This is a genomic window from Gammaproteobacteria bacterium (ex Lamellibrachia satsuma), from assembly GCA_019623805.1.
Classification (GTDB): Bacteria; Pseudomonadota; Gammaproteobacteria; order Chromatiales; family Chromatiaceae; genus QGON01.
Genome location: CP053680.1, coordinates 3434691 through 3492361, shown reverse-complemented (window position 1 = coordinate 3492361; position 57671 = coordinate 3434691). Strand labels below are relative to the sequence as shown.

At 48.7% G+C, this 57671-nt stretch carries 50 protein-coding genes and 2 pseudogenes (2 of these 52 cut by a window edge); 5 read left to right on the top strand and 47 right to left on the bottom strand.

The window, feature by feature from the left end; all coding sequences use genetic code 11:
* The 17 genes from HPY30_15305 to HPY30_15225 form a co-directional block, all read right to left on the bottom strand.
* Nucleotides 1–390, bottom strand: the beginning of a protein-coding gene (locus tag HPY30_15305) for a hypothetical protein (GenBank protein ID QYZ67227.1). 735 nt of this gene lie to the left of the window's left edge; the window shows 390 of its 1125 coding nt (coding positions 1–390); its start codon is at nt 388–390; its stop codon lies off the left edge, out of view.
* A complete protein-coding gene (locus HPY30_15300) occupies nt 285–611 on the bottom strand; it encodes a hypothetical protein (protein ID QYZ64514.1) in 327 nt (108 codons plus the stop codon). The genes HPY30_15305 and HPY30_15300 overlap by 106 nt, the downstream gene beginning before the upstream one ends.
* Nucleotides 608–1267 (bottom strand): response regulator transcription factor, encoded by a 660-nt coding sequence (locus HPY30_15295; protein ID QYZ68076.1) that lies wholly within the window; start codon nt 1265–1267, stop codon nt 608–610. The genes HPY30_15300 and HPY30_15295 overlap by 4 nt, the downstream gene beginning before the upstream one ends.
* A 325-nt stretch (nt 1268–1592) precedes the next feature.
* Nucleotides 1593–2486, bottom strand: coding sequence for a general secretion pathway protein GspB (locus HPY30_15290; GenBank protein QYZ67226.1), 894 nt, complete (start codon nt 2484–2486; stop codon nt 1593–1595).
* 10 nt (nt 2487–2496) lie between these two features.
* Complete coding sequence (locus HPY30_15285) at nt 2497–4260, bottom strand: AAA family ATPase (protein QYZ67225.1); 1764 nt, start codon at nt 4258–4260, stop codon at nt 2497–2499.
* A gap of 53 nt (nt 4261–4313) precedes the next feature.
* On the bottom strand, nt 4314–4880 hold the full coding sequence (locus HPY30_15280; GenBank protein QYZ67224.1) for a hypothetical protein: 567 nt from the start codon (nt 4878–4880) through the stop codon (nt 4314–4316).
* A gap of 5 nt (nt 4881–4885) precedes the next feature.
* Entirely contained in the window at nt 4886–5482 is a 597-nt protein-coding gene (locus HPY30_15275; GenBank protein QYZ67223.1) for a hypothetical protein, read from the bottom strand.
* Nucleotides 5479–6570, bottom strand: a complete 1092-nt coding sequence (locus HPY30_15270; GenBank protein QYZ67222.1) for a PilN domain-containing protein — start codon at nt 6568–6570, stop codon at nt 5479–5481. The genes HPY30_15275 and HPY30_15270 overlap by 4 nt, the downstream gene beginning before the upstream one ends.
* Entirely contained in the window at nt 6563–7447 is an 885-nt protein-coding gene (locus tag HPY30_15265; protein QYZ67221.1) for a general secretion pathway protein GspK, read from the bottom strand. The genes HPY30_15270 and HPY30_15265 overlap by 8 nt, the downstream gene beginning before the upstream one ends.
* Nucleotides 7448–7497: 50 nt before the next feature.
* The gene (locus HPY30_15260) at nt 7498–8112 is read right to left on the bottom strand and encodes a hypothetical protein (GenBank protein ID QYZ67220.1); all 615 of its coding nucleotides are present in this window, start codon (nt 8110–8112) and stop codon (nt 7498–7500) included.
* Nucleotides 8113–8197: 85 nt separating this feature from the next.
* The gene (locus HPY30_15255) at nt 8198–8611 is read right to left on the bottom strand and encodes a prepilin-type N-terminal cleavage/methylation domain-containing protein (GenBank protein ID QYZ67219.1); all 414 of its coding nucleotides are present in this window, start codon (nt 8609–8611) and stop codon (nt 8198–8200) included.
* Nucleotides 8595–9056 (bottom strand): prepilin-type N-terminal cleavage/methylation domain-containing protein, encoded by a 462-nt coding sequence (locus HPY30_15250; protein QYZ67218.1) that lies wholly within the window; start codon nt 9054–9056, stop codon nt 8595–8597. Before HPY30_15250 ends, HPY30_15255 begins: the two co-directional genes overlap by 17 nt.
* A 7-nt stretch (nt 9057–9063) precedes the next feature.
* Nucleotides 9064–9501 (bottom strand): type II secretion system major pseudopilin GspG, encoded by a 438-nt coding sequence (gspG, locus tag HPY30_15245; GenBank protein ID QYZ67217.1) that lies wholly within the window; start codon nt 9499–9501, stop codon nt 9064–9066.
* 12 nt (nt 9502–9513) lie between these two features.
* Entirely contained in the window at nt 9514–10734 is a 1221-nt protein-coding gene (locus HPY30_15240) for a type II secretion system F family protein (protein QYZ67216.1), read from the bottom strand.
* Between the two features lies 1 nt (nt 10735).
* Nucleotides 10736–12496 (bottom strand): Flp pilus assembly complex ATPase component TadA, encoded by a 1761-nt coding sequence (tadA, locus tag HPY30_15235; protein ID QYZ67215.1) that lies wholly within the window; start codon nt 12494–12496, stop codon nt 10736–10738.
* A 62-nt stretch (nt 12497–12558) separates the two neighbouring features.
* A complete protein-coding gene (gene gspD, locus HPY30_15230) occupies nt 12559–14814 on the bottom strand; it encodes a type II secretion system secretin GspD (protein QYZ67214.1) in 2256 nt (751 codons plus the stop codon).
* Nucleotides 14815–15561: 747 nt separating this feature from the next.
* Entirely contained in the window at nt 15562–16926 is a 1365-nt protein-coding gene (locus HPY30_15225; GenBank protein ID QYZ67213.1) for a hypothetical protein, read from the bottom strand.
* Nucleotides 16927–17446: 520 nt separating this feature from the next.
* On the opposite strand from HPY30_15225, the pseudogene HPY30_15220 reads away from it, so the two are divergent.
* From HPY30_15220 to HPY30_15205, 4 genes and pseudogenes are all read left to right on the top strand, one after another.
* A pseudogene (locus HPY30_15220) lies at nt 17447–18102 on the top strand (response regulator transcription factor).
* Nucleotides 18103–18240: 138 nt separating this feature from the next.
* Nucleotides 18241–18879, top strand: coding sequence for an adenylyl-sulfate kinase (gene cysC / locus HPY30_15215; protein QYZ67212.1), 639 nt, complete (start codon nt 18241–18243; stop codon nt 18877–18879).
* Nucleotides 18879–21023 (top strand): capsular polysaccharide biosynthesis protein, encoded by a 2145-nt coding sequence (locus HPY30_15210; GenBank protein QYZ67211.1) that lies wholly within the window; start codon nt 18879–18881, stop codon nt 21021–21023. The genes cysC and HPY30_15210 overlap by 1 nt, the downstream gene beginning before the upstream one ends.
* A complete protein-coding gene (locus HPY30_15205) occupies nt 21013–22347 on the top strand; it encodes a capsular biosynthesis protein (GenBank protein ID QYZ67210.1) in 1335 nt (444 codons plus the stop codon). The genes HPY30_15210 and HPY30_15205 overlap by 11 nt, the downstream gene beginning before the upstream one ends.
* 186 nt (nt 22348–22533) lie before the next feature.
* Here HPY30_15205 and HPY30_15200 read toward each other — a convergent pair whose 3' ends face one another.
* The 4 genes from HPY30_15200 to HPY30_15185 form a co-directional block, all read right to left on the bottom strand.
* The gene (locus tag HPY30_15200; GenBank protein ID QYZ67209.1) at nt 22534–22920 is read right to left on the bottom strand and encodes a type II toxin-antitoxin system VapC family toxin; all 387 of its coding nucleotides are present in this window, start codon (nt 22918–22920) and stop codon (nt 22534–22536) included.
* Nucleotides 22920–23144 carry a type II toxin-antitoxin system Phd/YefM family antitoxin gene (locus HPY30_15195; protein ID QYZ67208.1) on the bottom strand — a complete coding sequence of 75 codons (225 nt, stop codon included), beginning with the start codon at nt 23142–23144 and terminating at the stop codon, nt 22920–22922. Before HPY30_15195 ends, HPY30_15200 begins: the two co-directional genes overlap by 1 nt.
* Nucleotides 23145–23298: 154 nt before the next feature.
* Complete coding sequence (locus HPY30_15190) at nt 23299–23685, bottom strand: type II toxin-antitoxin system VapC family toxin (protein ID QYZ67207.1); 387 nt, start codon at nt 23683–23685, stop codon at nt 23299–23301.
* Nucleotides 23682–23927 (bottom strand): type II toxin-antitoxin system Phd/YefM family antitoxin, encoded by a 246-nt coding sequence (locus tag HPY30_15185; protein QYZ67206.1) that lies wholly within the window; start codon nt 23925–23927, stop codon nt 23682–23684. Before HPY30_15185 ends, HPY30_15190 begins: the two co-directional genes overlap by 4 nt.
* 161 nt (nt 23928–24088) lie before the next feature.
* On the opposite strand from HPY30_15185, the gene HPY30_15180 reads away from it, so the two are divergent.
* Nucleotides 24089–25153: a radical SAM/SPASM domain-containing protein gene (locus tag HPY30_15180; GenBank protein ID QYZ67205.1), complete on the top strand. Its 1065-nt coding sequence runs from the start codon at nt 24089–24091 to the stop codon at nt 25151–25153.
* Nucleotides 25154–25187: 34 nt separating this feature from the next.
* Here HPY30_15180 and HPY30_15175 read toward each other — a convergent pair whose 3' ends face one another.
* From HPY30_15175 to HPY30_15050, 26 genes and pseudogenes are all read right to left on the bottom strand, one after another.
* Nucleotides 25188–26021, bottom strand: coding sequence for a hypothetical protein (locus HPY30_15175; GenBank protein ID QYZ67204.1), 834 nt, complete (start codon nt 26019–26021; stop codon nt 25188–25190).
* Nucleotides 26022–26263: 242 nt separating this feature from the next.
* Nucleotides 26264–27307 (bottom strand): hypothetical protein, encoded by a 1044-nt coding sequence (locus HPY30_15170; protein QYZ67203.1) that lies wholly within the window; start codon nt 27305–27307, stop codon nt 26264–26266.
* A gap of 198 nt (nt 27308–27505) precedes the next feature.
* Complete coding sequence (locus tag HPY30_15165) at nt 27506–27940, bottom strand: type II toxin-antitoxin system VapC family toxin (GenBank protein ID QYZ67202.1); 435 nt, start codon at nt 27938–27940, stop codon at nt 27506–27508.
* The gene (locus HPY30_15160; protein QYZ67201.1) at nt 27933–28178 is read right to left on the bottom strand and encodes a type II toxin-antitoxin system prevent-host-death family antitoxin; all 246 of its coding nucleotides are present in this window, start codon (nt 28176–28178) and stop codon (nt 27933–27935) included. The genes HPY30_15165 and HPY30_15160 overlap by 8 nt, the downstream gene beginning before the upstream one ends.
* A gap of 124 nt (nt 28179–28302) precedes the next feature.
* Complete coding sequence (locus HPY30_15155; GenBank protein QYZ67200.1) at nt 28303–29724, bottom strand: phosphomannomutase; 1422 nt, start codon at nt 29722–29724, stop codon at nt 28303–28305.
* 4 nt (nt 29725–29728) lie between these two features.
* Nucleotides 29729–30844: a hypothetical protein gene (locus tag HPY30_15150; protein ID QYZ67199.1), complete on the bottom strand. Its 1116-nt coding sequence runs from the start codon at nt 30842–30844 to the stop codon at nt 29729–29731.
* Nucleotides 30838–31347, bottom strand: a complete 510-nt coding sequence (locus tag HPY30_15145) for a GDP-mannose mannosyl hydrolase (GenBank protein QYZ67198.1) — start codon at nt 31345–31347, stop codon at nt 30838–30840. The genes HPY30_15150 and HPY30_15145 overlap by 7 nt, the downstream gene beginning before the upstream one ends.
* Before the next feature lie 2 nt (nt 31348–31349).
* Nucleotides 31350–32324 carry a GDP-L-fucose synthase gene (locus tag HPY30_15140; protein QYZ67197.1) on the bottom strand — a complete coding sequence of 325 codons (975 nt, stop codon included), beginning with the start codon at nt 32322–32324 and terminating at the stop codon, nt 31350–31352.
* A gap of 2 nt (nt 32325–32326) precedes the next feature.
* Entirely contained in the window at nt 32327–33445 is a 1119-nt protein-coding gene (gene gmd, locus HPY30_15135; protein QYZ67196.1) for a GDP-mannose 4,6-dehydratase, read from the bottom strand.
* 136 nt (nt 33446–33581) lie between these two features.
* A complete protein-coding gene (locus HPY30_15130; GenBank protein ID QYZ67195.1) occupies nt 33582–34622 on the bottom strand; it encodes a hypothetical protein in 1041 nt (346 codons plus the stop codon).
* Between the two features lie 474 nt (nt 34623–35096).
* Nucleotides 35097–36223: pseudogene (locus HPY30_15125) on the bottom strand (IS3 family transposase).
* A 171-nt stretch (nt 36224–36394) separates the two neighbouring features.
* Entirely contained in the window at nt 36395–37087 is a 693-nt protein-coding gene (locus tag HPY30_15120; protein QYZ67194.1) for a hypothetical protein, read from the bottom strand.
* A gap of 53 nt (nt 37088–37140) precedes the next feature.
* Nucleotides 37141–38409 (bottom strand): glycosyltransferase, encoded by a 1269-nt coding sequence (locus tag HPY30_15115; protein ID QYZ67193.1) that lies wholly within the window; start codon nt 38407–38409, stop codon nt 37141–37143.
* Between the two features lie 117 nt (nt 38410–38526).
* Entirely contained in the window at nt 38527–39711 is a 1185-nt protein-coding gene (locus HPY30_15110; GenBank protein QYZ67192.1) for a hypothetical protein, read from the bottom strand.
* A gap of 180 nt (nt 39712–39891) precedes the next feature.
* A complete protein-coding gene (locus HPY30_15105) occupies nt 39892–41163 on the bottom strand; it encodes an NAD-dependent epimerase/dehydratase family protein (GenBank protein QYZ67191.1) in 1272 nt (423 codons plus the stop codon).
* 311 nt (nt 41164–41474) lie between these two features.
* A complete protein-coding gene (locus HPY30_15100) occupies nt 41475–43226 on the bottom strand; it encodes a methyltransferase domain-containing protein (protein QYZ67190.1) in 1752 nt (583 codons plus the stop codon).
* Nucleotides 43227–43562: 336 nt separating this feature from the next.
* Nucleotides 43563–44507, bottom strand: a complete 945-nt coding sequence (locus HPY30_15095; protein ID QYZ67189.1) for a sulfotransferase family protein — start codon at nt 44505–44507, stop codon at nt 43563–43565.
* Between the two features lie 2 nt (nt 44508–44509).
* On the bottom strand, nt 44510–46909 hold the full coding sequence (locus HPY30_15090; protein QYZ67188.1) for a hypothetical protein: 2400 nt from the start codon (nt 46907–46909) through the stop codon (nt 44510–44512).
* A 232-nt stretch (nt 46910–47141) separates the two neighbouring features.
* Entirely contained in the window at nt 47142–48443 is a 1302-nt protein-coding gene (locus HPY30_15085) for a glycosyltransferase (protein QYZ67187.1), read from the bottom strand.
* A gap of 45 nt (nt 48444–48488) precedes the next feature.
* Nucleotides 48489–50534, bottom strand: a complete 2046-nt coding sequence (locus HPY30_15080; protein QYZ67186.1) for a hypothetical protein — start codon at nt 50532–50534, stop codon at nt 48489–48491.
* Nucleotides 50535–50572: 38 nt separating this feature from the next.
* Nucleotides 50573–52027 carry a mannose-1-phosphate guanylyltransferase/mannose-6-phosphate isomerase gene (locus tag HPY30_15075; protein QYZ67185.1) on the bottom strand — a complete coding sequence of 485 codons (1455 nt, stop codon included), beginning with the start codon at nt 52025–52027 and terminating at the stop codon, nt 50573–50575.
* The gene (locus HPY30_15070) at nt 52021–53982 is read right to left on the bottom strand and encodes a glycosyltransferase family 1 protein (GenBank protein QYZ67184.1); all 1962 of its coding nucleotides are present in this window, start codon (nt 53980–53982) and stop codon (nt 52021–52023) included. Before HPY30_15070 ends, HPY30_15075 begins: the two co-directional genes overlap by 7 nt.
* 2 nt (nt 53983–53984) lie before the next feature.
* Complete coding sequence (locus HPY30_15065; protein QYZ67183.1) at nt 53985–55085, bottom strand: sugar transporter; 1101 nt, start codon at nt 55083–55085, stop codon at nt 53985–53987.
* Nucleotides 55086–55087: 2 nt separating this feature from the next.
* Complete coding sequence (locus tag HPY30_15060; protein ID QYZ67182.1) at nt 55088–55753, bottom strand: ABC transporter ATP-binding protein; 666 nt, start codon at nt 55751–55753, stop codon at nt 55088–55090.
* The gene (locus HPY30_15055; protein ID QYZ67181.1) at nt 55750–56532 is read right to left on the bottom strand and encodes an ABC transporter permease; all 783 of its coding nucleotides are present in this window, start codon (nt 56530–56532) and stop codon (nt 55750–55752) included. Before HPY30_15055 ends, HPY30_15060 begins: the two co-directional genes overlap by 4 nt.
* 15 nt (nt 56533–56547) lie before the next feature.
* Nucleotides 56548–57671, bottom strand: the 3' portion of a protein-coding gene (locus HPY30_15050; protein ID QYZ67180.1) for a polysaccharide export protein. Its footprint extends 490 nt past the window's final position; only the last 1124 of its 1614 coding nucleotides appear in the window; the start codon falls outside the window, past its right edge — the gene reads right to left on this strand; it ends in the stop codon at nt 56548–56550.

The window sequence follows — 57671 nt, the reverse complement described above, 5'->3', positions numbered from 1 at the left end:
CAACACCTTCGCTTCAACCGGCACTATTGCAGTGTCGATTGCTTCAAGATTGCTGGCACTGCGCGCACCAATTTGATGAACCAGCCTTCTCAGTGGATTCAATGCCCGCACGACAACCCACCAAAGTACCCCGATCATCGGTAGAGCCAGCAATAAAGGGGATAGGATATTTACCACAAAACCAAGCATTCTGACTTCCCGGCTGATGCTCTCCTGCGCCACCTGGATTCGATGCTGTTTATCACTCGTATAACGGGTATAGACACGCCATTGACGCCCTATCATCATCTCATCGCTGTACCCGGTTTCGAAATTGAGTGATAAGGGTTTCCTGGGAGCATTTGGACCATGTACCAGCAGTTGGCCATTGGAGGACCACACCTGGAACACTGGCGGGTGGCTTCCTCCGCAAACTCGTCGAGATCCTGCTCTTCAGCCTCATGTGACGTCACGACAGCCAGCAAGGTGGCGAGTTGAAAAAGCTGTTCATCAAACAGGGCATCAGCCTCGGCCGCGGCACGCCACCAGGTAAACCCGGAAATCGTCAACCAACCGACAATAAAACTGGTCAGGACAAAGAAGAGCAGACGAAACCGTAGAGAGTGTTTCATTTTTCTATAATGTAGCCGACACCACGTACCGTACGAATAATGCAGCCGGTCAATTTCTTGCGCAGGTTGTGAATATGGACTTCGATGGTGTTACTCGCCACTTCTACATCCCATCCGTAGAGCTCCTCTTCCAGCTGATGACGCGACATGACTCTCCCCCGGTTCTCCATAAGCGTCCGCAACAAGGCAAACTCCCGTATCGATAAATTGACGGGGTCTCCTGCCAACGTCAAAGTCAACGCCAATGTATCCATCACCAGCTCACCACAACGCAGCCGACCCTCGTTTTGACTGGCAGAGCGACGTCGCAATGCACGGACACGGGCACATAACTCATCGGTATCAAAGGGTTTTACCAGGTAGTCATCTGCACCGTTATCGAGTGCAAACACCCGGTTGGAGACGCTACTACGAGCGGTAAGGACCAGTATCGGCACATCATTGTCCGCTGACCGAACAGTTTTCAGAATATCGAAGCCTGAGATATCAGGAAGATTGATATCGAGCAGTACCAGATCCGGGTCCCCCTCAATTATCGCAGTGAGCGCAGAGCGTCCATCACGAACCCATTCCAACTGATCCCCCCTTCGAGAGAGGACCTTACAAATACCGTCACCAAGGAGCTCATCATCTTCCACTAAAAGAAGTCGCGTCATGGCATTAGTTACCCAATATTCAGAGAACAGTGAATTTAACATGGACCCAAATCCTGATTTAGGCAAGAAATGGCAGTCCGTCAGACTTCCGGGATCAAGTTGTCAGCGCGCTGAAACCTCTGGCTTTAAGGGGATAAATATTTCCCGTTTCATGAAGAAGCATTAAGAAACTCATGAATAATTGGGTTACTGTCATCTCGACCACAGGGAGAGATCTCAAACTACATTGCTGTCAATAGGCTATGTGGATTGAGATTTCCCACTATGCTCGAAATGACAATTAATCAGAATCCCTTAAGCGTAAAAAGATGAAATATCAACCAAACTAAGTAGACTTCCGATAGACCACATCCTTATCAATCCGCACCAAGCCATTCCCATAATCAATAACGATGCCATGCGGCGTTACCTGGGACAGCTTTACGCTGCTGCCCTGCAACTGGTCCCCCTCCCGATACTTACGCATATTGATAATGGCAAAGCGTTTGTCCGCATTGGAATTGTAGACATGCACGTTGATTGTGATATCAGGTATCGGCAGCCTTTTTGTATAGGGCAATTCAAAGATCAAAGGAATTTCACTGTCTGACTTATTTGCCACGATCTCAGATGAGGGAGGCTCAGCATTCACTACCATCGTCGGCGGTGGCTGTACGAAAGGTAGGGTTACGGGGATCTGCTGATCGGTCGACTCAACACCTTCAACAGCATCGCTGACTTCCACTGTTTTCCGATCAGTAGAGGTATCGGGCGGATTGTTCTGTCGATCAACTGTTACCGGCGACGGAACACTTGTTGTCAGAACATTACTATTATTCGCCGCCTTAGCCTTGTTGAAATCCAGCATGCCTATTTCAGGGCTGCTCATTGCATTAGGTTTCCTTGGAGCCTCTTGTTGCTGCCCCCCCTTTTTTATCGAGGCCAGCAAAGGGGTACCCCGCTGTTGTGTGGAAAGGTGTTTCTTCGGCAATTCCTTTTTAGGCGGCAGATGCCTGACCGTCTGCGTTTCACTCGTTTGTTCAGCAGGGACAGGGGCATTGATACCGTTAAGCGCAAGCAACGCGGCAATCCCGCTCAGTAACAGTAGCCCCATCGCCGCAATAAGCCATGTCGGCTTGTAGTTTGCCTTTGGGCTGCCGGACACTGGCGGTCGTTCAGCGTCACCACCTTTGTTCCTCTCTCTGTCTGCCTGATCCAATGCGTTTAAGATATATGACATATCGCCCACCCTATCCCTTCGACTGCATCAGAAGTGGCACGTCAGGATCGCCGGATGCGGACTGTAATTGAATAAGGGTCTGCTCACCTACGATTCCATCTGGCGTCAAACCGTGTTTTTGTTGAAACCTGACCACCCGTTCAACCAGAGTCTGATCAAATCTATCGTTTCGTTTGCCCTGTGTCTGGATCCCGTAAATCCCTTCGTCCCGGTCAAGTATGTCATTAAGCCATATAACATCCTGACCGCGCGCACCTACAGCCAGAACAGTCTCGCTGAGTTGCGGTGGCTTCCACAGTAATACATAGCTCCCGGACCACAGATGATCAATTGTGGCCCGTTCAAGTTGCATGCGTTCTCCGTTATGATCAATCACGACTCTATTGCCGTGCAATTCGGTCACCATCATGTTGACCAAACGGCCATCGGATGTTTCCAGCTCAATGATCACCGGTCTGTTGAAATACTCCAGACTTGTCCAAGTGCCTTTGCCGTAGACACATTTTAATTTATGGGCATCCGCAGTCTGACAGAATACAGAGCCATCTAATACGGCGGAAATATCAACATTCCAATAGCGGAGCAGCGCGCTGAAGGCCCGATCTTCTGAAAACGCCTCCCCAGCAGTCATTGCCTCGAACTCTTTTCCATCGACCAGCGGATGCTCCTCTTTTTCAGGCACAGCCACCTCTGAATCAGAATAACCGGCCTGTGCAATCTTAATTGGAGAGAAATCCACCTTGTTATTTGGGATGGTGGTGGCAATAACGGTCTCTTTTGGAATAACAGGAGCACCTTTTTTATGCCCTTTCAGATCCGCCAAAAGCAACCGCATCTGATGCTCTACATTGTTTCCAAAATTTGTGCTGTCGTTGAGCGACAGGGTGGTACTCAAAACAACCAATACCGCTGCCACAGCGGAAACCGTGAGCAGGCTGTGCCATCTACCCTTCCGTCGGTTGCCCCCCACTTCTTCTGCCGCACGCTTCAGCAAGAAGTAGTCAACCTCATTTTTGCGTTCCGCATAAGCAGCCACCATTGCACGTTCACAAAAGATATTAATCCGGCGGGGGATACCCTTGGTAAGTTGATACACCGCCTCCAACGCGCTATTTGTGAAGAGATGTTGCGAAATCCCAACCACTTCGAGGCGATGCCTGATGTACTCTTTGGTCTCAGGCCGACCCATCGATTCTAAATGATACCGGGCGGTGATCCTCTGGGTCAGCTGCCGCAGATTTGGTTGATCCAGAATCTCTTTCAGTTCGGATTGGCCGATGAGGAATATCTGCATCAGCTTTTCAGTTTTGGTTTCAAGATTGGTTAACAGCCTGACCTGTTCAAGGGCTTCATAGCTAAGATTCTGCGCCTCGTCGATAATGACCACCGTCCTCCGGCCAGCCGCGTGGGAACTTAGTAGATTGGTGTTGAGTTGGTCGACCAGCACCTTGATGCTTTCAGTTGCAGCAGGATATTCGACATGCAGCTCATCACAGATAGAGGCCACCAGTTCAAACGGCTGCAGCCGGGGATTGAGGATTAATGCGACATCGACTTCATTCGGCAGGCTCTCCAACAGATTTCTACAGAGCAACGTCTTTCCGGTTCCCACGCCACCGGTCAGCAGCACGAAACCGCCACCCTCCTCCATGCCGAACCGCAGATGGGCTAAAGCTTCACGATGATTCCTGCTTAGAAAGAGGAATTTTGGATCCGGCGTGATCGAGAACGGATCCTCGTCAATCCTGAAATAGTCCCTATAGATTGAGGCCATGGTGTTTACTCCAGGCGGTTTCCGCCTCTGTTAAAATCCAATCCTTCACTGGGTCACCTGGGAACAAGGATCGGCATCTTCTGTTTTTTCAAGAGTTGCTTGGGAGAGATACGGCTTGCTCTCACAGGCATGCTGGTACCTGCTTCCAATATCAGGTTGATACTTCTTTTTCCTTTACGCAAAACGACTTCCCCCTTGCCTACCTCAGCAACTTGCCATCCCTTGTAATCTCCACCAGCAGGAAGTCTTAATAACTCATTGCTCTTGATATCACGCACAATGGCGATGTGCCGCTCGCTTACAAAGACGACGCCTTCAAGCTTAAGGGCCAGATTCTCCTGAACCGGAACAATCTGTGCCTTCTCTACCACTGGCGGAATACGTCCTTCAGTGAACAGGGGGCGTTCCAGCACTTCCCGATAGGCACTCTTTGGCAGAGCGGCATAAGGGGCATGGTTTGTGCGATTGGTATCGCTATTTTCGCCTCCGTTCGATAGCAAGCGCTCAGAGAATTCCGCCTTGCCTACTTGACTGCCATTCCATTGATAGTGCAACAACACAGCGAGTCCTACCGTCGTAAGCGTCAGCAGGATTGTCAGTGCAGTGATCCGACCAGCCATTAAACTCAAGATTGGCTCCTCATATATCCAGACAGCACAAAGTCGAGATCAAGTTGTCGTTTCTGGATCTTCTGTTTCCGGTCAAAAGTCCTGGATCGCCGATGAGACCCTCTCTTACCACGTATCTGCAACTCGGAAACGAAGAGAAAGGGCTTCCTGCTTTCCAACGCATAAATCACCCCGACCATCGACTCCATTGTTCCCTTCATGCGAACCCTGATAGAGACATTCGAAAACTGTTCATGCTGTTCAGAAGGCAATACCTGCGTACTGAATACCTCAGCTCCATGAGACTTGACCACTCGTTTCAATATTCCCTGAAGCTCCGCTCCAGCCAATGATTCGATCTGGCTCTTTAGATATCGTTTGTCCTTGGTGTTGACACCCTCCAGTCTCTGATAGTGCCCTCTGAGTTTGTCGGCCACACCCACTGATCGCCGGTAGATCTCAATGCGCTTCTCAACACTGGCCAACTCTTCACTATATGAATGCTTCAGATTCAGGTAGGGCAGTATGATAGCGCTGCCAAAGGCAACCACGAACAGCAGAAGCAGTGCAGCCGCCAAAAACTTCCTGGAAACGGTCGACATATTATCCGTCATCTGTTCTTTCCTCCCATCACTTCTGCAGAGAGATGGAAACGCTCCAAACCATTGAGCCGGTTTTGCGTTACTGACGATCTGAATCGTGCATGTTTGAAGAGATCGGATGATTCAACCAGTGATAGCAATGATGCAGCCGAAACAGAGAATCCATGAATATTCACCTCTTCATCATCAAACTGAAGGTTATCGATCCAGGTATCGTCGGGAACCAGACGGGTCAACTCATCAATTATCTGCAGTATCGGTATTGCACCTGTTTTGCGTTCACTGATGAATTCCACTTTGCGCCTGGCCATATCGACCTTTTCCCTCAACTCCCGGGCTTCGTTCACATACGACTTAAGCTGTTGCTCAATGGGAACAAGTTCTTTCAGCTGAACAGCTTTCTCCCAAATCGGGAATGCAACATTTAAAAGCAACAACAGCAGAGAAACACTCGCGAGGGTGATATTCAAGTATCGTGAAAACGTATCTCCCCGCTTCATCTTGAGACCGGGGATCAGGTTTAATTCTTTTCCATCCAACCCTTTTTTCACCTCAGCAGTCACTTGATCTATCCTGACGTTGTAGTCTCGCAACCGTTCAAGCAGGGAATCGACTTGTTGCTTCATTGCAACATAGAGTGTGACTTGTACAGTCTTGCTCTTCTTGTCCCGTCCTGTGACAAGATAATCGTAATAGACTTGGGACGGCTCGAATGGCGTCTCTCTCTTCATCTGGAAAGAGATCACTTCCCGAAGGTTCTCCTCGGCCGCTTTCGGCAGTGTCAGGGTTTTATTGAGAATGTAGTCTGATGGAAGTATCAGTTCGACTTTTCTCGCATCTCTCAGGTGGGTTTCCTGATTATCTTCCTGCCTACCGTCAACCCGGCCAACCGCCACGACCACTGAGCTCGACCCAGCCTTTTCCATTCGTCGCGCGACAAAATCTTCACCGTCGATCTCTATCCGGTAAATCTTTCCACTAAGGACCATCCTTTTCAGGAATTCAGGCATCATTCCAGTAAGCTCAGAAACCCACCAACTGCCGAATCCACTGACCTCGGTTGAAAGCGACGCCAACATGGAGCGACTCAAATCAGCCATTGCCGTGCCTCCCTTTTCCTGGAAGTTCCCTCCAGGAGAGAATACGGTACCTTTCCTTTTCTCTCCTGCTGATATCGACGATCACTCTAATGTGTGCGCTGCCGCCCTCCTTCGTCAATGCATAGACCTCCAGGTGGAATACAGGATGTGAGGGTTTGGCGTAAACAGTCTCACCATCACTCTCGCCTCCCTCGGTTTCGAGTAACACCTGATCCCCGCTCATCTGCCCGAGTCGCTGCAAAAGTTCAACTGGAGCTTGGGTAGTGTCGATTTCACCGGTTCGCGCATCGACTGTGATAAAAGGGGCGATCTCACGGTAGACCATCAGGTTCATTCCCAAAACCAGTTTCAGTTCATTTACACTCCTGAACGCCCCGTTGGCAGGCACGTAGGGCAGTCGCGCAAAATCATACTGTTTCTTCTCCGCACCATTCAGCCGCACAAGATCATCCGCATCCCGCCAGTCGAGTATGGAATCCACCAGTGCACCCTGCTCCTCTTCTTTCAGGCCCGCCGAGTTAAAAAGCGCAGACAGAACTGCAGTCTCTGCATTATTGATATCCACCAGCCCCACCGCACTCACAATGGATATCGACAATGATGTACCGAGAAAATCCTCCCTGTTTTCCATTCCCCGGAGCAAATATCGGCTGTTGCCCTGCCGGGAAATAAGATCCTCGATAGCCAGGTTAATCCCGGCCTCCGCGTGTAACCTTGCTTTCAGCGACTTAAACTGATTACCGGCAATCGTTAACTCCATTCTTCCATTTCTTGCATGGCTTCCCCCGATCACACTGAGCAGCACAATCAGCCACAACACCAGTACCAGAGCAATGCCCTGTTCCTTATGCGTCTGTCTTTTTGCTACGATCACCATGATCCGTACCTTCTGCTTTTTGCAATCATTGTCTTTAATAAACCCGATAACTACCCGGAACGGGTTCCATCGACACGCTTCGTACTCGACCGAATACCGATAACAGATCGCCTTGGCGTCCTCTCCCCTTCAATTTGATATTCGAACCTGATCATTTCAGGATATTCCTGAATTTCTTCGCCCCAGCGACTGTGCCAGCTGGACATGGAACGATCATCTTTGCGCCCGTAATAGCTCAGACGCAAATTCTTTAGATCGGAAAGCAGCATTAACTTGCCATCTTTATCGTCCAGGGAAAGACCTGTTTCACCTGGTAACCTGGGGCGATAAAACATCACCAATTCTCCACTCGTAACACTTCTCTTGTATTCGAGCCGGTACTCGTATTGAGCGTAAAGCTCATCATTGGCTGGCGTTGGCCCCACAAATCCCACACTCCTGCCAGAACCATTGAATTCGATCTTTCTCCTGCCATCTTCGCTATATGAATGGGTTGAGATCTGGCGCAGGATTCCCGAGACAAATCGGTCTGCAGAGCGTCGCAAATCCTGGTTCTCAATCGCCGCAATACCTGTCTTCCAACTCTTGCTTGCGTAATAAACAGAGCCGAAAGCTGCGGTCATCAGCAACGACAGAATCGTCACTGCGACCAGCAACTCCAGCAAGGTAAATCCTGATTGCCTACGACTCTCAGACACCATTGAACTTATGTCCCCGTCAAAGAATTTTCTACCATTCCGGCAAGCATGGTTAATATTTTCTCCTGTCCCCTCGTAGGGTTGAAAGTACCATATGGCGCTCCCTGCCCATTGCCTCCCAGGTGATCTGGACCTCTACCTTCTGTAGATTCTCAACCGGTATGGCGTTCCCATCCTGATCAATGACCTCATGCGCCTGAACCGTCTTGACCCAGCGGTATCCGTCTTCGCGGGAACCACTACGTGAACCGGACATCTCAGATTGCGACAAATTCGCCTCATCGAGTAGTGTCTCCGCCAGTGTTACTGCACCCGCATATCGTTCACCCATTGAAATGTTTCCCAACCCACCGGAGAAGATTCGAAACAGTACAGACAACGACATGGCAAGGATAACGAAAGCAACAAGCACCTCAATCAAAGTGAAACCTTTTTGCGATACCCCCCCGTCACATTGTGCTTTCATCGACACGATCTTCTATGCTCAAAGCGCCTGTAACCCAGTTGGGACGGAGTATGTAACTCTTTTTACCTCCACTTATCGTAATCACGCTGCCATTTATACTGCCATCAGGATGGGCCACCAGGATCTTGGGGGTCTCTTCACTTTTGCGAATATTCTCCACATTAATTCGTAGAGGTTCATCGATCTGCAGTTCCTGATTGCCCCCCTCTTCAAATATGGTGCGGCTTTCCCGATCGAAATAGATCACTCTTGTTTCGTTCAAAACAATTGCCCGGCTTCGTACATTTCGAATAATCGCAGAGAGATCATGTACCGTACTCCTTGCATTAACTGTCGGCATCGCTCTGCTGAGCAGCGGCGGAACCATTGCGATTATCAGAGCCGACACAGTCAACACAAGCAAAAGTTCCAGCAGCGTAAAACCGTTTGCAAAGCGTATTCTCATGGCGATCTCACCAGCTCACGACGTCCTGCGCCTCACCAGATCCTCCTTCTGTATTGTCCTGTCCAAACGAATAGAGGTCATAAATTCCATTATCCCCAGGAAACCTATATAGATACTCATTTCCCCAGGGATCTTCCGGAATCTGCTTTTTCTTCAGATACGGGCCGTTCCAACCCTCTACGCTATTTGGTTTTTCGACAAGCGCGATCAGACCTTCATCTGTGGTCGGGTAGCGGCCAACCTCCAGATGAAACAGATCCAGTCCAGCGCCAAACTCCTCGATTTGTAACATCGTGGTATCAGTTTTCGCACCACCGAGATAACGCACCATCTGCGGACCAACCAGGCCCGCAAGCAACCCCAGTATCACCAGGACCACCAGCAGTTCGATCAATGTAAACCCGTAACACACTTGTGATCGGCTATTTACCCTTTTGTTGATCATACATTCAGCCTCTCATACAACCATTTGATTTATGCCCATAATCGCCACCAGTATGGACATGATTACACCGGCAATAATTACGCCAAGAACGAGGATCAGTACCGGTTCCAGAAGCGCCAACGTCCGCTTCAACTCACGGTTGACCTCTTTATCATAGATATCCGCAACATGAAGCAACATCTGCTCCATCTCTCCAGACTCTTCACCGACTCTGATCATCTGTACGGCAAACTCTGGAAAATACCCCGATTCAGCCAGTGGCGAGGAGAGGTCACCTCCCTCTTTCAACCCCTTGATAACCTCATCCATACTTTTCGTTATGACCCGGTTTTGTACCGTCTCACGTACGATGGAGATTGCCTTCATCATTGGAATCCCGTTCTGCAGTAACGTTCCCAACGTGCGGCTGAACACAGCCACTTCCATCCTTATGACAAGACCGCCAAGCAGAGGCATCGACAATACCCGTTTGTGCCAGCGAAATTTTCCCTCCGGCGTGCGTAACTGATACCGGATAAGCATCACAACCAAAAGAATGGCCAGCAGAACGATCCATCCTTGGTGTTTAACAAAGTCTCCTGCCTGCAAAACGATAGCCGTCGACATTGGAAGAGCGCTTCCCATGCCTTCGAAAAGTTCTTTGAACTGGGGAATCACATAGGTCAGGAGTAAAATGATCGATGAGATCGCCACCACCACCAAAATCATTGGATAGATCATGGCGGATTTCAGCGACTCACGCAGTTCACTGCTGCGTTCGAGGTGGTCGGCAAGTCGCTCCAATACAGTCTCAAGCGCACCGCCGAGTTCACCCGCCCTTACCAGGCTGACATAGATGCTTGGAAACTCACTCCCCTCTGATTCAAGGGCATCAGCAAAAGAAGCTCCACCTTTAATCTTTTCCTGGAGATTGCCAAGCACCTGGGCATATTGATCGGCACTGTTTACCTCTATCAGCAGTGACAGAGACTTATCCAATGAAAGACCTGCCTTTAGAAGCGTCGAGAGTTCGCGAGTAAAAGTCAGTATCTGATCTTTTTTTCTGCGCCTGAAAAAGGAATTCGATGACTTACTGAGTTTTTTCGACGGGGTTTCCGTTTTCAGTTCTACCCTGATCGGAATCCTGCCCTGGGATTGGATGAGTTCAACGACGCTCTCGCGATTGCTGCCGTCGACAATCCCTTCCGTTATATCTCCCTCCAGGGATGCGGCTCTGAAGAAGTAGGCTGCCATATCAGTCGAGTCGCGTTACACGCAACACCTCCTCAATAGTGGTCACCCCGGCGGCGGCCTTTCTCAGTCCATCTTCATACATCGTGCCCGATCCGTTCTCCCTGGCGTAACGCGCAATTGCGACCGAATCGGCATGGCCTATGATCAAATCCCTTAGCCCATCATCAAGTACGATGAGTTCGACGATTGCCGAGCGACCTGTAAAACCCGTTCCATCACACTTTTCGCAACCCTTTGCGGAATAGAGCGTTATTTCTGAGTCTCCAACGATTTCCCGAAGATGTAACCGCTCTTCCACTTTGTCGGAGGCCACATAAGGTTTCTTGCAATCATTACAGAGTGTGCGAACCAGCCGCTGTGCAACGACAGCATTTACCGTCGACTTGAGCAGGAAATCATCCACCCCCATATCGAGCAACCGGGTGATACTTCCCGCTGCGTCATTTGTATGCAGCGTGGATAGCACCAAGTGGCCCGTAAGCGCAGACTGCACGGCTATGGATGCGGTCTCCTGATCCCGCATCTCACCGATCATTATGACGTCCGGATCCTGCCGCACGATAGTACGCAGGGCGTTGGCAAATGTCAGGCCGATCTGTGGTTTAACCTGGATTTGGTTTATACCCTCGATGTTGTACTCTACTGGATCCTCTACTGTGAGAACCTTCTTCTCGGGGGTATTGAGATAGTTTAATGCAGCGTAGAGAGTAGTCGTTTTACCACTGCCGGTAGGCCCTGTTACCAATACGATACCGTGAGGATAGGAGAGTACGGATAGAAGGTCTTCCTTCTGTTTTTGTGTAAACCCAAGTCCGTCGAAGTCATCCGCTGTACTGTTGCTTGGCAGCAGGCGGAGCACCACACTCTCGCCGTTTATTGTAGGTGCGGTGGACACACGCAGATCAAGCCGTGAACCCCGCACGGTAAGCTTAAATCTTCCATCCTGCGGCAAACGGCGCTCTGCAATGTTCAGATTAGACAAAATCTTGATTCTGGATACCACAGCTGCAGCGATCTCAACAGGGGCGCGTTCCACTTCCCGCAGCACACCATCCACGCGGTATCTGATCATCAGCATTCTTTCAAACGGCTCGATATGAATATCCGAAGCATTCTGACTGACTGCTTGCTGAATCAACTGATTGACCAGCTTGATGACCGGCGCCTCGCTCGCCAGTTCCTTCAGGTGTTCCACGTCATCACCGGAGATCCCGGCACCCGTTGCACTGAAGTCGGAACCGGCTGATTCGGCTTCTCCTGTTCCGCTATATCTTTGGCGAAAGGCCGCCTCGATCTCTGAGGCAATACCCACCCTGGGTTCTACCTTCTTGCCCGTAATCATTTTCAATGCATCAAGCAAATAATGATTGTCGGGGTCTGCCATCGCCACGATGAGATTATCGTCGTTCTCCTCGACGATCACACTGAGATTCTTTTTCAGAAATTCCCTGGATACCTTTCCTTCGCAGGGCATGGTATCCGGGAATGCTTTTCCATCTATGAGGGGAACATCAAGACATGCCGCTTGCGCCTCTGCCAGATCCTTGTCAGAGAGCATACCCATGCGCACCAGCAACAATCCGAACGAGGCTTCGCCATCCTGATCCAGAAAGATTTTGAGGGCATTGTCCGCCTCGTCCTGTCTTAGGCGTCCTGTTCGAACCAGATAGGCGCCGAGACCACCATTGATCGGTACTGCCTCATCCACAGCAACTTCACTGACTGCTGCCTCATGGCGCTTGTCTGGTACCGAAACAATCATTAATGGTTCCTGCCTCTGCGACATCGATTCTCTTCAACACCCACGTCACTTCGCTCCAATTCTCACTGCACCGGTTCCACGGTCGGGGATTCACTGGGCAAGGCAGGCCTTGCTGAAAGCTCATTTATGGACATCTCCAGCGTGCTCGCATCCTTGAGCCTTTTTCGAAGCCTATCGGTCACTGCCTTTGCCTGCATCGGATTAGTGATGACACGTGGCGTAATGGTAATAATGAGTTCGGTTCGAGTGATGTCTTCCGTCGTACTACTAAAGAATTTTCCGACACCCGGCAAGTCCATAAGAACTGGGATGCCATCTTGTGAATTGCTGGAAGACTGAGTGATCATGCCACCAAGCACCACAGTCTGGCCGCTGTGCACCACCACCGTACTATCGATGGTGCGCTGGGAGATAGGAACATTGCCACCGCCGCCTACCGCAGGCGCAGTCCCCGGCACACTGACCTCCTGGTTGATTTCAAGTGTCACCATGCCACCAATATTAACCCTGGGCGTAACCGACAGCAGGGTTCCTGTATCGCGAAACTGCACCTCGGTAACGATCGGCGCATCAGGATTGGAGGTGCTCTGAGAAGAGCGGGTAGTTATGGGAATCTGGTCACCCACGCGGAAATTGGCTGTTTTATTGTCCACCACCATGATCTGGGGTGCAGAAAGAAACTCAACGGAAGATTGAGCATTGAGCAGATCAAAAAACACCTTTAATTCATCCGCGCTGTTGAGGATACCCAGCGCCAATCCAGGCCCCGATACCGAGCCGGGAAGCGGCAGGTTAAAACCTGACTGAATCGTGTGATCTCCAATGTTTCCCTGGAGAAACCAGCGTACGCCGTAACTCAGGTTATCGGTCAAAGCCACTTCAGCAATCGTTGCCTCGATCAACACCTGCATAGGCTGCACGTCGAGCTTGCGAATAGTAGCCTCAACTGCCCTGTAATCCCGAGCCGAGGCGAGGATGAGAATCGCATTGCGGTTCTGATCAGGAATGATATTGACCGGACCCTGACCGCCGCTTCCCATCGTCCCCCCTTCCTCTTTACCCGCTGTAGCCTTCGCAGACCCTGTAGCGATATTTTCCTTGGTGCCTCCCTTGGGAGGGACCGCAGACTGAGACGGGGAACGCACGTTGGAGCGCTCCTGCGGCGGTGGAACATCGTTACCTGCCCCGGAGTCCGAAGCTGAGCCTCCAGCACCACCAAAGATCTCCTGCAACAGACCGGCAATTTCTTCCGCTTTACCGTGCTTCAAGTGATAGACATAGAGACGTTGTCCGGGAGAAGTCACTGTTCCCCGATCAAACTGCTCCACCAGGCGTCTCGCCTCTTCAAGATATTTCGGCTGGTGTGTAATCACCATGATGGAGTTAAGCCTCTCGATCGGCACCAAGCGCACAATGCCAGATAAAGGGCCGTCACCAGAGGAACCAATGAGCTTGTTTAACTCATCCACGATCGTGGCAGAGTCCGCATACTCCAGAGGGAACAGGCCGAAGGACATCCCTTTCAGCCAATCGACGTCGAACAGCTTGATCGTCTCGAGTGCCTGATTGATCTGCGACCGGATTCCCGAAATAAACAGCAGATTTCTGGCCTCATCGATACTCAACGACAGCCCCTCCGGGATCATTGGTTCCAGTATCTTGCGAATCTCTTTTGCCGCAACATACTGGAGGGGAACGATCTGTGTTCCAAAACCCGCTGAGATGCTTTTACCCCGTTTTCCAACCGTCGGAACCGCCGACTGTTTTTTGATATCAGAGAGCGCAACAATCTTGTAAATATCGTTGTTCAGGACAAGACCTGCACCGTTGCTATGCAGAACCGCCTCCAGGATACCGAGCACACTGTTGACCGCCACAGGAGTCTCTGTATGCATCGTCACCACCCCTTGTACCTTCGGGTCGATAAGATAGTTTTCCTGCAATATCTCCTCAAAAATGATTTTGATAACCTCTCGGATATCGACGCTCTCAAAATTCAGGGTTATTTCACCCGACGATTTCACAGCGGGTTCTTTCACGGGTGCCTTGATAAATCTCCCACTACCAAGTTTCATGAACGGCGCTTTGTCCTCAAGAGACTCCCGGTCATCACCCGTGACCATTGCATAAACCGGTTCCTGTTCGCTTCCCGGATTTTGCAGGTTGGCCGTCTGATCTTCCTGCATCACAGGCATCGGCGTAGATTCCACTGGTCGAGGCTCAAGTTGCTTGACCGATTTCTTGGTAACCGGGGCGCACGCAACCAAAAAAGTCAGCGTCACGATCCATCCCAATTTTCTAATATTATTGGTTATCATTATGTTCTTTCGGTTTGAGTCACCGTCCGCTCTGTGCACACCATCAACATCCCCACCGTCAAACCTGAAGAGAAGTATTTGCCACGTCCACCAATGGGCAGGGGGGCTTTATCAACTTCAACTTAAGTATGTCTGGTTGAGGGCAATCATAGTGAAAAAAGGAATTGGCCGTTAATCGACCCATGGTGATATAGGCAAAATACCCTACAGTCCATTTGCAGAATGAACTTCTGCTTTTCTCGGACTGCGATGAATCAAGACTGCTTCCGCACTACCCACCACTCATAGGTATATGATTTTACGATGATTTTAAAACCATACTCCAAAAAACGCGCTTTCTGAACTGAACGCATGTAGAAGAATAGTGAAAAGGGTGTCGATTTTTTTTACAGACTAATTTCCAAGCAACCAATAATTAAATATATTCTTTTAAAACATAAAGTTATAGATTATTGATTCGTTCACCGGAGGCTGATCTTGCTGTCTTGCCTGTAAAACCGAATAAATAGATGCCCTACCTTTTTCAAACCCCCACCCTACCCATGCAACTACATACCAAGATATTTACCGGTATTATCAACAGAATCCTGTATTTTTTTATTTCCGTCCTTTTGGATAGTTTATTTTTTTTATTTATTTATCAATAAGTTGGAGAGACTTTGAGCATTTTATGATCAGGTTTGAAACTTAGCTGGCATGAACCATGCCGTGTGCTTGCAGTCAGTGGCCCCACAGAGGTTCGCCAATTCAGTTGGGCCAGACCGACTGCCGAGTGACAGAACCGGAATCGTTACGCACAGAGGAAAAATCCCCCCCTGAGAGAATCGTCTTTTCCCGCATTGAACCAAACCCATCAACCGCTCCCAGATCATCATTCCCGATTTCATCTCTCCAGTTCGTCTCGATGCCAAGTTTCATCCCCTCAGGAGATTGCATCAGGTCAATCTTGATCGTTCCTTCCGAATATCCGAGCTTGCAGATTGCAGTCAACGTCTCACTGAGGATGCGATAGATGATAGTTTTGCGCTCCAGGGGGATCTCATTTTCCGGAATCTGCACTGATGCAACGAAGTTGAGATCATCCGAAACGGAACTGTACTCCTTGACCATTGAATCGACAGTGGTCCTGAGACCAAAATCATCAAGACTCGGGTTCCGCAGATCGACTGCCACCGCCCGGATCTTTCGTGCAGCATCCTGCAACACTTTTACAATCTGCTCAGGCTCGTCTTTCGACGAATCGGTGTCATTGCTCAGCTGCTGAAGCTGGCTTTCAAGGTGAAACTTGACTGCGACCAGGGTCTGCACCACGTCTTCGTGCAATTCATTAGCAATACGTTTCTTCTCATCTTCCTGCGCGGTCAGCATCTTTGACGAGAGCACTTCAAGTGTATGCTGTCGTTCCCTGTTTTCACGCTGTTTATCCTCAACGATGCGTTCAGCCCTTTTGATGTTGAAGAGCAGAATACCGAATAGAATCACCATAACAACCACTACGCCGATAATCAGCCCGGCAACACTGGCTCCTGCATCCTTGATCTGGTCGTTGATATCGGAATAGATCTCGAACACACCAATAACGTTACTCTTGTCCGGTGTGTGAATCGGTACATAGGTCTGAACGAGATTATCCTCTGCCGTCTCTTCGTCAAACAGGTTGAAGGTATCGCGATAGAGAATTCTGGTCGTCTCGTTCCCGCTGATCGCGGCGGCAAATCCCAAGTTTCCTTCCTGCATTCGGCCGATCTGCTCGGGCTTGGTGGAGTAGATCACTCTTCCACTCCAGTCATAGATCTTTACCCTAACCACCGATGTCTCTCGCAGCAGATCATGAATATGCCGCCGCAAGTGATAGGACACCATCTGCGCCGCTGCATCTTCTTCACCATTCTGCTCCGCCTGCTCGATGAAAGCATTTAATTCATCTGAGAAAAAAGAGACCGCTGCGCGAGTCAAGGTCGAGTTGCCTTGTTCGGAGATCTCCTCGACGGAACTCACTATCAGTCCACGGATGAAAATGATGATTAACAGCGACGTGACTGAAATCGAGATAAAGCTGGTCAGCCCGAAAAACCGGGTGAGTTGGATTTTACCCTGCCTCTTTGCCTCCAATGCGATACTCCTATGCCATTTAGAATCACAAATACCGTCTTTCGCAAGAATACAGGAGATGCATCCACTCGCAAGCAGCTCGCGCCGCTACCTGTCAGCTTAGACCACCCTTGCAATGTAGCCCCTATTTGACAGGACCGCTACCCATGAGCATGGCATCCCCTGGGAAATGAGCGATATTAGGATTATATTTTCACACCAGGTAAATAATAGTAAGCTGAGTCACATCGTGCGAGAAGTGTTTGCCAAATGCCCGCTTTATGCATTGCATGTCAAAAACGATCTAATGAACCGTTTGATTTGAATAAAGCATCAATTGACTATAATCATTAACGTGGACACCGACTAACCTTGGCGGTTAATGGGTCAAGTTGATTGAACCGGGAATTGAGTGCCACCCTGCTATGGCCTGGCTTTCCACTGGACATGTTCAACTGATGCCGGAAATTTGGTTGCAGGGTCGAAAAGACGCAGGCATCACCACGAGACGCTGCCTTTGCAGTGAATCAGGCATATAAAGATGGGAAAAAAGATACGAATAGTTCTTGCAGAAGACTACACAATCCTAAGGGCTGGTTTGAAATCGCTGTTAGAGAGCAACCCTGACTACACCGTCATCGGAGAGGCGGGAAACGGGCGGGAGGCGATTCGTTGCACCGTGGAAAAAAAACCCGACATGACGATCATGGACCTGAACATGCCAGGCATGAACGGCATGGATGCAATACAGGAGATCAGAAACCGGATCCCGGAAATGAAGATCCTCGTGCTTACGGCACACAACGAAGAGGAGTATGTCTCGCCAGTCTCAATGCCGGGGCCAACGGCTACATCCTAAAGGACGCCACCCACTCTGAACTGCTGATCGCAGTGGAGAGAGTGATGCTAGGCAAGACCTATCTAAGCCCCGACATTACAGAAAAGGTAGTGCAAGGCTATCTGGTCGGACAAAAAAATTCCGAGCCATTGACCGAGTGGGCTGCAATCACCCGACGGGAAAAACAGATACTAAAGCTCGTCGCGGAGGGACATACCAACAAAAGCATGGCGGAGTTCCTCTGCATCAGCATTAAAACCGTTGAAAAACACCGCGCGAATCTGATGAAGAAGCTCGATCTGCACAATGCTTCCGCTCTAACCACATATGCCATTGAGAAGGGCATCGTCACCCACTAGCGCCTTCAGGAGACATACTTGAATATCGCAAACACGGCCAAAATTCCTATGGACAATACCCTATAGCGTTTTTTCGTCACCATGATATTCTGGCGCTGTTTATCTGATAATCACCCCACAATTTAAGTAAATACTGAAATGGACAACAATATCGTTTGGCACTGCGCCACCGTCACCCGCGAACGCAGGGAAAAGCTCAATCAGCACAAATCCGTCGTCCTCTGGTTTACCGGCCTCTCAGGTTCGGGGAAATCGACTCTGGCTCATGCGCTGGAGGAACAACTCCACCAACGGGGAGGGCGCACCTATGTATTTGACGGTGATAATGTCCGCCATGGCCTCTGTGGTGACCTTGGGTTCAGCGCTGAAGACAGAAAGGAAAATATTCGCAGAATCGGCGAGATGGCCAAACTGTTCGTTGAAGCCGGTGTTATTGCCCTCACGGCCTTTATCTCACCCTTCACTGATGATCGAAAAAATGTCAGAAAACTGTTTTCTGATGATGATTTCATCGAGGTCTACTGTCACTGCTCCATCGAGGAGTGCGAGAGACGCGATGTAAAAGGGCTCTACAAACGCGCCCGAGCTGGTGAAATCTCCGATTTCACAGGCATCTCCTCTCCCTACGAGGTGCCGGAAAACCCGGAAATCAGCATCGATACTGAAAACAACACCCTGGAAGTGTGCGTAGAGCAGCTGCTTGAAATCCTGGTCAAGCGCGAAATCCTTCTGCAGCAAACCGAAAATGCCAAGGAGTCTCTCTCTGTCGCACACTGATGTCCTCAACATCAGCAGTGACGTTTTCCAGGGGGATCTTCAGGATTCCCCATCTTCGAAGTTTCCTTGGTGTCGACGCCATCTCAAGGAGATGGAAGTTCTTTCCCGGTCATGCATCAAAACATCACAGTGAGACGGTCATTGGATGGGGGTTAAAAACCAATACAGCCACAGCCCAGCGGTACGCTGAATCCAATAATCTCCCCTACCTCACCCTGGAAGATGGTTTTCTGCGCTCAGTGGGTCTGGGTGTAGACCAGTCACCTCCCCTTTCCATGGTGATAGACGACCTGGGGATCTATTATGATGCAACCCGCCCTTCCCGCCTGGAGAAAATTCTTACCGGCGAATTCGACGATATACCAGAATCACCTCCATTCAGCAGTCTACGGCAGTATTTCGATGGCGCTCAGAATCCCCTGGAAAACAGGGCGCTGATTTCAAGGGCACAACAGTGCATCAAGCTTATCATCGACAACCGGCTCTCCAAGTATAATTCCAGTCCGGATATCACCCTCAAGCCAACAGCAAAAAAACGCATTCTTGTTGTAGACCAGACAGCCGGCGATCTCTCCATTGAGCAGGGCCTGGCGGAACCAGAAAGCTTTACCCGCATGCTTGATGCCGCACTGGAGGAGCACCCCGTAGCGGAGATCCTGGTCAAGATTCACCCCGATGTGATTGCAGGCAGGAAGCAGAGCCACCTCCTGCGGGCCGGGAAACACCCTCGCGTTCATCTTCTTTCCGAAAATTGCAATCCAGCCAGCCTGTTACATCAGGTTGACCATGTCTACGTCGTTACTTCTCAAATGGGTTTCGAAGCGCTGATGTCAGACAAGCCTGTTACCTGCTTCGGCGCCCCTTTCTATGCCGGTTGGGGGCTTACCGATGACCGGATTCAGATTCCCAGACGCACCAGGAATCGCACCATAGAACAGCTCTTTATCGCAGCCTATATCCTTTACAGCCGGTACTGCGACCCGGATACCGGCAAATCATGCGAAATCGAACGGGTCATTAGCCACTTCACCCTTCAACGGCACTACTTTATTGAAAACAGTGGCAACCTTTTCTGTTTTGGCTTTACTCCATGGAAGCGTGGTTATGTTCGCGACTACCTCTACAGTCCCTGGAATAAAATTCGCTTCGCCAGCAGTGCCTGGCAGATAGAGCGACGCCTGCCACAGAAAGATGCCCGCATTGTTGTGTGGGGGGTTCGTGAGAATAAAAAAATACGCGACCTTGCCAAAAAGCATAATATTCCCATCTGGCGTATGGAAGACGGCTTCCTGCGTTCCGTGGGCCTGGGTTCTGATCTGACAGCCCCGGCATCCCTGGTTTTGGACAAACAGGGGATCTATTTTGACCCAAGCCAAGCCAGTGACCTGGAAACAACCCTTGAAAACACTGTTTTTTCTGTGGAAAAGATTCACCGCGCCCAGTCGATAAGAAAAGCACTTATCGACTCCGGAATCAGTAAATATAACGTCGGCAAAAGAAAACCGCTTACCCACTCAGCGAAACCCGGACAGCGTATTATCCTGGTTCCCGGTCAGGTCGAAGATGATGCCTCTATCCGCCTGGGGTGCCGAGATATCCGTACAAATGGAGCACTGCTTCAAGCTGTGAGAGAAAATGCCCCTGATGCCTATATCATCTACAAACCACACCCGGATGTGCTGAGTGGAAACCGAAAGGGCCAGAGAAAAACCCGCCCTCTCCCCTATTTTGATCAACTGGTTACCGATATTGGCATCTCACAATGTCTCGATACCGTTGACGAGGTGCACACCATGACCTCCCTGGTCGGTTTTGAAGGATTGTTAAGGGGTAAACAGGTTACTACCTACGGCCTTCCTTTCTATGCGGGGTGGGGGCTTACCACTGACAAACACCAACTGGATCGCAGAAATTGCAGAAACAGGACTTTGACAGTAGATGAACTGCTAGCCGGTTGTATGGTATTATACCCTCGTTATATCAATGGTTTTTCTGGGGCTTTTTCCAGTCCGGAAATGGCCATCAGCGGGCTTGAGAGTCAACGATCATCAGCAATCAACGAGACTCGAATCAGCTCACATGGGACCAGTCGTATGGCCAGGAAGCTAAACAACCTTATCCATGGATTGATGTATGGCAAGTAATATTCTCCTGCTTCAAGGACCAGTGGGGCCTTTTTTCAAGCGCCTCGCCATGGACCTGGAAGAATCCGGGCATACGGTTTACAAGATAAATCTCAATGCGGGTGACCGCTTTTTCTTCAGTGGCGAGCATAGCGTGGATTACACCGGCACTGTTAAGCAGTGGCCGGAGTTTCTGAAGCTGTTTCTGGAAGATTGTAAAATCACCACCATCTATCTGTTCGGTGATGAACGCTCGTACCACAAAAGGGCCCATGAAGTTGCACGCTTGCTCTCCATTGACGTATTTGTCTTTGAGGAGGGCTATCTCCGGCCTCACTACGTCACCCTTGAAAAAGATGGCGTAAATGGGCGCTCATCCATTCCACGCTCTCCAGCGACATATGACGGCATCCAGGAAGAGCCCTTAAGACAAGCGACATCAGTTCCCTACTCATTTGCCCATGCAGGTTGGTATGCGGCCGTTTATTTTTTTATGGGATGGCTTGGGCAGAGTCACTTTCCGGACTACATCCACCATCGCCCATTTAAATGGTACAACGAGGCGGTAATATGGGTAAGAGGGGGATTCAGAAAATACTACTACCGCTTTTGTGAACGTGGCGTTCAACAACAACTGACAACACACTATTCAAAGAGGTTCTTCCTCGTACCGCTTCAGGTCCATAACGATACACAGATAAAAATCTGGTCATCGGTTCCCTCTGCGGCTGCCTTTATCAGAAGAGTGATCTCCTCCTTTTCGAAACATGCACCGACAGACACCCTTCTGGTGATCAAACACCATCCACTGGACAGGGGTTACTCAGACTACACCCGAATAATCAATAAACTTGCCGACAAGTATGGCTGCAAAGCGCGGGTTATCTATGTTCACGACATGCATCTGCCCACCCTTCTGAATCATGCCAAAGGCACGGTTCTGCTAAATAGCACAGTAGGCCTATCCTCAATATTACATGGCACACCCGTTAAAACATCGGGCCATGCCATCTACAATATGCCAGGACTTACGTTTCAGGGGAATATGAAAGCGTTCTGGAAAACCCAGGGCAAGGTGGACAGAAAGTTATTTCAGCGATTCAGAAATCACCTCATAGAAAAAAACCAGATAAACGGAAATTTCTACCGGAAAACTCCAGGCCTAAAAAGTCATTCTGGTATTGATTACCAGCATCTATTTGAGCTTACACAGGCATCAGATGAGGCCTCTCATTCAACAGCAACCGACATGCCAATCGCGTCTCCCGGTGCAGATGCTCATGCACTCCTCGCCGCCTATATCGATTCAGTACAGAAGGGTATTGAACATTCGGATGTGGCGTGACCTGTATATCCACCCGCTCAGTGATAGCAAATTCGGGCTGGAATATACAGGATGGCATGGGGTGAGGCTGCTTAAACTGTGACGAACGTAGGGTGCGCCACGCGCACCATGATTGTTGTAACTGTTTATTCTGGTGCGCACGCGCACCCTACCAGATGAATTAATCGCCGTCCTTCATCTTTTCGATCACCAAACAACCTCAACATCGTATCCCCTCAAGCTTCCATCTTTGCTTATCAGGATTAACTCCTCCGACAGCGCCTGGGCTACGAGCATGCGATCGAACGGATCACGATGGATAAAGGGCAATGAGCTAAGCATAGTGCAATGCTCAGGACGCAGGGGCAGGCTGGATACTGCATTGTCTCTCATAAAACCCTGCAGCTGACTCATCCAGTCTGCACCCAGATCCAGTTTGCCAAGGCTGATTTTTATGGCCATTTCCCAGAAGGACATAATACTAACGGAGACGGCGTTGTTTTCATCTTCCAGAAGCACCCTGGCAGTTTGCGAAAGACGCTGGGGTTGACTGCTCATCCATATGAAGGCATGAGTGTCCAGCAATAGGTCCATTACAGGTAACCCTTGAAGTCATTCGGCGTTTCATCAAAATCATCCGCCATGTACTTTACCAGCCCCTTCAAAGTACCCAACCTGCGTTTGTCCCGAGCTTCGGGGAGTACCTCGAGTCGCACCGTAGGTTTATTATTGCGGGCAATAATCACTTCTTCTCCAGCCAATGCCCTCTCAATCAGTTTCGACAGTTGGGACTTAGCCTGATGTACATTGACTTGCATGTGGACACCTCGGAAAATCACTTATTAGCCAACAGTCTAGCTAACCTTACAAAACTATGCAACGGTTTCAGATGAAGGTGCAGAGTCAAACCGCCCAAACAATAGTAGTAACAACGACGGGGTTGAAGCGGTTTGACTCGGGCCACGGCGTACTTTAAACCTTCTTCACAGGGCCAGGATACTGTGCCATAAGAGAGTCGGATGTTAGCAGGGTGATACCCTCAACCATTGCCTGAGCAACGAGTATGCGGTCAAAAGGGTCTTTGTGTGTCGGCGGCAAGCTATCGATAGCAACAGCGTGTTCGCTGCCAATAGGCAGTTCGCTGTAACCATTATCCAGCAGCCCCCGTCGCAGGAGTCGCGCATCTGCCTGAAAATCATCACGTCCCAGCCCACTCTTGATGGCGATCTCCCATAGACTGGCCGCACTGAAAAACAGCTCGTTTTCTACCTCACTAATCAAGCCACGAGCATCAGCAGACAGGCGGTCAGGGTCACCTGCCGCCCAGAGCAATAAATGAGTATCCAGCAGAAGCTTCAAGCTTCATCACCAAAAAGCAACTCAATTTCAGCGCTACCCATCTGATCGAAATCATCGGGTACAGTAATCTGCCCCGCCATAAAGCCCAACCGCTTTACCTGCCCCACCTCCGGCGCACTCAAAGGCATAACCTTGACCAGTGGCTTACCTGCCTTGGCGATGATAAATGGCTCGCCCTTGGTGGCCTGATCAATCAGTCGTGACAGATGCGTCTTTGCTTCGTGGATATTGACAGTGTGCATAACGACCTCAGATAAACTAAGTTCCATTAGTTTAGTCTATAACTGAGTAGAAAAACAATGGAAAGTCTTTGAGAATAGCTAAACAATGGGAAACGAGAAGTTGTCGGTTAAAAACTGATTTTTCTACAGACTCAATATGCGAAAAAGGGATCAAATCGGCCATGAATAAACGGCCTTGGCACATCAGAGCCAAAAGCCAACTAGCGCACTTAGTCAGGCGTGTCGGCGGAGTACAGATCCGCGATGCCTTTGCCAATGTTGTCAAACATGGACGCACTCCGTTCGATTTTGTTGAACAGGATCACTTCACGCCTCTTGGCGATCCTGACAATGCGATGCGTCTATTCAAACGATCCGTTGATATGGTTGAAATAGAGGTATTCTCCTACTGCAACCGTATTTGCTGGTTTTGTCCTAACGCAAAATATGACCGACGGTCAGCACAGCATCACATGGATGACAATGTGTATTTATCCATCCTCAGGCAACTGGGGAAGTGCGACTACAACAGGAAAATCAGTTATAGCCGCTATAATGAACCACTGGCAGACAGGATCATTATCGACAAAATCGCCCAGGCTCGCAGCTTGGTACCAAAAGCGGTTTTGCACCTGAATACCAACGGCGATTACCTGACCAAAGAGTATCTTGACAAACTTTACGACGCTGGCCTGAACAGTTTGAATATCCAGATTTATCTGCGAAATAACCAAACATATGATCATGAAGAAACCCGGCAACTGATGCAAAAAAAGGTCGCCGAACTTGGTCTTAAAGCAAAAATTACAGTTGATCTTTTTGGCCGCCGTTTGGAAGCAGGTATTGGCTACAAAGATATGTTATTGCGTATCTATGGGCGCAACTTTGATAACACAGGCTGCAACCGTGGTGAAACAGTAGGGGTCACCAATCAGCCTGTTCGCACATCTCCATGTTTGTCGCCATTTTATCACGTCTATATCGACTATAACGGTTCCGTCATGCCATGCTGCAATCTGCGCTCTGACATTCCTGAACATCAGGATTGCATTATTGGTAACTTGAATACGCAAAGTAATATTTTTCTGGTTTATGCAAGTGCCAATGCGGTAGCATGGCGGCGTTCACTTGTTGGCTTTGAAAAAAAGGATGGTCTTTGCAAACACTGCAGCTTTGTCCCCTTTGCTAAAACGTCAGTAACCACAACGGTGCAGGACAAGCTGATGGCGATGTCCAAAAAGCGCTGACTCAGCACAATGCTTATTTAATCAGGGCAGTACCTCAATCCAGAAACTGCAACCCTTGCATTTTCCAACGGTGCAGCAACGCCCTTTCACCCTCCCAATTGTGCCGCCGACCCGGTTTGTGTCGATGCAGTGCATAGTGATAGCGCATACCCGGCACAGATTGTCGCTGAAATCCGGCAGCCATTAGCCCTTCAGGCGCACCGAGCATTTCAATTACCCATGCCAGACACAAGACACCCGCACTGGGTGGTGCCTTGAGCTCTCGTACCAACATCCGCCAAATGCTCAGGGGTAGGGTAAGCACCTTCTTATCCGCATCGAGCAGTGAAACAATATTGCCCCAATCGGCAAGATGGTAACGCGCATCCGGTCCGACAATAACCACCCATTCGACCTCCTCGACTGCTGGCGGGTACGGGGTCTGCAAGTTGGGGGCACAAACCCAAACGTCAAGACGGCTACCAACTTCCTGCATCTGTGTCGATAGTTTGCCATCCGACGCCTCGCAGGCAGTTTCAGTAGAAAACAGGTTAAAGCGAAACACCACACTAGAGGTGTCAATGGTACGACCGATAGTGCTATTCGCTAGAGTGGCGGCATTACCGACCACACAAATGCCGTCACGGTTTGCGCTCAGATATGCTGTGAATTCGTCACGCCAAACCGCCTGCTTATTCTGCAATATCGCCAGAGCGTTTGCCTCACTGGAGATCGGCTCACCTCGCTGCGCCATCACTACTGCAACTTGTGGGGAGCTTTCAGCCAAGTCTCTCAGAGTGTCAGAGGGGAACTTATCCAGCGGTGCCTCACTATGCCCCTCCCAAAGCCAGTTAAAAACCCGTCGCTGCGTTACAGGATTAAAACTCACAAAAGAGGTCTGTAACGGCTTAAGTAGTCGCGATGGTGCAGTTAAGCCTAGATCGCGCCGAAACCCCAAGTAGGCAATTAAATTGGCTAAACTTGGCCGCCTGCGCCACGCTGAATAGAAGCAGGCAAGGGTTGTCTTGTCATACTCCCCCTTTTTGCGACGCCAACGTCCTACCGCTGCGCTCAGCCACCATGGTACGCAGGATAATGCAGTTCGATCTGTAGGAAACCACTGCATCAAGATTAACCCATCAACGTTTCTACAAACTGCAAAAAAAGCTTTGCCTGCTTCTCAACATCGGCAAGGGCAACAGTACGCTGCCTAAGTTCATGCGACGCCCGCTGGTACTCTGCTTCATTGAGCAGACGCTCCAGGTTGTCAATCCACTCTTCAGGTTTTGTTGAAACCCAGGCTCCAGCACGGGAAAAGCGAACATTATCTGAATTTGAGGAGCAGAGAGTGGGGATACCCCAATAGCCCGCCTCCAGGACTTTAAGGGCCGATTTGCACTGGTTGAAGGGGGTCTCCTCCAACGGCGCCAGATTCACCCAACTGTTTCTAACACGGGCCTGATACTCAGAAAATGGCACCCGTTCTTCATATGATATCTGTCGTGGATCGGCATTGATGGCAAACACCAGCGGACCGGTTATCTGTAATTTGACCTCGGGATGTGCCCGTAGAAAGCTCGACAACGGCTCTCTGATTTGCGCAAAGTCACGATGATGGCTCCGCGTACCGGGGAAATAGGTAATAATCCTCTTACCCGCATTGGGTAGCACATCATGCGACGCTTGCCGCCAGGCCAGATGCACACTGTTGTGAATGACTTCAACGCGGATAGAGGGAAACAAGCGGCACACATGATTCGCCAGAGGCTCGGTGGAGACGATAACGCCATCAAACCACGACAGCGCCCGCCGATGGGCTCGAAAACGTCGCCGCGTCACCCTGCGTGAAACCAGCCTATTCAGAACACCCGGTGAAGAGTCGGCACAAGCTTCATCAAAGACCAGATCATCGAAATCTGCGATCACTACAACTCCACGGAGACGTAACTGCCGAAGCAGGTACCACAATCGAACGGAGGCAATAGGTCGATGGAAAATAACCGCCTGATATCCTTCCTTCCATTTGAGTTTCGTCAAATGGGTAAGATGGACATCGTGGCCTTGTTCCAAGAGGGCTAGTCCGAGGTTTTCGCAGCGGTAGACGAAAGCGGGATCGTTGCGATAAAGATCCACATTACGGTTACTGGCAACGAATGCAATGTTCTGAATTACCATGTAGCCAGTGCACACCCTGTTATGCAAATGCAATTTACGATTAAGGAATCTCTGATTAATTGAGTCACTGTCATCTCGACCGTAGGGAGAGATCTCAAACCACTGAACTGTCAATAGGTTATGAGGGTTGAGATTTCTCGCTATGCTCGAAATGACAATTAATCAGTGGTTCCTTAAAATTGCATTAATGCTATCCCGTTAACCCCTTAAGAAGCGCACACGTCCACCGACAAGCGCAGCAGCATCGGCAAGCACCTTATCAGCAGTAACGATCATTAGATTATATTCTACCGCGCATGCCAGATGGAGTGCATCCAGGGTACGCAGCGCCGTTTTCCGCCCTAGAAGCCAATGCCGTGCTTGCCAGTAGTGACGATCTTCCAGAGCAACGCGTTCAAACACGTCGAGGCGAAGATCTTCAGAAAAGGTTGTCTCCAGCAATTCTGCCTGCTCGCCAGTTAGCTCTCCCATTCGCACCCAACGCGCTAAAGCGGAAGCCACTTCGACCTCTGTTAAGGCACTGATCACCAGCGTCACCTCATTCTGGATCTGCTCTGCTTGCGCCGTTAACTGCTCCTGACGGTATAACGGCAACAACGCGCTGGTGTCAAAATAGAGACGAGGATCAGCCACGCTCTTCTCTAAGCTCTCGAATCAGCTCTGTTGATGTAGTCTCAGAGGGGGGCAAAGTATCACGTAATTTTGCCCGAACAGATGCACGCGCCACCCGTGAACTATCTGAACTTGGCTCTGGGGGAGCAAGCCGCGCCACTACCCGACCCCGCCGTGTTATCTCCACCTGCTCTCCATGCTCGACGGCTTTCAACAATCGGCTGAGTTGTTCTCTCGTTTCTCGGACACTGACTTGCATAGCCTACCCCTTCAATGTGGTCACATTAAAGTGTACACATAATCGCAAGATTTTCCAAGTCACATAACACCCCTTTATCCAGGTATTTAAGTCAACTCTGTCTTGAATAAAATGTAGCCTGAAGTCACTGGCACCTCGCCAGTTCCAACACCTCAGCGACCAGTTCCTCAGCCCGCACAGCGTCTTCAGCCTCGGCGTAACAACGCAATTCCGGCGCATTACCTGATGGGCGCAGATGGACGATGTCACCACTCTCAAAGGTAAACCGCAGTCCATCAGTCACATCCAGTGCCAAAACCGGACCGTAGAGCCGGGCAAGCGGTTCGGAGTCTTTTTCAAGCTCCATCAACAGTTTCCGACTCCGCTCTATTGCTACACCCTGAAGCCGATCACTCGCAGTAAAACGCTTAGGCAAATCCGTTGTCAGTGCAGAAAGAGGCATCCCCTTTTCATGAGCAAGCGCCAATAGTGCCAGGATTGGCAACACTGCATCACGGGTGGGCAACGGTTGCAGAATTTTCCCGTTGTGCTCAATTTCACTCCCCAGCAGAAATCCGCCGTTCGCCTCAAAACCGACCACCGGTGCCTTTCCGGCAGCCTGCAGTGCCTCCATGCCTTCGATGACATACGGCGAGCCGATGCGGGTCCGGGTGATATGTTTAAACCATCCGCTTTTTTCAATAGCCGTTGTGCAACTGACTGGTGTGACAAGCGCTTCGGCCTTCAGGAATCGTGCGCACAACAATCCGACGACATCTCCCCGAAACCAAATGCCCTGTTCGTCACCAAGCAGAGGGCGATCGGCATCTCCGTCGGTCGAGATCAGTGCATCCAGCTGGTGCTCCAAAACCCACGCTTTAGCACGTTCAGCATCCTCTTCTGAAACTGCTTCTGTATCTATCGGGACAAATTTATCGGTACGCCCCAGCGCTATCACCTCTGCGCCCAACCTGGAAAGCAGTGTCGTCAGCAGATCGCGCGCAACACTGGAGTGCTGATAAAAACCAACTCGCAACCCCGCCAGCATATCCTTGGGAAGGAACTGAAGATATCGTTCCAGATAACGTTGTTGCGCCCCCTCATTCACCGTAGGCAAGTCCGGCAACTCCAGAGGCTCAGGCAATAAAACCTCGGCACCCATAATCGCAGCTTCATCCGCTTTGGTAATCTCACCCTCTGGCCGGTAGAACTTGATTCCGTTTCGGTCGAACGGAATATGACTGCCGGTTACCATGATTGCCGGAACTCCCTTCTGCATTGCATGCAATGCCAGTGCAGGCGTAGGTACTACCCCGCAGAACTCAGCAACAAGGCCAGCCGATTCAATCGCAAGAATACAAGCACGCGCAATCTCGGGGCTGCTGGACCGCAGATCGATGCCAACAACAACTTGTTGAACCGATGCACGCTCAAACAAATTAAGGAAAGCTGCTGTATAACCAGCACAAACCTCAGGCGTCAACTGTTCGACCAAACCGCGGGCACCACTGGTCCCAAAAACCACACCACTGTCAGTTGCCAATTGCTGAATAGAGACTGTTTTCATGTTTTTAAATCTTCATCTTCCATATGCGCAAGGCGAGTTCGACCGCATCCTCGTAACGTGGTTCAAGCTGCTCGACTGACTCCGGATAGTCAGAAAAGTCCTCGTCGAACAGCGACTCTGAACGATCTGGAAATGCCTTCTCTTTTATTCGTGCATTACACTCCAGGTATCGATGATAGAACTTCATCGCCTCTTTGCGGCTGGCAGGGTAATTTTTGCCATGACACAATTCTGAGATGAGCCGGGTCACCGCATCGCGCTCTTTGTTCCTCTGGCCCTCGACCATACGCGGCATCTTCCGGTTGACCTCAAGTAGAAAATCCGCACCCATTTGATTTAGCGACTCATTCTCCACAACAGGCATGCGCTTGCCTTCCGGATGTAACCCGCAAACAGCGCAGAAATCATGCACCAGATCACCCTGTTCCCACTCACGCGGTGAAAAGAGACGAACCATTAGCGTCTCTTCGCCAAACACCGCACACCAATTATCGTAGATTTTGTCGTAATCGAAATAGTATGGTACAGGCCCTTTAGGTGCACCAGGAAAGAGAATCGGAGTGGGATTGCCGGACTTGATCTTGGTCGAATAGAGACTCACCGCCACGCGATCTTGCCGACGCAGGTAGAGTACGATTTCAAATCTCTCCACCCATGGCTCCAAAAATGCCTTTAGCCGGGCAATTGTTTCTTTACCAAACAGCCGACTGTGTAGGTGTTCTGATGAAATGACCAGTACATTCGCCTCGGGTGCTGCCGCAAACTCCCGCAACAAATTGTCTCGTAGCGCTTCCCTATACAACTCCTGATCCGAGGCAGAATGAATGCCTAACGCAACCCCCCCATCCGTTTCCCAAGGCTTGTTTTGTGCGCAGGCAACAAAACCCCACTGAGTCCCACCGTTTTTACCAGTGGCCGATGGGTAGATCACACCATCTCGGGCCAATGCCGTACGATTCACCGCCAGAAAACGTTGTATGGTGGTAGTGCCGGTCTTCTCTGTACCTATATGCAGCACACAGCGTTTGAAACGCTTTTTTTCCGCTTGGCTGGTCATGCTTGAACCATTTGATGGCTTGGCAACCTGCCCGATAACCGAGCGCAACTTGTTGATTACCATTTCGAGCCCTTCTGCAGATCCCTGGCTTTGTCACGGTGGGCAATCTCTTCCAGCGCTAAAAGGTAGGCACGACTGTTCGAGTGCACCCGATCACTGGCCGCCATTTCCGCCTGTGGCCACCATCGATAATCGAGGTGCTGCGCTGAAGGCAGGCTACTCAGGTCAATATCCTGCCGAAAATGGTAGGCCAGCACCACATAATGGGTATCCGGTGTCTCGCCAAAGACACTATCATTGTAGAAATGCTCATACACGCCCAGGAAACAGGTGGAGGCGCGGCTCGCCTCGACGCCCAGTTCATCCCTTGCCAGCCGCGTGAAAGCGATATCAAGACTTTCGCCCTTCAGAATTCGTCCACCTGGCACAAACCAACACCCCTGCGCCGGACGATTATTGCGCAAGCCAAGGAGAATCTCACCGCAGCCATTTTCTACCGCCAGATCAATCGAAACCAGCGGCGTTGACGCCACAACGGTCTGGAAAACATCAGCTGGTAGATGCACTTTCAGCCCTTGAACCGTTCCTGATTCTCCAGAAACCAACGATAGGCATCACGCAGCCCCTCTTCAAGGGTAATCGACGCCTCCCAGCCCAACGCCTTCAAACGGGCAACATCCATCAACTTGCGCGGTGTACCATCGGGCTTACTGCTGTCGAAGCTCAGCTTTCCGAAAAATCCTGCAACACGGGCAATCGCTTCTGCAAGTTCCCGAATCGTACAATCCACACCGGAGCCAACGTTGATATGAGACAGCATTGGTTTTGTATTCGCCTTATAGGATTCACTATTCAGTTCCATCACATGCACACTGGCCGCCGCCATATCATCCACATGCAGAAACTCGCGCATCGGTGTACCACTACCCCAGATTACCACCTCTTCTGCATTGGATTGAACTGCCTCATGAAAGCGGCGCAGCAACGCTGGAATCACGTGGCTGTTCTCTGGATGAAAGTTGTCATTCGGTCCATAGAGGTTAGTTGGCATTACACTACGGTAATCACGACCGTGCTGACGATTATAACTCTCGCACAACTTGATGCCGGCAATCTTGGCAATGGCATATGGCTCGTTTGTGGGCTCCAGCGTCCCAGTGAGCAGCGCCTCCTCCTTCATCGGCTGCTCGGCCGACTTGGGATAGATACAGGAAGAGCCGAGGAACAGTAACTTCTGCACCCCCACCGAGTGCGCCGCATGAACAATATTGGCCTCAATCATCAAATTTTCATAGATAAAATCAGCAGGGTAGGTATTGTTGGCATGGATACCACCCACTTTCGCCGCCGCAAGGTACACCTGATCTAAACCTTCGTGCTCGAAAAAAGCCTGTACAGCCGCCTGATCCAACAGATTCAGCTCATCACGTCCGCGGGTGATGATGTTGGTATACCCTAACGCCTGGAGGCGCCGGATAATGGCAGCCCCAACCATCCCCCGATGGCCGGCCACAAAAATTTTCTGCTGCAGGTTACGGGACATAATCAATGCTCTGCCTGAATCGGCAACTCGTACCCATGCTCTTTCAATAACGCATGCCGTCGTGCCTCGTGCAGATCGGTAGCCACCATCTCAGCACACATCTCCTGGACTGTGATTTCCGGTACCCAGCCCAACTGCTCTTTCGCTTTGGTAGGATCACCCAGCAGGGTTTCCACTTCAGCGGGACGAAAATATCGCGGATCAACTGCAACGATCACATCGCCCACTTTCAACCCAGGCGCTTTGTCACCCTCTATTCGCTCAACAATACCCTTCTCATCCAGCCCTTCACCCTCAAAACGCAGGGTCAGCCCTAATTCTGCGGCTGTCATGCTGACAAAATCGCGCACTGAGTGCTGGACGCCGGTTGCGATCGCAAAGTCTTCAGGATGATCCTGCTGCAGCATCATCCACTGCATACGAACAAAATCCTTTGCGTGACCCCAGTCACGAAGCGCATCCATATTGCCCAGGTAGAGGCACTTTTCAAGCCCCTGTGCAATGTTGGCCAAACCGCGGGTAATCTTCCGCGTGACAAACGTCTCACCACGTCGCGGTGACTCATGATTGAACAGGATCCCATTACAGGCGTACATACCATAGGCCTCACGGTAGTTCACCGTGATCCAATAGGCATACAGCTTGGCTGCCGCATAGGGGCTGCGCGGATAAAACGGCGTGGTCTCTTTCTGGGGCGTCTCCTGCACCAGCCCAAACAGTTCGGATGTAGATGCCTGGTAGAAGCGCGTCTTCTTCTCAAGCCCCAGTAAGCGAATCGCCTCAAGGAGGCGAAGTGTGCCCATACCAACAACATCGGCAGTGTATTCAGGCGCCTCGAAACTAACAGCCACATGGGATTGTGCTGCCAGATTATAGACCTCATCCGGCTGCACCTCCTGAAGGATTCGGGTTAGATTAGAACTGTCCGTAAGATCACCGTAGTGGAGTATAAATCGTTGATTGTCAACATGTGGATCCTGATAGATATGATCCACGCGCTGTGTATTGAATGATGAGGCACGGCGCTTGATACCGTGTACCTCGTAGCCCTTCTCTAATAATAACTCTGCCAGATAGGAGCCATCCTGGCCCGTTATGCCCGTAATAAGTGCTTTTTTCATTTTATCAATACTTCCATAAATATTTTACTATGAGGCTCACAAATACCTGAACCGTCACCTGATTGAATGAGTAATTATCTGCTATCCACACCTCAGGAAGAACCAAATACTTTTCCCCAGCAATTCAAAAAAAATACTAGGCTGTTACGATCTTGCCACGCCACAACTTAGGCGGCTCTCCCGCACTCCCAGTTTCTTCCTGAAGTGAGGGCTTATATGCATCTTGTACCTGTGACATGGTCTCCTCACCATAATAGCTACGGATGAACTCGAACAAGATATTCAAAATCACGTAGCGTGAAACATGCCGCACAACATCATCATCTGTACCATACACAGAGTATGGCATGTGGCAGCCTACCCATTTCACCACCTCGAAGGAGGGCCAATAATATACATCCGGTCTCTCCTCACTCATTAGTGTATCTATAGCCACTCTTAGAATAGACTTTGAAATGCAATCTGAGGTAACACAAGATGAATTACGAAAGGTAGCCTTCAGCGGCACTGGTGACAGCGTTATAATGATTGGGGCATGCGCATTTACCTCACGGATTAGATCTATAATTTCGCCAATATTTCGTTTATTCTCTTCAACGGTTGTGACTCGAAACACATGACGATTTTCATCGAAAACCGATTCTGGTATACCCCGCCAGAATACCTTGCCTGATCTTGCATCTTCCCATACCTCAGCAAGACCAATTGTAAACACAATTGCACCAGCATCTCGTAAGTAGTCCACATACTGATCACGTTCATAAGCTGGCTGCCAATCTTCTAGTTTACCTTCATGCGTCCTCTCATATCGGAACCCTCTCGATGTTTGTTCTCCTCTTACACACCATGAAACAAAGTCTAATAATGCAAAAGTATTATTTAATCCTGACGGAACCCAAAAACTATCTGATGCTAATCCTACGTCATTAAGAAAATATCTTAGCTCTGATGCGAAGCAAGACCCTAATGTAATTACATTATCGTTCAGTGTCAGAACTGGAGATTTAGGCACATGGCCATTAATAACATGATGACGAATTAACTTTGATAAATCATTAAATGCATCAATATCAGCCGGATAAGCGCATAAATCGTCTTTATGCCATTTGCCTTCCGCCCAAGATGCAGAACCACTACCATTTCGCTGTTTGGTAAGACTACCGATTTCAGAGGCCACGTGAATGCTCGTATTTAATATAATGAAAACTACAATATAGAATATTTCCAACAAATAAATTTACCGCATGAAAAAACCGCGCATAATAATACAGCGTGATTATAATTGGGGCAGATATGTTTTTCCAAGCGATTAAAAAATTGACTTATCCTCTTCCTCCTTTTCTTTGATCTAACCGGACATAAAGCAAGTAAGCCAAAGTTCTCCACGTCTTGCATAACTTTTCCGATTACCCTCAAACTTCAGTCACACAGAGGTATGAGTGGTGTGCACACTGCAGTGTAGCCGAGGACCAGCATCATGCCTTCACAAATAAATCTTAGGTTTATTTGATAACAGAATTCGTTAATAAGTGCCTGACCACTTTTCTCTATATCAAGCACCGACCTCCTATTACTAGGACCACTCCCAGCCTTAATTCAGAAATGGACCCCAATTTTCGGACAGTCGCTTAAGTGTATTCTGCCTCTCTGATTATGCTGCTTGCGGCAACACGATTTCTCCAAAATGCGCCTGATCTGGTGTTTTTCCAAGACTCTGGTGTTTTCGCTCCGAATTATAGAAATCCAAATAGTCCCCAATCTTGGAACGTGCCTCGCTCACGGACTCGTAGGCCCGCAGGTAGACCTCTTCATACTTGACACTGCGCCAAAGCCGCTCAACAAAGACATTGTCTACCCAGCGACCTTTGCCGTCCATGCTGATTTTTATCCCTGACGCTTTCAGTACAGCCGTAAATGCCTCACTGGTAAACTGGGCGCCTTGATCCGTATTAAATATCTCCTGGGCACCAGAGCGGCGGATAGCCTCCTCCAATGCATCCACACAGAAGTCACTCTCCATCGTATTGGAAAGACGCCAGCTTAGTACTTTGCAACTAAGCCAGTCCATAATCACCACCAGATAGACAAAGCCCCGGGCCATCGGAATATAGGTGATGTCGCTACAGTAAACCTGGCCCGGACGATTGATCTTCAGTCCCTTCAGCAGGTAAGGATAGATCTTGTGCCCCTTGCCCGGCTGGCTGGTACCCTTCTTGGGATATAGAGCCGTTATCCCCATTTGGCGCATCAGCCGTTGTACACGCTTGCGGTTGATGTCGTAACCCTCTTCCCATAGCCAATCACGGATCCGACGGCTACCGTAGAAAGGACGCTTCAGGTGCATCTCATCAATTCGTCGCATTAGCTTTAGGTCTTTCTCTGACACGTCCTTAGGCCGATAGTAAACCGTTGAGCGATTTAGCGACAGTAACTGGCATTGACGGGTCACGGGCAAAGCATTCTGCCGGTCGATCATCCCTTTCCTTTTGGACCGTGAATCCTTTCCAGCCCTTGCTCTAAAAAATCCCGCTCCATCGTCAGTTGGCCTATCTTGGCATGCAGTTCTTTGACCTTGTGTTCATTCTCTTCTGCCTGCTTCTCAGACCGACCAAAAACCTGATCGGCATTGCCTACCAATTGGCGCTTCCACTCGGTGATCTGATTGGGATGAACATCAAACTGTTCTGCTAATTCCGTCAGGGTTTTATCACCCTTCAAAGCTGCTACGGCCACCTTGGCCTTGAAGCTGGACGAATGGTTTCTACGTTTTCTTCTCATCTTCTGCTCCTGTCTCTCGAACAATAGTCTTGCAGAAGACACTTAAACTTTCCTCATCCCTGTCCAACTACTGGGGTCCACCTCTTTCTGTACCCAGTCGCGACAACGATTCACACAACCGTACGTACCACCTTTTGCTTTATAGTGATTGATATGATGCATTTATCCAAATTAATAGCCCAGATAGGTAAGATATCGATTAAATACTGAGTCGCAATAGATAATCTCCTCATCTGACATTTCTGATAAATAGCGATCTGAGATACCTTTGTTAAACCTCAAATTCCAAGAAGCAGATGATGACTGCATTTCCCTAGACGCAATCAAAATATCTTCAAGTTCTTTCTGCTCAAGATATATCCCAAAATATTGCATAACCTCATCCAGTACTTTTCCTGGGTTAGCAATAAAGTCCTCATACCTAACAACTTTTGTAGCGTTACTATTAACCCACCCTAACGCTTCTTCACAATATTCGACCACTTTTTCGACTGAGCCTGAAAGACTACTAAAACGAGGAAACTCAACTGGATTCTTCTTATAATTATCCATACCAGATAAAACAACATCATGTGGTCTTCTATATATGTAAGAACATTTAACTTTCCCCTCTAATACAAATCTTTTTAAATGATCATTAATCCCAATATGGGTTTTAACGACAAATGGCCCATGTTCTTGCGATAGATCATGCAGATCACATAATACTTGATAACTGGAACAATTATTAACGTAGCTGTTAACTCCATCTATAACTCCTTTACTTGTTGCATTTATTAACGCCACTTGACCGTTATCACCGTATTTGTATTGAATAGCACGAACCTGCATATAGCTTAATAATGTACTAGCTGATTTTGGCATCGAGTTACTTAGAAAGAACACCTAATACTCCTTAATAATTATCCAGCATGTTACTATAAACTCAGTAAAGATGGTGAAACATGACCAATTACCGTACTTGGAAAGAATGCAGGCGAATAGCCTCTTTTAGGCTGATTTATTATCCTTGAAACATAATTCGTAACACTATTAACCTTACGATATTCTTCCCCTTGTATTTTGGCACGTTGCATATATTCATGCTTATTTTCGGCCATTTTCAAAAGCATAGCGACCGCCTCATCATTTCCTTCAACAGCTTCTCCACCACCATGGCTAATCAGACCGGCACAAAACGTGCCTTTTGTGGTTAGAATACACTTATCAGAGCTTATCGCTTCAACGGCGATGCCAGACCCTCTAATTCTATAGTTCTCTTTGTCATACATAAGCAATACGACATCTGAAGCCAAAAGCTGGGAGTGGTACTCATCTTCACTCATTACTGAATCAATCAACTTAACATAAGATTCCGGGTAACCGGATAGCTTTTCGATAGCCAATTTAATACTAGGTAGGTAGCCAATAATCTGAGGACTGCATTGAATAACAAAACAAATTTTACCAGTACAACCATAATGCTCATATAGGCGATCAACGATTTCTGATAAACGCAGAAAACCTTTCTCTTCTCGCGCCGCGCCAAGATAAAGAGCAGTAAGCGTACCTGAATCATGCTGCAATTTATTATTATTAATACCAATAGGTGGCGGCAAAGATAAAGCACGTACGTTGAACCTATATGACAAGGTATAATGTAATGCTAGTTGTGGAGTTTCAGCCCAGAAAAATAGCTTCTTATCTATTTCACTCATATTTCTCATATTGCCGAAAACAGCAGGAAGTGTATTCCCTTGATCTGTCCCTGGCATCGCTTCTGGTTCATACGGAGTACAAATGTGTAAGTAGGGAAACTCACCACACTTCATTAAGGAAAGGTAAGTTGGCATAGCACGATAAAGGTCACCAAAACCAGTATGGAAATAAATATGATCATTATCGCTTAGTCTTGAACGCAAAATCCCTTCAAATAGTTCACCAAGTAACTTTTGATCAAGATCACCTTGCAACTTATTCTTTTTTTCAGGATGGTAGCTATCATACATCGTTATAGAAAAAACGGGATTAACACTCACATCATCAAGCCAATCCGGTGCAATGAAATCTTTGTGTGTAAACCAAATGGTCTCGATACCCTGTAATTGAGCACCACGTGTAATCTGTAGTGATAATGCAAAGTGATGCCCACGAGCGTCGGCCAGCGAAGGATCCGCAACTATCAGACGAGGTTTGGGTGTTGTCATTACGCGAGGTACCTTATTAAACCGGCAAACGAATAGCGTGCATTGATAGTAAGAAAACCAAATATTTACTGTTTTTTGAAAAGTATGCAACCTACTTGTATTGCCCGGTTAATATAACTAAAAATGTTGCCACACTTCTTCAGGTGTTATCAAATTGAAAGGTGGCTTGCGCCATTTTTCTTCATCTGGAAAATGTGTCGACCCATCACCCATACCACAATTATATATAGTCCTTTTTTTTGTCGGTCGATGGACTTGATCATTTAAGGCAGCAAGAAGACAAAGAGTTTCATCCCAAGCAAAAAACTTTTCCAAAGTATATGAAGGCTGTCTCGGTGGCGTAACCTCAATTTTGTCCCTAATATCCTTTGTAAAAACAAGATTTACAAATTCAAGATATCTCTCTTCCGTCATAGAATAACAGTCAATTAACTGTCTAAGCATAGGCATAAGCTTCTCGCTCGTAGTAGCCCAACCCCAGCCTTGAAATCTGGCGCAGGTTTCCTTTTCACTTTCCATAATAAAATGATGACCATAAACAGAAAAGATTTCATCATTGTCTCTAATCAGGTCGAGTTCTTCTCTGAACTCAGCAATAGCATTGCGTGTTGGAAAGCAATCGTCCTCAAGTATCAAGATATCCCTATATTTATAGCACATCTCAACTAAGCCTAAAATCAACATTTTTCTGAATCCAAAATTCCCTGATTGTGTATGGAGGCGCTTAACTGGGTACTTTTTTACCAGTGCAATTGTTGACTCAATTTTATTCATCAACCTACCATTACCCTGAGCTCCATCCAGCCAGACTTCAGTGTATTTAAGTGCATCTTGTCGACTTAAGCTTTCCAATATTGCACCCAATGCATCCAATCTAGTGTGGCCGAAAATAATGATCCCAAACTCCTGCTTTTCCCGCTTAGGGAAGGTGAATGTTGGATCAGCAACGCATAATGGATCTATGGAGGGCATAGAAAGAATACGATTCTTAAGCTCATTCCTTTCCAGCTCAAGCTTCTGAATTTCGTATTTGAGCTTTTGATTAACATTTTTATCGTGTGCAGCACCCATCAGAGATGGTGCTGTCAAGGCCGTAGCGTCATTTTGATTTGACTTCACCCCATTCACATGTATTCGAAGTCTTTCTAAGTAAATTTTACGATTATCAACACTCTTCCCTTTTGGAAGACCCTGAGCTAATACGGATTCAGCATCATTGCATAGCTCTCTCGCCGCAGCCTGATTTCCCTGCCTGTTGGCAAAAAAAGCCCTACTACAAATAGACCAAAAAAATGCGCTCATGTGTCAACTCTCTAGACTTCTTAATTTTCTAATCCAATAATCATCTTAATATATGTTTATTGACTTATGATATATGGCTATACTCGTTTTACAGTACAAACTAGATCCATGAACAACCCACTCTGTTAGAGTATTAACTTTAAACTTAACTATGTTTATACGTAGCAGAAATCCGTAACATCAAGAATCCCCAGTAACAACTTTGTAATTATCGCCATGACCACTTTCTTTATTGTCTAACTTATCAATTATCACGTAGTCTTTTTCGTTCTTACTATTTTTCTGTTCAGCATCAGTCCAGTATGATTTACACAAGATCTTGGAACGATCACACCGATTAGCATATTTCTCCGCAATCTCCTTTACTTCAAGCAGCAAACCATCCTCCAAGGTAGTAGGTTTCAAGCCAAGCTCTAGAAAACACTTATTTTCAACATGTAACTCGTTCTCATCATCCTCTTTGCGTGGATTGGGTAGGTTGGCTATTCTTGCGCCAGTAAGGCGTGCGACGAGCTCTGCCAATTCACGAACCCGATGAGTTTCTGTCATCTGATTGAAAATCATCACTTTTTCACCTTTCTTAGGTGGATTTGATAGCGCAATTTCAACACATTTAACTGTATCGCGGATATGAATGAATGCCCTGGTCTGTCCGCCAGTACCATGCACTGTTAAAGGATGACTAATCGCCGCCTGCATCAGAAAGCGATTAAGTACCGTGCCATAATCCCCATCGTAATCAAAACGATTAATCAAACGCTCATCCATTAGCGTTTCATCTGTATGTGTTCCCCAAACAATACCTTGATGCAGATCCGTAATGCGTAAACCATCATTTCTATTATAAAAAGCAAAGCAAAGTGCATCCTGAGTCTTTGTCATGTGATAGATACTTCCCGGATTCGCTGGGTACAAGATTTCTTGGTTAATTACCTCGCCTTCATCACTTGAGACTTGGATATTCAAATACCCTTCGGGAATTTTCATACCCGCCGTACCATATCCATACACACCCATGGTACCCAAATGAACCAAATGAACATCTCTTCCAGAATCGACAATTGCACACAAAATATTATTTGTTGCATTCAAATTATTATCAACAGTGTATCGCTTTCCTTTTGAGCCCTTCATTGAATACGGGGCTGCACGTTGCTCAGCAAAATGTATTATTGCATCTACTTGCTCGAAACAGATAAGATCTAGAAGGCGCTGATACTCACGAGACACGTCAATATTGTAAAATTGTATTTCTTTTCCTGTAAGCTGTTTCCATGCTTCAATGCGTGTCGACATATGGGTAATAGGCGTCAATGACTCCACCTCAAGCTCAAGATCGATTTTACGCCGCGACAAATTATCCACAATTAGTACGTCATGGCCTATTCTTGACAAGTGCAAAACTGTCGGCCATCCACAAAAACCATCACCACCTAACACAGCTATTTTCATTGCTCTACACCTGATTTATTTGTCAATTTTATAGTTCCATGGATACTCTAGCATTATAACAGGATAATGCCGGTCATATTTGTCCGCCGTTCATTTTAGCCATCGAATTTTTCTCACCAGCGGCGAAGAAAAATAACAGTGAGACCCAATTCAGCCATATTCTTTTCCAACGTAAATCTTGACGTTAAATCACCAATTGTGACTTAACAGAAGAAAAAGAGTATATCGTTCAAAAGTACACTATCAGCTAATGTGGTACACGCTAATCCCGCCCTCAATATCATGTGATGACATGATTGCTCTATACAGCCTCATTTCACCCAAAGAATATTCAAACTGCTGGGGTAGCCATGCTCCTTGTAACTCTTATTGGTGCTATGGCGCCATGTCTTATCGTATGCAGCCTCGGTCATAACATAGAGATCGCTATCCGCCTTCATGGTTCTGTATCCAACATTCTTATTGCTTGTATTAACGCTTCTGAAGATGTGATCAGTAAACTTGTTTGACCAGAAACTTCCTTCCTTCAAAACAATATCAAATAAATGAAGACTGTACCCCCCAACTTTTAGGACACGCTGAATATCCTTGATAATATTATCGAACAGTGCTGGATCGTGCTGCGGCACATGCTCAAGAGCAGAAATAGAAAATACCAAATCGAAGTATTCGTTCGGAAGTTCTGGGTTGAAGTTACCCATATAATCCTGAACCAAGTGATACGATTGCTTGCCGAGTTCTTTTGGCCCGTTACCTACGCCTTCAAGCTTATCTATATTCCAACATTCATAAGTGTTGGCCAGATAGCTCAATATCCGTGATTTCCCGCCACCAACATCAAGGATCCTAGAGCCCGGTGGGATATTATCTTTAATGAATTTCAGCACAAATAAGTCCTGATAGACCTTTAGCTGCTCAACATCTTTATCCATTCGTGCACCGAAGAGAGACTCATCAATCTTCACAAAGAGGTCCCAGTGGGATTTCTTTGCATATGTATACTGGTCGAATTCGTCTGGCATAATCCGATGTTTTCTTTGAGAATCGGATGCCACACGCGCTTCACCAGCGCCAAATCCACCATCCTCACCACGAGCATGCTGCCTAGGCGCAGCGCTGTATAGGACCTGCTTCCCGCCTGACTCTGAACTCGATGTCAGGCTATTTGAAGGGGCCACCTTAAATTTTTTTAGGTAGTGATGCTTGACTGAATTCAATGCACTTACCTCTATGATTGACATCCCAACATCCGCATATTGTATTTCTAACATACGTTTGTTCACGGCGCTCACCTCACCCATAGTTTGCAGTCTCCGCTCTCGTTCGTCTGAACTGATGACCGATTCGATTTCTTCTGTATAGCTTTTATAGTTAGCCCTCGATAGTTGGGCCTTGGAAATCCGAAAACCACCAAGAGGGCAAGGAAAGTGAACGTATTCAGTATGATTCGCGAACAGCCGCCACAGGTTCCAGTCTCCTGCATACTTAAACGTCCTCAGCATATCTGGTGCATTAACCTTATCCCAAAGCCATTTTCGAAAGAAAACCCCCTCCTGTTGAACAAAGTCCCAATGCTGACCATCACACAGTCCATCCGCAATCACGCCTGTAGGTGTCGCTCGATGAAACTGCGTAATGGAAATGTCATCTCGAACCACATTAACGGCCCCACCTATCCAAGGCACATGTCTACTCTCAAACCCAACTCCCACTTTATCAATCAGAGCCAAGGCGCAAGGCATCAGGATATCATCTGCATTAATCCATGCCATAAAGGCTGAAGAATCGATTTCCTCTTGCTCAAATCCGGTTGCGATGGCATCGTACATTCCAAAATCCGCAGCGCTATTATACGTAAGCTTTATACTCCGACACTGGATTGGGAATAGACCGAGGTCAATGCGAGATTTCCATCGAGCAACCAGCTCCACGGTGCCATCAGTAGAGCCTCCGTCCTGAATGTGATACGTAATATCAAAATCACCTGCTTGGGTGATAACGCTCAAGATTGTTTGTTCAATCGTGTTAGCAGCGTTCCAGCATGGCGTCACAATATAGATCATTAATCACTCCTTAAATTTTAGCCGCCAAGTCAGCTCTATATTTCTGGTAAATAAAGCGCATATCTGTATTTCGTTGACTTTAGTTTAGCCCCATAAAGGATAAACCCATTTTTCTTTGAGTTACGGCGTGGCTACTCTCAACAATTAATTTGGTGTCTCGCAATCAAACATATTGTCTGCTCTCTGATATGCCTTCATTACCTCTTGCAAGGCAACAGAGAGTCTGCACTTTATGGTCTTTGCAGAACGTTTATACCATCGAATTAGGCTCAGAATTCACAATTCAGAAAGACTCATTGTTCCTGAAAAACAGATAAATGTTCCCACAGACTCGTGCTAATCGTACTGTAATAGCAATCGGAGTTGCCTGTAATGCGACGACTCACTAACTTCTTGCTTCAGACTATTTCCCATGAGACGGCGGGGCTTGATTACAATGTTGTCTGATCTTCTCCCACTATCTCCAGTTAATTTAATAACACTAAACAAATCTACAAATTGATCAGAATATGGAATGTCTAGCAGATTGCATATGTGGCACATAGATTCTTGTGGAGAATCGACGAAGTCTTCATATTTAATTATCGGCACACCACTATAAGAATTGATAAAGGCCAGGTAGCGCCTGCAATACTCATCAAATGTTGGTGGATAAAAACCCACCCATTTGTTACATAGTAATGACATGTAGCTATCTAGTGGATTCCTTACTGTTACTAAAGAAAGCACAGGGAAGCGTTGCTTTACAATCTGCCTTAAACTTTTACGTTCTGGAATATTTTTGCCAACACAAAAATGGCTGTGAGCATGGTCTCGCAAAATCAAACGCATCCCAATTACCAGGGCTGCCTTATAAATAATTTCTACATTATTCAAAAACATTTTCATAATGAGCTCTTTGTTTCCACCACATGTACTTTGACGAATTAACGTCACCATGTCCGTAGGTGCAAACTTTGGGCTATTGGCATTATTACCCAGCGTACTTAAAGGGTCGACCTCACTTAATAGTTGTGTATTTGGCATCACTGCCAAACACTTGCTAAACAAAGTTCCACCCGTACATGCGAAGTGGTGAATAGTACGAATCGGCTCTGGTTTTTTAGATTTATTTTTTTCACACAATGCTATGCACTGCTCGAGCAGGCTCCCTGGATCATCCTGGTATGCGTGCAGTGCTTTTTCACCGTATGACGAACGTCTTAGCAAATCCAATGCTTCATCAATTGTTGAAACCAATATGTCAGTGTGACGAGCAGCGGGCTTGTTTTTCTTACTCATTATCAAACCTTGTCAATTGTAATATCCGCTATATGGTTAAGCTTCTTGCGCTTGCTCCTTTTTTTCTTCGCTTTCAGCTTCTTCTTTTTATTATTTTTCATTACAAAATTGGATTTTTTCGTATTTAGTTGATGCAGATAGGAAGAAGCAGCACTAAGACGTTCAGACAGCTTGACAAGTAATTGGTGCTGGTTTTCTTGCGTTTCAGCAGCCTCTTGATATCGGATTTGCAAATCTTTCAGATCGTTTTCTCGTAGCGTCTGTAACTTAACACTGAGATTTAATGCCTGGCGTGTCTCAGTGATCTCCTGTTGTAATTGAACTTCTTTTGCTTGTTGTTGTGAAAGTGATTTATTAAACGACTCTACCTGCAATTCGAGAACTGACTTCTCTTTTGAAAGCACCTCCAGCTGAAAGTTTTGGTCGTTAGCCAGCTTCTCCTTATCAGCTTTGATCTTGTTGGCCTGTTCCAACTGTGCTTTGCACTCAGCCGCAAGCTTCACCTGCTCATCCCTCGCCTTGGTGAGCTGTTCTATCTGAATCTGACGCTCGTTTGCCAGCTTGACCTGCTCTACCCTGGCCTGGTTGGCCTGTTCCAACTGAGTTTTGCGTTCAGCCGCAAGCTTCACCTGCTCATCCCTCGCCTTGGTGAGCTGTTCTATCTGAATCTGACGCTCGTTTGCCAGCTTGACCTGCTCTACCTTGGCCTGGTTGGCCTGTTCCAACAGAGTTTTGTGTTCATCCGCAAGATTCGCCTGCTCATCCCTCGCTTTGGTGAGCTGTTCTATCCGGGTCTGGCACTCGTTTGCCAGCTTGACCTGCTCTACCTTGGCCTGGTTGGCCCGTTCCAACTGAGTTTTGTGTTCAGCCGCAAGCTTCGCCTGCTCATCCCTCGCCTTGGTGAGCTGTTCTATTTGAATCTGACGCTCGTTTGCCAGCTTGACCTGCTCTATCTTGGCCTGGTTGGCCTGTTCCAACAGAGTTTTGTGTTCAGCCGCAAGATTCGCCTGCTCATCCCTCGCTTTGGTGAGCTGTTCTATCCGGGTCTGGCACTCGTTTGCCAGCTTGACCTGCTCTACCTTGGCCTGGTTGGCCTGTTCCAACTGAGTTTTGCGTTCAGCCGCAAGCTTCACCTGCGCGTCTCTCTCCTTGGTGAGCTGTTCTATCTGGGTCTGACGATTGTTTGCCAGCTTGACCTGCCCGCTCTTGGCCTGGTTGGCCTGTTCCAACAGAGTTTTGTGTTCAGCCGCAAGCTTCGCCTGCTCATCCCTCGCTTTAGTGAGCTGTTCTATTCGGGTCTGGCGCTCGCTTGCCAGCTTGACCTGCTCGCTCTTGGCCTGGTTGGCCTGTTCCAACTGAGTTTTGCGTTCAGCCGCAAGCTTCACCTGCTCATCCCTCGCTTTGGTGAGCTGTTCTATCTGGCTCTGACGGTTGTTTGCCAGCTTGACCTGCTCGCTCTTGGCCTGGTTGGCCTGTTCCAACTGAGTTTTGTGTTCAGCCGCAAGCTTAGCCTGATCATCCCTCGCTTTGGTGAGCTGTTCTATCAGTGTTTGGCACTCATTTGCCAGTTTGAGCTGCTCGACCTTGGCTTGGTTGGCCTGTTCTAACTGGGTTTTGTGTTCAGCCGCAAGTTTTGCCTGCTCATCCAGGGCATTGGTTAACAGTTCTACTTGATCTTCGCGTTCATTGAGCAGCTCTGTTTGCTCATCTCGGGTTTTGGTTAGCTGAGCCAACTGCTGTTTCAGCTCGCGATGGTCAAGTTGTAATTTATTACGTTTGAGATCCCAACGGGGGCGATCCGGGTCCTGGCTGTCGTCCTCCAACAATAGTTCAAATCCATGATCCTGAAGCCATTGGAGAATGGTGGCTGCGGGCTCGCCATCTTCATACAGGGATTGGCGACCACAGTGAAGTTGTAACTGCTCAAAATAATGTAGCTGATCAGCTTGCTGGAGCGCCTTGAGTACGGGAAGTTCCTCACCGGGCAGGTCGATGATCAGCTGGTTGCGTTGCTCCACTTGCTGGTGTATGGACTGTAGCAATGTAGCAGGGTCTATCGCTTCCATTTGAAGCTCCTGCACCATCTTGAGGCCGGGAAAGAGTTCCAGCAGGCCAGGGGCAGCCTGGTACAGACTGCCGACATCGGGGAGGTTATAACGATGAAACGTGACGGGACCCGTGTGGGCGGCCACTGCTCGGTTGATGACCTCAACCTGCGGTTGGTCGATCGTACGCGCTTGAAGCATCTTGGCAAGCTGCGGGTCGGCCTCCACCAACAGCAGACGGGCAGGCTTCGCGGCGAGGTAGTCATCCAGTTCGCGGCAACGGCCGGCACCCAAGTGGACGATAGTGTCCATATGTGTAGTGGGCCATATCTGAGAATTATGCTGTTCTTTGTGCATATGTGCTTCTGGCTCGTTTGTAATAGCGTGGTTTTTCCACACTCTGATTTCATGTGAATTTTACACGGGACTCGAATTAGTTTGATTTAATTCCGTCACCCTATGTAATTTCTGATCAAATATCATATCCTAATGTAAAGTAAGGTGGTTTGAGATCTCTCCCTGCGGTCGAGATGACAGCGATCCTACTAATCTGAGAAACCTTAATGCATAAAATGCTATCCATTCTTACTTATGTAAGTAGCCGGATTTCGTCGATCTGGCAGGCGAGTTCGCGATTATCTTCAGAGCTTGTGTCGTGTTCTTTTGGAATAAAACAACCATCCACCTCAATGACAAAAGCCCAATAAGCCGGTCGCTCTGCCTGAACTGCAAGATCGATACGGATTGAAAATGGCCCCTTATTCTCAATCTTGTGGATACGCCCCATCCCATCAGGTGAGTATACTTTTAACAGCAGGGGTGTATTAGCCTTCGCAACATGCCGTCCCCGCAACTCCACCCACTGCCATCGGCGTTTTCGGCTGCGCACCCGCAGTGTTGAGCGAACGGGCAGCCAACCATCAGAATATATCTCCAGATAAGCATCAGGAATGGCCAGATTTATACGCGCATCGGTTTCTTGGTAATCGCGTAATTTCTGCTTGTCATCGTTAGAGAGATAGCCGGAAATGCTACGCGAAAATTTTTTTAAATACGCTTTAATGCTTTTGATCTGCCGCCCATGTGGATAATCCGCCAGCATTTCATTGGTATAGGTCTTGAACCAATGCAGGGGACTGGCACCCAAGTATTGCGCCAACACTTGCATACCTTCACGGATGACTGTCTCCCGCTGGTTTAGGGTTATACAGGCACTATGCAGGCGTGAACCGGCTTGTAGCGCATCGACAAATCCTATGGCTTCATGATGCTGGCTGAAGATTCGCAACCACCACTCGAAGTCGAAGGCGGTCTCCAGACTCTCAGTTAATCCCCCAAACCTGTTCAGTGCTTCCTTGCGTAGAAACACGGTAGGCTGGCAAATAAAACAACCATCAGCAAACGCCTGAAGTGATGTATTATCGGGCAGGCGAGTCGGATAATCGCCGATAACCTGGTCACACTCATTGATGTGCTGTCCATGTCCATAGACCATCACCCACTCGGGATGCGCATCCAGTGTCTGCCCTGCCCGCTCCAGTGCACCTGGCATGTAGATATCATCAGCATTCAGCCATCCAATTACGTCACCTTGGGCTATCGCCATAGCCTTGTTGACGGCGTGGGCCGGTCCTCGGTCCGCTTCCGATTGCCAGCGCAGTCGGCCATCGGATTCTTGTGCCAGACGAGACAGAATAGCCTGGGTGCCATCGTTGGAACCCCCGTCCATGACTATCAGCTCGAGTAGCGCATCCGATTGAGTCAATACGCTGTGGATTGACCGCTCTATGAAGGTGGCTTGATTGAACGATGGCATGACCACAGATACTGTTGTTTGCTGGTACGTCTGCTCCTGAATGGTGTCTGTACCTTCTTTCATTTCAACAGGCAATACTGGCCTTATACAATGGCCGTTGATCCTGACAGAAACCACGCTTTAAGGCATCCATGCAGTAACACCCTGATTTGATGGCAACCGGCCTTCATCTTTTCCATACCGGAGATAATGAACCAGCGGGTTGATTTCTGCTTGGGCGATGTCGGGGTTGGTAGCCAGATAGAATGCTGTATCGAATTTAGATGATGGGTTACGTCCTTCTGACGCACCGTATCGCAGATAGTGATGAATAGGGTCGATGCCTGCCTCGGCCACATCTGGATACTTGGAAAGGTACCAAGACTCATCGAAAAGGCCCGAATCTTTCAGCAGATTAACAAGCATCTTCTCTCTTTTTCTCACCTTGTTCGAGAGCCTGAATGGCTTTGCAAGGGCCCGGATGGGTGTAGTAATCTTCGAGGTCTTAGCCGGTTTTGACTTCTCCGACTCTCCCTGTTCTTCTGAACCGCTGAATTCGGCTTTATTTTGTTCTTCTAACTCCCGCACCCTTTCCAGGTATTTATTGAAGTAGTATTCCAGCTCTTCCTGTACTTGGTGCAGTTGCAACAACAGCAGTTCATTTTCCTGTTCGGTCTTATTATTGGCTGCGGCCAACCTCTCTTGGGTCTGCTTGATCTGGGTGAGCTCTGACTGACGTTCAGTGGCCAGCTTTGCCTGTTCGCCTCTTTCCTTAGTCAGTTGCTCAATCTGCGATTGCAGCTTCTGCTGTTCACCGGCCAACCCTTTCCGTATCTTCTCCTCTGCCTGAAAATCCTTCCTGGTTTGATCCAATTCCTGCTGGAGCTGTTTGAGCTTAGAGTCTTGCTCCTTCTGGAATTGGTCGATCTGCTGCTTCTGCAGGAAAACTGCTTCGAGTTCTTCCTGAACTTGGTGCAATTGGAGTAGCAGAAGTTCGTTTTCCTGTTCAGTGCCCTTACTGGCCGCATTCAACACTTCTTGGGTCTGCTTGATCTGGGTGAGCTCTGACTGACGTTCAGTGGCCAGCCTTGCTTGTTCGTCTCGTCCCTTGGTCAGGTGCCCAATCTGCGATTGCAGCTTCTGCTGTTCACCCGCCAACCCTTTCCGTGCCTTTTCCTCTGTCTGAAATTGCCTTCTGGCCTCATCCAGTTCCTGCTGGAGCTGCTTTAGCTTGCTGCCTTGCTCCTTATTGGATTGCTCGATCTGCTGCTTCTGCAGGAAAATTGATTCGAGTTCTTCCTGTACTTGGTGCAATTGCAGTAGTAGAAGTTCGTTTTCCTGTTCAGCCCCCTTACTGACCGCATTCAATACTTCTTGGGCCTGCTTGACCTGGGTGAGCTCTGCCTGACGCTCAGTAGCAAGCTTTGCCTGTTCGTCTCGTCCCGTGGTCAGCTGCTCAATTCTCGTCTGCCACTGCCGATAGCCTTGGTACAACTCTTTCAGCTGAGGGAATTCATGGACGACAGCCTCTCCCAACGGCTGGGCGCTCGCCTCCAGCTCCATTTGCAGGACTTGGATAGCCGGCTGTTCATGCAGGAATTGGCTGGCCAAAAGACACTCCAGTGCAGGAGCGGCGTAGGTAAGGATAGGTGACAGATTCGCAGGTTGCAGCACGAGCCCGATGCGTTGGCAGGCATCGGCCAAAGCATCCGGTTGCTGGGCAGCCGCCTCAGCGTCGAGCAATAGGCTACGGCGGCGATTACGGCGTTGAAAGTGTATCAACACCTGATTTGACGCATGCCAATCTTCTATGAACTGCTCAGGATTTATGCCTTTCTGAAGCGCATAGGCCAAGGCACTCTCAGCGCGAATATAAAAAAGCAGAAACCTTGCTTGTGGAAAAGTTTCTGCCCAGAAATCAAGCAACCACAGACTTCGGCTGTCCGCCCACAGCATCGGAGTATCGGATTCCTCCGGGAACAGCGTCGCCGCCTCTTTCGCCAGATCAGGTCCGGGTTGGATAGGTTGGTTGAGCTGAACCGGATCGGTAAAGTCTGTTTCCCGGAACAGCTTGTCGTGCCAATCAGCAAAGGTGTCTCCACCCTCTTCAAGTCCTAGCTGCCGCAAGGCTGGAAATGCAGTTTCCCAACCGCTATGCGGGCAACCGGTAGTTACCACTATGTTCATGTATGCGTCATCTTGTTTGATAGCAGATTGTCTCGTCCCTACTGGTGGTCGTAGCTATCCTCGATGCGACGGCCATAGTTGTCCTCGATGCGGACAATATCATCTTCACCCAGGTATTCACCGCTCTGCACCTCGATCATAATCAGATCAATCACACCAGGGTTTTCCAGCCGGTGTTTATGGCCTGCTGGAATGTAGGTTGATTCGTTGGCTTTGATCAGCATCTTTTCATCACCATTGATGATACGGGCTGTACCACGTACCACAACCCAGTGCTCGCTACGGTGGTGATGCATCTGCAGTGACAGAGATGCGCCTGGTTTGACTTCAATCCGTTTGATTTTGTAGCGCCTGCCCTCTTCCAGCACCGTGTAAGCGCCCCAGGGACGAGAGACGGTACGGTGGTGCTTATAGCATTCGTGGCCTTCTGCCTTGAGTTTTTTTACTACCTCGCGCACATTCTGGGCATGATCCCGATGGCTCACAAGCAGCGCATCCGGGGTATCAACAATCATGATATTTTCCAACCCAAGCGTGGCTACCAGCCGGTCCTCACTTTGTACAAAGCAGTTTCGGCTGTTGACATTGACGACTTCACCTAATGCCCGGTTACCCTGTACATCGGGTTCAGCAAGATCCGCCAGTGCCTGCCAGGAACCGATGTCGCTCCAGTCGAAACCTGCTGCAACAACGGCAACATTGTCGGCTTTTTCCATGATGGCATAGTCAATGGAGATATTTTCCAACGTTGAAAAGCTGTCAGCTTCAAGTTCACAGTAGGCATCCTGCTGATTACAGTTGGATGCCTCCCAGCAACGTTCTCCTGCCGCCAGCATATCTGGTGCGTAATCAGAAAATGCAGAAAGCAGATCACTAACACGGAAGCAAAACATACCTGCATTCCAGTAGTGCCCACCTTCAGAAATCATTCGTTCAGCATCTTCAAGCGGTGGTTTCTCGATGAAGCTGGTAACCTTGAAACCCCCTTGCATATCCGCAATAGTATCGCCTGCATGGATATAACCGAAGCCGGTCTCCGGCTGAGTGGGATGCACACCAAACGTAACAAGATAACCCTGTTTCGCCAGTTCACTGGCACGTACTACATCGGCGCGAAATTCCACCATATCCTTGATCAGGTGGTCGGCTGGCAGGACCAGCATAATCGCGTCTTCTCCATGTCGACCGCGAATTTTCAACGCACCCAGGAGTAGCGCTGGTGCAGTATTTCGCCCGCTGGGCTCTAATAGAAACCGGGGGATCACTTCATCAGATATGCTTCTGCTCCAGCAATCCTTGCTCTGGAAGTAGTAGTCGCGATTGGTAATGGTAAGCACTTCACTAACTTCATCACAACCAATGGCGCGCGAATAGGTTTTTTCCAACAGGGTATCGCCGTCCGCCAGTCGCATGAAGGGCTTTGGGTGTCCTTCTCGCGAAACCGGCCACAAGCGGGTACCCGCTCCGCCTGAAAGTACAACAGGGATCAACATAGACTTACCTTCGTTAGATCGAGTTGGAGTTTTATTTCATTCAATCGCTGTGCATAGCGGATGCCTGCAGTAGCTGGACTGAAGTCAAATGCTTTAGGCTCAACGGGCCTTGGATTGGTACGAAAACTCCGCATCAGCTCTGCGGCATGAGCAACATCAGGATCTGCCCAGCTTTGGCCATCGGCATGGAAGTACTCCAGGCGGCGTACATCCTGTCGCCGATAGCGCACCAGCCCGACCCGCTCCTCCGTGCAAAAGTCGAGGTTTCCGGAAAAACCGGTGGCGATAAGTTGAAGATCCAGCATCAGTGCTTCTGCGAGCCCTCGTCCAAATCCCTCTGCCCGGTGCAACGACACATAGCAGTCACAGCATTGGTAGAGTGCCAGTACCTCAGCTCTGCGCAATGTGGTATCAATGAGATGGATACGGTGATCTGCCTCGATAAGAGGCTTTATTCGTTTCCACGCTCTATTTCCCGCATTGACGTGACTCGCCTTAATGACCAAACCAACCTTGCCTCCGGCGGAGTGGGGAAAGGCGCGCTGAAATGCCTGAATAACGGCTATCGGATTTTTTCGAATGAGTGTGGAGTTAAAATCGAATGAGAAGACAAAAAGATAGTCCTCTTCTGGCAAGCCGAAATCTTTACGCCCCATCGGAGCCACACTGTCGATAGTGACAGAGAGCGGCATCGCATACACGGAGCACTTCGCCCTTCGATAGGCATTGGCAGTGTAGTGGCTGATTCCCCATAGCTCATCCACCATGCTGAACGCATGAGCACAACTTGCAGGCCAGTCGGGCAACTCCCAGGGCCAATAACCGATATTATAGCGACCTTCAAACACATCGAGGCCCCGTTCACAAGCGTAGCGGACCTGCTCGATGCCGGTAGTACAAAAGATGTTTATAGCGTAGCGTGGTGTATCGACGATCCATTGATCGACACTTTTATCCATTTGCGAAACGTTATCACCCGGTTTGACGTTTACGATGCAAAAGGGAATAGCCTGAGACTTCAGTGCCAAGGCAAGCAGCCGTACATCCTCGCCAATGCCAATCTCGCCCTGTGCGTAACCGAACAGATTTACGCCAAAGGGTTCGGTTGATCGTGATAATGGACGTTGGCCTATCGGTATGCGGTTTGTAATACTGGCCAGCTGAAACTGGGTGGGACGGCGCTTGAAGCGCACCTCAAGCCAGGCAAGTTTCCGCAGCACCAGTTTGGGGAGCCGAATATAAAATCGGCTCTGCTCTGCAGGCAACAGGGCCTTGTCAGGTTCCGTTAGGGATGTACAACCATCTCCAATAGGTAATTGTTTAACCTCAGCATGTATCTCCAGGTTTTGGAGAACGTCGGCCAGACCAAACTCTTCGACCAGCTGCAATGTACTTTTTCCAACATCTTTGCTTTTAAGCCGAAGCATGGCAATCACCGAATCTGGAGTACCAAACCGCCGATGAATAAAATCAACTTGCCATGAATTGGGTTCAGGAAGCATGAACTTTTGACGCTCGCCACGCCAAAAGGCTCGTGCAATGCGATGCCGGGCTTGAGCATCCCGCAGCATGGGCGCGACAAAATAGCGATAACGCACGACCCCGTAGAAGAACATTGCAACAGAAAAGCCATCGGACCAACGGTCATTAGTAAGAGAAGGCAGCAATAGTGGGCGCACCAAGGCAGCATCCCACTCTGGTATTGACCGCAAAATAGCATACTGTCGTCGCCCTTCGATGGCACACCAGGCAAGAAACCGGACGAAGTCTTTTGGTCTCCCTTCATGCAACGGAAAGCGCCGCTGCAAAATAGGACGCAAATGCCAAATCGCAAGCATGGCGCCGTAAATCGGTGTAGGGAGATGGAATGGCATTGCAATCGGAGCAAGCAATCCATGTCCTTCAGATTGCGTCTTTCCGTTAAGCTCAAGCATTGTCTCGATGCAGGAATTCATCCTTAGTCCTGATGTTCCCTGATCGTGGTAATCGTCATTCTGACTATGCCAAACAGCATCAACAATACGATGAATGCAGTAACCAGGATATAGACTCTGTCCGGGTACTTTGCCTCATCCGCCAGAGAGGGTTTACTGACAACGACCAGGTGCTTCATCTTTTTTGAGGCCTCTGCCCTCGACTGCTCAAGGGCGACCAGAGCGGAAGCGTAGGCGTCTTTGGTAAATTCGAGATCTAACTGAAGGTTGGTAAACTTCACCATCAGGTCGTTCAGCTCTTCGTCCCCTTCTCCGATCAATCGGCGTTTTTCATCGATTATCTGCTCTGTGAGTGCCCGGATACGCTCTTTGCTGGCGATCACTTGCGGGGAGTTACTCTTTTGAAAGCCAAGAAGCTGTTTTAGTTTGGCCTTCTCCTGACTGAGTTCACCCTCCATAATATCCATAATGGCAGTAAGGGACTGGCCTTGCTGCTCCGGGCTGAAGATCTGGTATCTATTCTGAAATTCCAACAGACGCTGTTTGGAAAGCTTGAGTGAGTCCTGGGTCTTCACCAACTGCTGCTCCACAAACTCGTACTGTGCCATGGCAAGACGGTGGCTGATCTCGTTCACTACGCTCTCGGCTTGCTGCAGCATGGTTTCTAGCAGATGCATGGCATAGTCGCGCTCAAACGCCTGCACCTCAACGAATAACAGTCCCGACAATTCGTCAAAATAGACATCGATATGGTCACGGTAATACTCCAGATACTCTTCCCGTGTTGCATCGGCTTGCAGAGCGGAGAACCAGTCAGCACTGAGTTTCTGATAGTGCGCCTTGTGATCGAGTTCTTTATCGAGAAAGACCAGCATGTCATCGGAGATCAAATACTCCTTCATGATGCGCTCATCCTCAAGACCCGAGGGATTTCCGATCCCCAGCAGACCGATATCGAGACTGCTTGTGCTGCTACTATTCTCTTTGATGGTAAAGATAGCCTCACTGGTATACCGATCAGAGGCAACAAGACTGTAATAGAGCACAAGCAGTGCAAAGGGGATGATTACCAAAGTTAACAGGCTGGCGCTACGATCCAGTTTGATTAATATGCTCTTGGACATAACTACGCAGCTTGTTCCCTTTGATAGATGGCCACGGCTTCTTTAATATCTTCATAGAGATGCATCTGACCCTTTTCGAGATAGATCCCGACATCACAGTCACGTATCAACTCCTGCATGTTATGGGAGACCTTGATGATGTTGGCCTTGTCCTTTTTCTCCTGCAATGCAGCGCGGCTCTTCTCCTTAAACCGCTGGTCACCCACTGCTGTTATCTCGTCCATCAGGTAGATATCAAAATCGAACGCCATACTGGTGGCAAAGGAGAGCCTGGCCTTCATACCGCTTGAATAGGTTTTTACAGGCATATCAAAGTAGTCACCCAGTTCTGTGAATTCATAGATATATTCGATCTTCCGCTCGACCTCATGTTCACTGTCACCGTAGATACGGCAGACGAAACGGGCGTTATCACGACCTGACATACTACCTTGTACTCCGCCTGACAGACCCATGGGCCAGGATATCCTTTCCTCACTCCGAATATAGCCACGATTAGGGAAATCAATCCCCCCCAGAAGCCGGAGCAACGTGGACTTGCCCATGCCGTTACGGCCTAAAATAGCGATGTTGCACTTTGGCGGAAATTCGATGCTCACATCACGCAGGATGTATTTCTGCCCCTTGGGTGTAGGATATGATTTGGTGACATTTTCCAGACGTATCATGTTGCCACCATCCTCACCCAGTTGGCCCGGTAACTTAGCAGACCAAAGGTTGTACTCACCAAGGCAAAGAGCGTTACAAATAACAGATTTACTTCTCCCGACTCAAAGCCGCGAAAAAAGAACAGGTGGTTCAGTTCAACTATATGAAGCAGAGGATTCCAGAGCAACCAGTGATGATATTCGGTCGGAATAACTATAAGTGGAAAGATAACCCCCGACATGAAGTACATGGGCCGAAAGATAAATATTGGCACCAGCTTCATCATCTCTGGATAGAGTGCTCCATAGACCGAAAAGGTCAATCCCACGCCGAATGTCAGTAGATAAAGCAACGCATTGACTACAATCAGGCCGAGGAGATTATGAACCCCTATATCATAATCGAGAAACCATCCTGCAACGAAAATCAGCATAAGATAACTTGCAAAATAGACTATCGATTCAAGAATAATACGTGCCAGCACCGGATCAACCGGGCGTACCTGGCGATAGTTAAACAGCCCCCGGTTGGATTCGATGGCATTCATGCACTGGCCGGCTGTTTTTTGGAAAAAGAGAAAAGGGACTATGCCCGTCGCCAGGAAGAGGGCTACTGGAATCCCAGAAAATTCGCTACGCCCCATGGCACTCCAGATGGCGGAGAGAACAATCACATGGGCCATGGGCTCCAACAAAGCCCAGACATAGCCCAGCCGATACTTGCCAAAGCGCGTTTTCAGCTCGCGAACAAAGAGCGCGAAGACAACAGCTTTCTGAATTTCAAAGGGAGAACGGGACACAAGTTCTCTTCTTTCTCATAATGTGAAAGCAACTTTCGCCGAAATGGCAATCTTGTAGATGACATCCATCATGTCCAAGGCAAACTGCCTTGTCTTGGAATCGACCCTCGGCGGCACAATAATCTCATCACCCGGCATAATGATGACCTGCGGATCAGTTACCTCAACTTCGGCATTGGGGTGGTGAATGATGACTTTTTCTGTATCTGCCCTGTCTGAGTAACCACCGGCTTTTTGGATATACTGTTCTGCTGTCCAGCCTTCACGATAAGTGACGGCATGCATCATCATCACCTCACCGACCGTACGCACAATCTGTGTGTTGGTGGGAATAACGAGCGTGTCTTCTGGTTCCAGCAGAATGTTCTGTTGAACCCCATTCTGAGAGGTCACCACTCTTCCCAGCGGGTCAATCAGGCGGGCCCGTTCGGCAAACTTAGCCATCAACTCAGCCTCCTGAACACGGATCCCCACTTCACCCTGGGAGCCAGACAATGCCAGCATTGAACTACGCTCCAAGCGGAAAAGAGCGTCGCTGATAGCATCCTTCTGCGCCACGGCCACCGAAACCCGGCGCAAGTGAATCGCATCAGTATTCGCCAATCCGGGATCGACAGGAATGTGGTTGAGCACATCCACCAGACGGGAGCCACGTTTTACCGACAACGTGGCCGGTCCGCTAAATTCACCCTGGATGTTGATCAGTATGGTATTGGCGCGCCCGTCGTCTCTGAGCGTTACCGTATCGCCATCGTGCAAGGAATAATCAAGGAAGGTCATGAGTGGCATGGTCTGCTTGATTGGCAGACCATTGCGCATACCGATGATGGTGACCTCAGTGGCCTGTGCTGCCTTGGGGATCACCTTCAGAATCTCACCACCGGATGAACTCGCTGAATTCATCTCGATCAGCGCATTCCGGGCCACATTGCCTTCAAGCTGAACAACTGCCCCTCGCTGTGTAACAAGGATAGTGTCATTTTCCTGCAGTTGGGGTGAGGCGATCTTACCTTTAAGGATAAAATCATAGAGATCGGTTGTGTTGATGGTTTTTCCGGCGCGGATAATCTCAATTTTCCGGTAACTGCCCAGTTTGGGATCGATGCCACCCGCAAGATCGAGAAAATAGAGGATGCTGT

What these genes read in the sequence shown, in the direction of transcription:
- HPY30_15300 (QYZ64514.1), bottom strand. Translation starts at nt 611, where the DNA reads ATGAAACACTCTCTACGGTTTCGTCTGCTCTTCTTTGTCCTGACCAGT.
- HPY30_15295 (QYZ68076.1), bottom strand. Translation starts at nt 1,267, where the DNA reads ATGACGCGACTTCTTTTAGTGGAAGATGATGAGCTCCTTGGTGACGGT.
- HPY30_15290 (QYZ67226.1), bottom strand. Translation starts at nt 2,486, where the DNA reads ATGTCATATATCTTAAACGCATTGGATCAGGCAGACAGAGAGAGGAAC.
- HPY30_15285 (QYZ67225.1), bottom strand. Translation starts at nt 4,260, where the DNA reads ATGGCCTCAATCTATAGGGACTATTTCAGGATTGACGAGGATCCGTTC.
- HPY30_15280 (QYZ67224.1), bottom strand. Translation starts at nt 4,880, where the DNA reads ATGGCTGGTCGGATCACTGCACTGACAATCCTGCTGACGCTTACGACG.
- HPY30_15275 (QYZ67223.1), bottom strand. Translation starts at nt 5,482, where the DNA reads ATGACGGATAATATGTCGACCGTTTCCAGGAAGTTTTTGGCGGCTGCA.
- HPY30_15270 (QYZ67222.1), bottom strand. Translation starts at nt 6,570, where the DNA reads ATGGCTGATTTGAGTCGCTCCATGTTGGCGTCGCTTTCAACCGAGGTC.
- HPY30_15265 (QYZ67221.1), bottom strand. Translation starts at nt 7,447, where the DNA reads ATGGTGATCGTAGCAAAAAGACAGACGCATAAGGAACAGGGCATTGCT.
- HPY30_15255 (QYZ67219.1), bottom strand. Translation starts at nt 8,611, where the DNA reads ATGAAAGCACAATGTGACGGGGGGGTATCGCAAAAAGGTTTCACTTTG.
- HPY30_15250 (QYZ67218.1), bottom strand. Translation starts at nt 9,056, where the DNA reads ATGAGAATACGCTTTGCAAACGGTTTTACGCTGCTGGAACTTTTGCTT.
- gspG (QYZ67217.1), bottom strand. Translation starts at nt 9,501, where the DNA reads ATGATCAACAAAAGGGTAAATAGCCGATCACAAGTGTGTTACGGGTTT.
- HPY30_15240 (QYZ67216.1), bottom strand. Translation starts at nt 10,734, where the DNA reads ATGGCAGCCTACTTCTTCAGAGCCGCATCCCTGGAGGGAGATATAACG.
- tadA (QYZ67215.1), bottom strand. Translation starts at nt 12,496, where the DNA reads ATGATTGTTTCGGTACCAGACAAGCGCCATGAGGCAGCAGTCAGTGAA.
- gspD (QYZ67214.1), bottom strand. Translation starts at nt 14,814, where the DNA reads ATGATAACCAATAATATTAGAAAATTGGGATGGATCGTGACGCTGACT.
- cysC (QYZ67212.1), top strand. Translation starts at nt 18,241, where the DNA reads ATGGACAACAATATCGTTTGGCACTGCGCCACCGTCACCCGCGAACGC.
- HPY30_15210 (QYZ67211.1), top strand. Translation starts at nt 18,879, where the DNA reads ATGTCCTCAACATCAGCAGTGACGTTTTCCAGGGGGATCTTCAGGATT.
- HPY30_15205 (QYZ67210.1), top strand. Translation starts at nt 21,013, where the DNA reads ATGGCAAGTAATATTCTCCTGCTTCAAGGACCAGTGGGGCCTTTTTTC.
- HPY30_15200 (QYZ67209.1), bottom strand. Translation starts at nt 22,920, where the DNA reads ATGGACCTATTGCTGGACACTCATGCCTTCATATGGATGAGCAGTCAA.
- HPY30_15195 (QYZ67208.1), bottom strand. Translation starts at nt 23,144, where the DNA reads ATGCAAGTCAATGTACATCAGGCTAAGTCCCAACTGTCGAAACTGATT.
- HPY30_15185 (QYZ67206.1), bottom strand. Translation starts at nt 23,927, where the DNA reads ATGCACACTGTCAATATCCACGAAGCAAAGACGCATCTGTCACGACTG.
- HPY30_15180 (QYZ67205.1), top strand. Translation starts at nt 24,089, where the DNA reads ATGAATAAACGGCCTTGGCACATCAGAGCCAAAAGCCAACTAGCGCAC.
- HPY30_15170 (QYZ67203.1), bottom strand. Translation starts at nt 27,307, where the DNA reads ATGGTAATTCAGAACATTGCATTCGTTGCCAGTAACCGTAATGTGGAT.
- HPY30_15160 (QYZ67201.1), bottom strand. Translation starts at nt 28,178, where the DNA reads ATGCAAGTCAGTGTCCGAGAAACGAGAGAACAACTCAGCCGATTGTTG.
- HPY30_15155 (QYZ67200.1), bottom strand. Translation starts at nt 29,724, where the DNA reads ATGAAAACAGTCTCTATTCAGCAATTGGCAACTGACAGTGGTGTGGTT.
- HPY30_15150 (QYZ67199.1), bottom strand. Translation starts at nt 30,844, where the DNA reads ATGGTAATCAACAAGTTGCGCTCGGTTATCGGGCAGGTTGCCAAGCCA.
- HPY30_15140 (QYZ67197.1), bottom strand. Translation starts at nt 32,324, where the DNA reads ATGTCCCGTAACCTGCAGCAGAAAATTTTTGTGGCCGGCCATCGGGGG.
- gmd (QYZ67196.1), bottom strand. Translation starts at nt 33,445, where the DNA reads ATGAAAAAAGCACTTATTACGGGCATAACGGGCCAGGATGGCTCCTAT.
- HPY30_15120 (QYZ67194.1), bottom strand. Translation starts at nt 37,087, where the DNA reads ATGCCAAAATCAGCTAGTACATTATTAAGCTATATGCAGGTTCGTGCT.
- HPY30_15115 (QYZ67193.1), bottom strand. Translation starts at nt 38,409, where the DNA reads ATGACAACACCCAAACCTCGTCTGATAGTTGCGGATCCTTCGCTGGCC.
- HPY30_15110 (QYZ67192.1), bottom strand. Translation starts at nt 39,711, where the DNA reads ATGAGCGCATTTTTTTGGTCTATTTGTAGTAGGGCTTTTTTTGCCAAC.
- HPY30_15105 (QYZ67191.1), bottom strand. Translation starts at nt 41,163, where the DNA reads ATGAAAATAGCTGTGTTAGGTGGTGATGGTTTTTGTGGATGGCCGACA.
- HPY30_15100 (QYZ67190.1), bottom strand. Translation starts at nt 43,226, where the DNA reads ATGATCTATATTGTGACGCCATGCTGGAACGCTGCTAACACGATTGAA.
- HPY30_15095 (QYZ67189.1), bottom strand. Translation starts at nt 44,507, where the DNA reads ATGAGTAAGAAAAACAAGCCCGCTGCTCGTCACACTGACATATTGGTT.
- HPY30_15090 (QYZ67188.1), bottom strand. Translation starts at nt 46,909, where the DNA reads ATGCACAAAGAACAGCATAATTCTCAGATATGGCCCACTACACATATG.
- HPY30_15080 (QYZ67186.1), bottom strand. Translation starts at nt 50,534, where the DNA reads ATGAACATAGTGGTAACTACCGGTTGCCCGCATAGCGGTTGGGAAACT.
- HPY30_15075 (QYZ67185.1), bottom strand. Translation starts at nt 52,027, where the DNA reads ATGTTGATCCCTGTTGTACTTTCAGGCGGAGCGGGTACCCGCTTGTGG.
- HPY30_15070 (QYZ67184.1), bottom strand. Translation starts at nt 53,982, where the DNA reads ATGAATTCCTGCATCGAGACAATGCTTGAGCTTAACGGAAAGACGCAA.
- HPY30_15065 (QYZ67183.1), bottom strand. Translation starts at nt 55,085, where the DNA reads ATGTCCAAGAGCATATTAATCAAACTGGATCGTAGCGCCAGCCTGTTA.
- HPY30_15060 (QYZ67182.1), bottom strand. Translation starts at nt 55,753, where the DNA reads ATGATACGTCTGGAAAATGTCACCAAATCATATCCTACACCCAAGGGG.